The sequence below is a fragment of the Olivibacter ginsenosidimutans genome, from assembly GCF_039542865.1.
In the GTDB taxonomy this organism is placed as follows: domain Bacteria; phylum Bacteroidota; class Bacteroidia; order Sphingobacteriales; family Sphingobacteriaceae; genus Olivibacter; species Olivibacter ginsenosidimutans.
The window spans coordinates 57,672-115,342 of the sequence record NZ_BAABIQ010000002.1; the positions used below are offsets into that span (position 1 = coordinate 57,672).

Below are 57,671 nucleotides of genomic sequence, written 5' to 3' on the forward strand. Positions count from 1 at the left end.
ATTATCGAAATTTAAATGACAATAAGTATTCCCTGAATATCGAAACCTATTACAAAGCTTTACAGCACCAAATTGATTATAAAGATGGCGCAGAAGTGTATAGTAGTAACAATGCTATTGAGACGGAATTACTTTTTGGTAAGGGGAGAGCATATGGTGCGGAATGGCTATTAAAGAAAAATACAGGACGGTTAACTGGCTGGATTAGCTATACCCTGTCAAAAACAGAAAGGCAGATTGATGGTATAAATAACAATGAATGGTATAATGCTCGTCAAGATCGGACACATGATATAGCAATAGTAGCTATGTACCAGCTAAATAAGAAATGGACATTATCGGCTAATTGGGTTTTCTATACCGGCGATGCCGTAACTGTTCCCGCAGGTAAATACATAATAGATGACCAAACGACTTATTATTATACCCAGCGAAACAGTTATAGGATGCCCAATTATCACCGCTTGGATCTCGGTGCAACGCTGCAACTCAAACAGAAAAAGCGATGGAGTTCTGAACTCAGCTTTAGTCTATACAACGCTTATGGAAGAGAAAATGCATACTTGATTGAGTTTATGGATAGTAAGGATGATCCCAATAGAACCGTGGCTAACCAAATCTCACTTTTCAAATTCATTCCATCGGTATCTTACAATTTCAGATTTAAATAAAATGATTATATGACCCGAGGGTTTAGATAAACATTATAGTCAATTTAAACAATAAGCATCTATGAAATATTATCAGCAATTAAGCTCTATAAATAAAAAAGAAATGTACATCGATTATTTTTCACTATTCTATAAAGGCTGGAAAAACTTATTCCGATTGATTACGGTATCCATTTGTCTATTCTCCCTGTTTGCCTGCGAGAAAGAAATCGACCTTGACTTAAAAGGGACAGAACAAAAATATGTCATCGAAGCAGTTTTGACCGATCAGGAGGGAGGGTGCAGGGTTCTCATCAGCAAGACCAAAGATTTTAAGGAAGACAACAGCAGGATACAGGTTAGCGATGCCCTTGTAACGATAAATGACGATACACAAACATACCACTTGACCGAAACCAGCACTGGCGTATACGAATTAGCTTCTTTAAAAGGGGTTACGCACAAAACCTATCAATTAAACGTACAGATTGGAGATGAGATCTTTACCGCACATGCTACCATGCCGGCGCGGGTTAACATGGATAGCTTGTATATAGCGGAAGAATTTGTTTATGACAAAACTTATAAACTGCCAACGGTAGATTTCATTGATCCCGCTCAGGAAACCAATCAATATCGCTTTGTAATTTACGTGAATAACCAGAAGAAGAAACAGTTGTTTCCTATAAACGATGACTTATCTGATGGACGGGCAAATTCCATTCGATTATACTTGCATGTCGGCGAAGACGAGGATAATCCCGAAAATAAACGGATTGAATCTGGGGATTTGCTTAAGGTTGAAATGTTGACGATTGATTTGCCGGTTTATAAGTACTTTTTTAGTTTACAGAATAGCGCAACGGGCGAAAATCAGTCGGCAACACCTGCAAATCCGGTGAGTAATATTACGGGGGGAGCCTTGGGTTATTTCAGTGCACATACCCTGCAATCTAAAGAGATTCGTGTACCGTAGGTTATTTTTTCCCCGACAACAAGAACAATATAAATTAAAAAAAATGACGTGTTTTGGAATCTATATGTTTTCTTTGCACTATAGATTCCTTACACACAAATTATGGATCAAGAAAAAGCTGATCAGAAACAGCCCGCAGCATTAGGTTTTATTTTTGTTACCCTACTTATTGATGTGATCGGCCTAGCTATTATTATTCCGGTGTTTCCGAAGTTAATTGAAAATTTAATTTCGGGCTCTTTAAGTGATGCATCAAGAATTTCAGGATTATTATTGGTGGCCTACGCGGTCATGCAATTTCTATTTTCGCCTTTGGTGGGTAATTTAAGCGATCGTTATGGACGTCGACCTGTTCTACTCATTTCTTTATTAGGTTTTGGCGTCGATTATCTCTTTTTAGCCTTTGCACCCACAATCGGTTGGTTATTTGTAGGGCGGATTATTGCTGGCATTACCGGAGCCAGTTTTACAACAGCCTCTGCCTACATCGCTGATGTAAGCAGCCCGGAAAAACGCGCACAGAATTTTGGTATGATTGGTGTCGCTTTTGGATTAGGCTTTATTATCGGACCGGTTATTGGAGGGGTGCTGGGTAAAATGGATGTTCATTACCCGTTTTATGCGGCAGCTGCTTTAGCACTTCTTAATGCAACTTATGGCTTTTTTATTCTACCCGAATCGTTGGCTAAAGAGCACCGACGTGCCTTCAGCTGGAGTCGTTCAAACCCGATAGGTACCTTAGTACAACTTAAGAAATATCCAACGGTAATTGGCCTAGCCGTTTGTTTATTTATTGTGTATTTCGCCGGTCATGCTGTACAAAGTGTCTGGACATTTTATACCATGCAGAAATTTAATTGGGATGAAGATATCGTCGGTTATTCACTCGGTTTTATTGGTTTGCTAATTGCCTTAGTGCAGGGTGGCCTTATTCGAATCGTTATCCCCAAACTTGGACAAGAACGCAGCATATGGATTGGCTTGGTGCTGTACGCCATCGGTATGCTACTTTTTGCCTTTGCCGATAAAAGTTGGATGATGTTTGCATACATGATTCCATATGCATTAGGAGGAATAGCAGGGCCGGCACTTCAAGGAGTGATGACGAATGAGGTACCAGCGAACGAACAAGGTGAATTGCAGGGTGGATTGATGAGCTTAATGAGCCTAAGTTCAATCTTCGGTCCTTGGTTTATGACCTACGTATTTTATTATTTTACGAGCAATAAATCAACCATATATCTCCCTGAGGCACCTTATTACATTGCGGCCGTATTAATGTTTATAGGTGCTTTAATGGCAATTAAAAGTTTTAAACAGCGCAAAACAACTTAGTTATCATTGTCTTATGCGTAAGAGGCAATCTGTTCCAGTACATTTGTTAAAAGAACGTTCTCCTTTGGGAATCGATATCCGTTACCTGGATAGCCAAATGGATCGTGAAGTTTCAACGACAGACGCACACCGGGACGATCACTATATTTTCATATTTCTGGAAAAGGGAACGGCCCATTTCGTTATTGATTTTAAAGAATTTCATGTGGCAGGGCCACTCGTACTCTGTATTTTACCGGGTCAGGTACATCATATTCTTTCCCATAGCCGTGCTTCGGGATGGTTTCTTGCTGCAGAAACCACGTTCGTACCGATCGAACATCGAAAAGTTTTTGAACATCAAATGTTTACACCAATTAATACCCTATCTGCCGTTTTATTTAATCTTTGTCAGCAAAGTTTACAATTAATAGACCAATATGTATCATCGATAAACAAGGATCTACCTTATAATAAAGACATCTTGTCTTCTTCAATCAGTACATTTACTGGTTTTATTGTTGAAGCAACTAACATTCAACAGACACAACAGGCAACCTATAATTCAAGGGCTTCCACTATACTGACTTCTTTTAGGGAAGTCTTGTCCATACATTTTTCAACCCTTAAAAAACCATCGGATTATGCCAGTTTGCTTTGTTTATCACCTGCTTATCTTAATGAAGCCATTAAACAGGCTACAGGGTTTTCAGTTACCTATTGGATTCGAAACGAGATTATATTGGAAGCAAAACGTCTACTTTTTTATACCGATATGACGGTCAAAGAAATTGCCCAGCAATTGGGTTATACAGACTATGCCTATTTTACACGATTATTTAAACAAGACACCAAACGTTCTCCAACACAATTCAGAAAAGAACACCATAAATAATCCAACTTTTACCGTTTATTATCTATTTTTCTGTTGCCTAAAATCCCGTTGTTTTGCTATATAAAAGTGACGTGATGAATAAAGCAATCGTACAACAAATGTTTCAGGACGTTTGGAAAAGTGCAAACCCTGATCCTAAAAATATCCTAAAATACTTTTCAAGCAATTTTATCCAGGAAATTGATAGTAAGAGCTATACCCGAACGGAATTTCTGCACAACTTAGGGGTGCTTAAAAAAACGACGCTTGCCATTGATATCGCTATTAAATCATTACAAGAAATTGGTCATACCGTTTTTTCCAACCACATCATTAGGCTATCATTTCACGACGGAACGACAAATTTAATCCATGTCATCGCATCTTTTCAATTGGAGAACCACCAAATCACATCGAGTGATGAGCTGACATTTGTTGAACAACCCACAAGTAGTTATCTGCATTAAGTTGAATAATATGAATATTATTAAGAAGAAAATAGTTTCTGTTTTAGAGCGGAAAATGATAAAAACTGCAAGAGTATTAGCTATACGTTATTGGTATGATCAAAGCATGGTAGAAATAGATCTTCATGTGCCAGACATGAAACCGGCAGACTGGACAAGTGTTCAACATATGAAAATTAAAGTTGCGGAAGGAACATATAGGGATTATTCGCCAACCATGTGGGATATAGAGACTAAAACTTGTTCATTGATTATCGATACTTCGCATGATGGTCGTGGGGCCCATTGGGCTCTTCAATTAAATAGCGGAGACCTGATTGAATACCTAGGTATAGGAAGCACTGGACATCGATATGTCGAAAAACAACCCATTATTTGTATCGGAGACGAAAGTAGTCTAGCGCACTTTATCGCCCTAATGCAACTTATTGGAAAGGATAATGAATTAAAGGGAACAATTGGTTTTTCCAATCCTAATCACCTGACAGAATACCAAGCAAATATACGGGCACCATTTGTCCCATTGCCGAAAGATGTTGAAGTTATAAAACAATGGATTATTAGCGAATCGCCTAAAAATCATCTCGTGTATATTGCAGGTAGCTATCAGTTGGTATCCGAAATGAAACGTTTCGTCCGGAATGTACCCGGTTTTCGCGGTACCATAAAAGGCCAAGGCTTCTGGAAATAGCCGGAGTAGAACAGTTGCAATCCTTCCTATTGTAGTCACTTTGTAGCCATTAATCACCACACATGTAGCCACTCCGTATACCTCAATAATCGTCTGACAGGATAGGTAAACTTATCTTTGGTGAACGTTTTTCAAAATTTTGAGTAATGAGTAAGCCAACATCAAGATTACCTTTCATAGAGATTATTGAATGGGAAGCCCATGACCCCAATCTCTTAATGTGGAAGACTCCAGACGGAGATCGAGAAATAAAAAATGGTGCAAAACTTATTGTGCGGGATAGCCAGTTGGCTATGCTCATAAGTGAGGGGCAGTTAGCTGGAGTTTTTAAAGCCGGTACACACACGTTACATACACAGAATATCCCGATTTTAACACGACTTAAGGGATGGAAATATGGTTTCGAAAGTCCGTTTAAAATAGATGTTTACTTCTTTTCCAATAAACAATTTGTAAATCTAAAATGGGGAACACCATCTCCCATAATACTTCGCGATCCGCAATTCGGTCAGGTACGTATAAGGGCTTTTGGAACCTATAATGTGCGCGTAACAGATGTTGATTTGTTCTTTAAAGAATATGCGGGAAATCGTGAACAACTTGACATTACCGAGTTCGAAAAAAAATTGCGTGATTTTATTGCTCCTAAATTCGGAGAGGCATTAGCCCTTTCTAAAATAGCCACATTGGATATTTCACAAAATCTTTCGGCATTAAATGCACGTATTCAACCCCTCATTCAACCTTATTTTGAAAACTTCGGTGTAGAGATTACGCAGTTTACTGTGACAGCCGTTAATTTACCAGAAGAAGTAATAAGCTATTACGATAAGGTAACGGGTATGAACATGGTGAACAATTTGGAAAATTTCCAGAAATTCAATACGGCCATTGCCACGAGCAATGAGCATAGTAGGATAGGTGAGGGTGCACAACAAGGGCTTGCCATGGGGATGCTGCTAACGCAGTTGAACCAAACACAAGAACAACAGAAAACAGCATATACATCCACCCAAGAAAATGAAGATGCCATAGCTGATCGTTTACAGAAACTTAAAAATTTATTTGATAACGGTTTGATCGATGAATCGGAATATAAGGCTAAGAAAGAAGTTATTTTGGGAGAACTTTAAGCGAATGTTCTAAGAGTTATAACGAAGCAATCTAAAGCCATAGTGATCATTTTTGATCAACGTTTAGATAATCTCTAAGCTGCTTATTTAAATCTGATAACCCAAAACTGCATCAATAAATTCAATCAATGAAAGAACATAAATCGTCATCAAGTATAGTGGAACGCCTGAAAGCTCGAGCATTGGCCCAACAGAAAGATACTGTAAAAGTGGAACTAGCCAAAACAACGGTAAGGACATGCCCGAATTGTGGTGCCGGGAGGGCAAAACAGGATGGACTAACCCATTGCGCTTATTGTGGCTATTGCTTTAGTGCGCATACACTCGTAGATGGCATACAGATAAAACAAAGTGATAACTCAAAATAGATTCAGATAATAGGTATCAAGATAAAAGACCAGTATCACGACAAGGCACTTGCAACATATAATGGCTAATCAGCTGGTTGATATTTTTTTTACTTTTTACTTTAAGCTAATGGCTCTTTTTTTTAGAAAAAAACAACATAGTAACAACGCAAATGCTGAGCAGCGTGAGGATATCGTATCACGTCTACAGGTATTTTTGGCCAGACTAGATGAGAAAGCAAAGCTATTGTATGATGAGGCGAAAGAAAGTGCACAATCGATAGCTGATGCTGATCCAGATCCTTTCAAGCGTTCTTATTACCAGTTTAAGACAGGTATACAAGGACAATTCCAGGCGTTGTTGCAAAAGGCTAATACGACTTATCAATCGCAGGTATTACCAAAAGCAAATATGTTTGAACAGATGAAAGTGATGACAATCTTTGCAGCTTGGCATAGTAACTTTTTACACCTGATGACGGATGTATTTGAAGGGGTGCAGTTGCGCGACCTGGAAAAAGAATATCGGGAAATTATGGACGACTATACGTTGGCCAAAGAGAAATTTCATTGTTCGCAATGTGGTGGCAAATTGGAAATCGATCAGTTTTATTACATTTCTACCTACATTACTTGTCCATATTGCAAAACACAAAATACGTTTCATCCTGGCACGAAAACACGCTTATTGGAGTTAATTGCTCGTGATTTGGCGGAATATAGGCATCGAGATTTGAAGGAAAACTACCAAAAAGTGCGTAGAGAATATGGCGTAAAAGAAGCGGAGCAAGCTTTCAAAAGCTATATGCGTGCCGTTATTGATGAGATGAATCGTATTCAACCCGGAATGGAAATACAGAACGATAGGTTTTATGAACGTATAATAGAAGAATATACCCATCACGGAATAGGTTAAATAACTTTATATATAAATCTTTAAAACAATACGTTATGTTTAAGAAAATGTTTAAAAATCTGACAGATAATTTAACGGAGAAGTTAACGGACAATTTAATGAATAACCAAACTTCTAAAAGCCAAGAGAATTACGCCGAGCAAATGAGGCAGGCTTATGGTGGTCAGATCGATCAACAAAAGTTTGACAGTCAAGTCTCTGCAATGGGGTATACCACTATAAATTCTGCGAAAGAAGACCCCAATGACCCGCTAATGCAACCCATTCATGGCGTTACCCTTTTTGATTATGCAGCGGGTGCTGGAAAAATGGGTGAAGGTGTTTCTGAAGATCAAATTTGTGTCGCTTTGGGTATAGAACGCCCCATGTGGGATGAAGCACGTAAACTTTGGGAAGCCCGGATGAAAGAAGACAAAAGTTTCAACGTAGCTAATGTCTATGCAAAGTATTACGGAGAATATAAAAAACATGAGAAATTGGGTTCACTTACTCCACTTCCCGGTGCCGCTCCGCAAACAAATGTTCCATCGGAAGAGATCGAAGCGAATTTGAAACGTATTGAGGAAGACAAATATTTCTTTTTTGAAATGCAAGCGGCCATGCAAGCGGCCTATGATAACGGAATAGATGGAGCGCAATGGTTGCTTGAAACGATTGGTATTACCGTTTCCCAATTCAATAGCACGGGAGCTAAATATATGACGGATTTTGGTTTGGTGGCACAAATGATGGATTTTCAAGACCAAAAACAAAAAGAATATAGTGCAAAGTTTGCTCAGGATTTAGGTGGTAGTATTGCCGACGATGTGCAATTCTAATCGAATACTATACCAAATCTTGTAAAAAAGTATCCAACTCCACTTCTTTAGGTAAGTGGAGTTTTTGTTTAATACGGTACTTACTCACACGAATGCTTTTAGGTTCTACATTAAAAACAGAAGCCATTTCTTTCGTAGATAATCTTAAGTGCATATAGGCACAGTACTTGAGATCTAGGGGAGTCAGTTTATGATCAGACAGTTCCTTAAGCTTTTGAAAGAAGCTGGAATGGATTTCCTGAAATTCCTTTGTTGATTTGTTAAGGGTTTCCTCATGGCGCAATTCCGTACGGATTATCTTGGCAATCACTCCCTTGTCTTCTTCATCTACGAAAGTTTCTAATCTATCTTTTAGCTGTAGGAGTAATTCATTCTTCCGCTCAATTTGCAAGGCATCTGCCAGAGCCTCTCGTTCCATTTGTTCTTTCTGAATTTTTAATAGCTCTTGTTCGGCTTTTAGACGTGCCTGCTCCTCCTGTTCCAGTCGCAATTGCATACGAGCATGTCGCTCAGCCTCGGCTTTTTCAACTAAAAGAAAGCGCTTTTCTTTTTCCCGCATTTGTGCAATGGCTAAGGCGTCTTCTTTTTCCTTTTGCAAATTTAATTGCTGTTCGGTATGCAAACGTATTTTGTTACGGTAACTGTAATAAAGTAAAATGAGCGAAATGAGGGCTAATACTGCGACACTAGCATACAATATATTTTGAATTTTTCGGCTTTGCTGTTGGGCCTTAATGTTTTTCATCTCTAACAAAATCCGCTGATTCTCATATTGCGCTTCCAGTTTGTGGGATTGTACGATTTGATTTTGGTCAAAGAGCTTACTATTGTACATCTCCTTTTTCCTTAGAAAAGAAAGAGCTTTTTGGTCTTGTCCAATCTTTTCATAAAGTCGGCTCAAACCTTCCGTTACTTGCGTTAACGCATAATACTGTGGAAGTTCTGCTTCAGCCAAATGGACATAAGAGTCTTGTAAATAGATCTCTGCCTGCTTATAATTACCATTATGCGTCTCAAGTTCGGCCAATAAACCATTAACATTACCATGAATAAGGTAATTCAAATCCTGATCTGCTACCGCTTGTTGAGCGCGAAGTGCATATTTACGGATACTGTCTTGTACGTACTGATGGCTTAATTCATGATATTGAAAATAGTGGTTAGCAATATTTAAATTAGCAATAGCATAGGTATTGTTGCCAACAGCTCCTGGATATAGCTTAAACAAATTAGCTGCTTGATGTAACTTATATAACATACTATCTAAAAGCAATTGATTCTTACGTTGCTGATAGTCCATTTCTATGGCCACAGACTGCGCCGTATAACTATTGCTGAGCAGATCGTAATCTTTGGCTCGTTGAGCATATGTTGTACTTAACTGCGCATATTTAGTCGTTAATTTGAGATCATTCCAGCTAGAGTAGACGGTATAGAGTAAATAATAAAGTCGGGATTTTAAATCATCATCTTTGTTTGCTGGTATAAGAGCAAGGGCGTCTTGTGCGTTTTTTACAGCGAGATCCCGGATGTTCAAATAGTTATAATAATTGGCTAAGGCCATTTTTCCCCAAATCTTGGCATACACCTCTTTGGAGTCAGAAGCCATCTTAGCGGCAGAATCAGCATATTTTTTTGCTAAATCAAAGTCATTATCGTATAACTTCTGTCTGCTTAATTCTCCAAAAATCTGTACCTGCTGTGTACGGTTTTGTGCTTGTTCGGCTATTTTTTTTGCAATGACGATCGTTTGTAAATTTGCTTTGAAATGACCACTTAAACGATACCGTTTTGCCTGCTTTAATAGAGAGTCTACCTGTTGTTCTTTTGTTTCCACTTGTGCTAACGAGATAGCTGGGCCAAATAGCAGTCCGCAAAAGAAAATGATCCGTAGAAGATGCCGGCAACTCATATTTTGCATAGGTGTTTATTGGCTAAGTTAAAAAAATATCGTACACTAAAGAAAAGAGCTGTTGATATACCTCAAAAAATACTATCTTGAACTGTTTTTCAATGGGCATAAAATGAATACTAAACTACAACAGGCTTTTGAACGGTTTGATCAGTATAATCAGCAAGATCCGAATGCATTGATCTGGGAAGAAAAAACCTATCCACAAGAGTATTTTTTAGCACTTAAACTACATGATTGGGTACTTCGATTAAAACCTGATGCAAATGAAGCTTTACGATTAGCTTCTCGCAGCCAGCATATCGGAAGGTGGAAAATTGCCCGTAAAGATTATCCGGCAGGAAGAGAGGGTTATCTAAAATGGCGAAAGGAATTGGCCAATTTTCATGCCGACAAATCAGCGTCTATCCTTCAAGAAGTGGGCTATAGTGAGGAAATTATTCAGAAAGTTCGAAGCATTATTCTTAAAAAAAGAATAAAAGTAGATCAAGACGTACAGACCATGGAAAACGCGTTATGTTTAGTATTTTTAGCTTATCAGTATGAAACATTTTATCCCAAATACAGGACTAAAATCGTTACTATTTTAAAGAAATCTCTACTGAAGATGGATAGCCATGGTCATCAATTTGCGCTAGCTTTACCTTATTCAGAAGAGGGTCTACAATATATCAAAGAAGCATTGCGCTTGATCCAATCGTAAGGCCATTCATTCAGCTAATGCAATCATGTTGAGGCAGTTTTTTAAAATTTATTTCTCTTCTTTTACCCTCTTGATTGGCTTTAACCTTTTTATGAGTGTGCTAGCTGTTCTCCTGTTTTTGCAAGAGGGCTTCGATCTATACGGTGTCTACCTCATTAGTGTGCTAATTAAAAGCGTTGGCTATTTATTTTCTGTAGCCATCGAACGTATGTTCTATGCTAACCGCGTATATTTCTTTAAAAACTTAGGGCTAAGTTACCGTTGGATTTTCACTTATCTATTTTTATTGGATTTTGGATACTACCTATTAATCTTAATTGGATGTCGGATTATCGGGAACTTTACTTAGATAGCGTTTCGCATCGCTATGGTACAAAACAAATATTGAGCAGTGTATACCTGAGCTGTAAAATAGGAGAGACTGTTGGCCTATTGGGCAGAAATGGTTCTGGAAAATCGACCTTGCTTAAAGTAATTTTTGGAACATTAAATCCTCATTTTAAATATGCACGATTGAACGGAAAACCTTTTAAGAAGGGATATCTGACAGGACAAATCGCGTATTTGCCTCAAGAACGTTTTGTGCCACTGCATGTGAAAATAGAAAAGCTATTCCATCTTTTTGTTCACACACATCGTGATTTGGTTTTTTCGACAGACTTCATTCGCGATCATCTTCGTTACACCGCTGACCAGCTTTCCGGTGGACTGCAACGATTGATTGAATGTTTTTTAATCCTTTATAGCGACGCCTCATTTGTACTATTGGATGAACCCTTCTCTCAGATTGCACCGATTTATGTAGAAGAGATTCAGGATCATATGCAACTGCTTAAAGCGAAGAAAGGATTTATTGTAACCGATCACTATTATGAACGTATTCTTGAAGTTAGTGACCGTATTGTATTGATAAACAATGGGTGTAACTATAAAATAACAACTAAGGAAGATCTTGCTTTACACGGCTATATTCCATCCATGAAATAAGTCCTACAATGCTTCAAAAGGGACAATGCGATTCCAATCCACATGCTTAAGCCCTATCCCCGGTGTTTCATCTACTGGGATTACATCACCTTTACAAATGAAGCCGGTGAAGGGGTCATTCGTTACGCCTAAATTACCATCCAGATCAATATAATCCGCTAAGCTGCCCAATTGTGCTGCTGCTGAAATGGCACAAGATGTTTCAGACATACACCCAATCATGGTTTGTAGACCTAACCTTTTAGCTTCCATCAACATTTCAAAAGCTTCCTTTATTCCGGTGGATTTCATAAGCTTTACGTTAATACCGTGGTAATAGGAGCTTGCTGTTTCGAGATCTGCAAAACGTTGAATCCCTTCATCTCCAATAAGGGGGAGCGGACTCCTTTCCTTTAACCAATACATGCCTTCGTAATCGTTTTTTGGAAGCGGTTGTTCAATAAAAACACAGTTCTGTTCGGACAACCATTCAATCAAACGGATAGCTATTTCAGGATCTTTCCATCCTTGATTGGCATCAATATATAAAGGTTTGTCTGTTTCTCTCCGTATCGCCTCAATCAATGTTCGATCATGAGAAGTACCCAGTTTTACTTTAAGGTAACGAAATGCTGTTGCCTCCTTTACCCGTTGGGCCATAATTTCCGGCGCTTCTATCGTAATGGTTTGAGCAGTTACCAAAGATGCCGCTGGGAGATGGTATAGTTGATGTACTGGCTGCTTTAAAAATTTCCCCAAGAGATCATGCAACGCTATATCTAAGGCCGCTTTTATCGCTGCATTTCCCGGAGCAATTCCGTCGATATAGGATAATAGGGGCGAAAGATCGGGAAAACAATCAAAAGTATTTAGATCTACCTTCTCCAAAAACAGCTGAGCAGTATTAAGGTCTTCCCCGTAACGTGGCGGCATGGAAGCCTCTCCATAGCCGGTATATCCTTTATAGCTAAGCTTAATTAGCATCAAAGGTGTACCTGTTCGCACATTATCTGCAATGCGAAACGGATGCCGCATGTGAAGGAAATACGGTTTGTATGCTAACTCAAACATGGTGTATGGTTTGATTTACACAATCACTGTTTCCGCAGTAAATCTACAATTTTTCTGTTAACGAAACAGGTCATTAATTATCCACGATTGTCTTTCCAAAAGGCATCAAAGAAAGTTCCAATAACTTTAGATGCTGCTTTGCAAAGGGAATACCTATAATGGTAATGGCTAGAATTACAGCCCAGAAAAGATGGTTAAGCGCCGTATACAATCCACCAAATAAAATCCAAATGATATTGGCCATCACATTTAAACAACCTGATGCAGAAGGTCTATTAACTACCCGTTTTCCAAATGGAAATAAAACCATTCCTGCTAATTTAAAGCACTGGATACCAAATGGAATACCTATAACGGTTAAACAAAGGATCAATCCACCAAAAAGATAACCAAGTGCAGCAAAAAATCCACCAAAAATAAACCAAATAATATTGCCTATGATATTCATTGCTTCTTATACCTGATGTTTACCATAAGTAAGACCTCTAAAGTGCAGTAATGTTACAACTAAAGAATGGATAATAAAAACCGCAACTTATTTAGCATCAACGCTGAGGCGGTTATATGCCATTTTAACCTTGTTATTTTTTATTGGTCATGAAGGTATATGATTACCGACGCAAAACTGCTAAATTTAGGCGAATAATTCATTATAAACCAACAATATATAATTTTCTAAACAATTAATCCGGGTATTTGTACCTTAAATAAGTAAAACGGACTTTATCGTATGCCGCTGATTAATTATAATGGCTGTATAGGGTTAGTCGGCCAATTTTAAAAACGATACGATAACTTCATTAACGCTATTTAAACGATCTGTGAGTTCAATATCAACAACTAATAAATCCACTACAAATATGCCCAGAAAAATATTGGGTACTACGGATGCAATCGCATTAATTGTAGGTATTGTTATCGGTGCTGGCGTTTTTAAAACTCCTGCTTTAGTAGCTAGCCATACGGAAGATGATGTTATGTTTATATTAGCCTGGTTACTAGGTGGTATAGTCTCTTTAATTGGCGCATTAAATTATGCTGAATTAACAACAGCTTACCCTCATACCGGTGGTGATTATCATTTTCTTTATCGCGCATATGGGAAACGTTTGGCTTTTTTATTTGCTTGGTCGCGTATGAGTGTTATTCAAACGGGTTCAATTGCTTTATTAGCGTTCATTTTTGGCGATTATGCATCCCAATTTTATAGCCTTGGTTCCTATTCGGAGAGTATATATACGCTTGGCATCATCATTATACTCACCTTGATTAACATCCTAGGATTAACTTTTGGTGCCACTGCCCAAAAAATATTTACCGTTTTAGAAGTTGCTGGAATCTTAATGGTTATCTTATCCGGTTTGTTTTTTGCAACACCTGTAATACCGCAAAACGTTACAGCCACTGTTCATACTACACCGCCCTCATCGTCTTTTGGGATGGCAATGGTGTTTGTTTTATTAACCTTTGGAGGATGGAACGAAGCGGCCTACATTTCTGCTGAACTTAAATCAGGTGCGAAGAGTATGGCAAAAGCAATGATCTGGAGTATGGTTATTATAACGCTCGTTTATTTACTCGTTAATTTTACATATCTCTATATCATGGGGCATCAAGGTATTGCTCATTCTAATGCGGTTGCCGCTGATCTGATGCAACTCGTTTGGGGACCAAAGGCCTCTCGGTTCATTGGTCTTCTCGTAGCGATATCAGCCTTGACTTCTGCTAATGCCACCATTATAACCGGCGCCCGTTCAAATTATGCCTTGGGTAAAGATTTTCCTTTTTTTAAAGAAATAGGTATCTGGAATCAGCGTTCAACTTCTCCTATTCGTGCTCTTTTATTGCAGGGTATTATTGCCATCGTACTGGTTGGATTGGGGCTGTTAACCCGTAATGGCTTTGAGACTATTGTTGATTATACAGCGCCCGTATTTTGGTTTTTCTTACTAATGGTTGGCATAGCTGTTTTAATCATGAGAGTGAAAGACCCCAAACGGGAGCGCCCATTCAAGGTCCCGCTATATCCCATTTTACCGATTTTATTCTGCTTAAGCAGCACATTCCTTTTATATAGCAGTCTCACTTATACCGGTGTTGGTGCATTGGTAGGCGTTGGGGTACTTATTATCGGATTGATTGTTTATTTGGTTATGCCAACAGTTAATGCAAGGTAAAAAAAACAAAATTACTTGATGAAATGTTAAGATAATCAGGTTGTTAAATAATTTTAAAGATGATGAAAAGAGTAAAGATTCAAGTGGCAAGTTTGTTTTTCATCCTCACTTCCTTGCAAACAGTTTTTGCACAAGAACCAGTGAAGAAGGATGTTCCTTACGTCCCAACCGATCAAGAGATCGTAAATGCCATGCTCACCTTGGCTAAGGTTGATAAAAATGATGTTCTATATGATTTGGGTTGTGGTGACGGACGTATTGTGGTGACCGCTGCAAAGCAATTTGGAGCAACTGCCGTGGGAATCGATATTGATCCCCAGCGGATTCGGGAGGCTAATGAGAATGCACAAAAGGCACAAGTAGAAGATAAGGTTAAATTCATCCAACAGGATCTTTTTACAGCCGACTTTAGTGATGCATCTGTCGTTTCATTATACTTATTACCTTCTGTTAATTTAAAACTGCGTCCTAAGCTGCTTAAACTGAAACCGGGGACGCGTATTGTTTCACATGCATTTACGATGGGCGATTGGAAACCCGACAAAAAAATGGATGTGGGAGGGGCTACTATTTATTTATGGACTGTTCCAGAAAGCTAATTAATGGAATTTCTTAGGGTATTTATCGTTTGAATTGGGGTAACTTAACCGTACTAAGCGAATTTAATGTGTGGTTATCCCAGGTAATTTAATTTGCTATCCAATTTTTTGATTTTTATACTATATTGCAAGCATTTTAATTCTCAACGCGTTTAATATCGTTTTTTCTATGCAGCCTAGGTATTTAATTCGGAGCGTATTATTCATCGCTTCTGCCTGTTTTTATAGTCAATGCCATCCACCAACTACCAACGGAAATGATGAGCAACAAGAAAGCACTCAAGATACTATTCCACTACCTGTAAAAACAGAAAAACTAGGAAATCACGGTAAGGTTTTTTATATAGATGGCAAAAGTATCCTACAGGATACCCTTGTAAATGGCGATAAACGGTTACGCATAAATGGCGATCTATTTTTACACATTACAGGAGATCATTTTCCGCTCTATATTTACACCAGTCTCATGCAACTTGAGGTAATTAGTCCCTCTGCATTTCGAATAAGTGCTTATGACAAAGACCAAGGACAATCGGTAGAATCCTTATCGGGTGAAATTAGAATTGCCAAAAATTACGATTCGCCATTTCCAGAACCAGACACCCTTCGTGAAAACAATCTTTACATGATTAATAGGAGTATAGATTTATCAGAAAAAGAAAACCTGGATGATGATAAGTTAGCCCAATGGTGGAAACGGGTTGGCAATTGAGTTGAACCGACGCAATACCTCATGCTTTCATCAGATCAACACTTATGGATACGATCTTTTCTTCAAAACATATTTTGTATTATTTTGTTGGATGTACACAGCACAAAATAAAAATACAGGTGGTGGAGCCTAAACAAAATTCAAACAAATGCATATCCTTTGGAAATATCTAAAGCCTCAGCAAAACTTAATTTTCCTTTCGTTACTTTTAGCAGCCGCTGCCCAACTGATGAACTTAATTGACCCGGTAATTTTCGGAAAAATTATCGATGAATATGGAAACAATAGTAAACAGTTACCGGCATCACAACTCGTACAAGGTGCATTGTATTGGTTGTTTTTAGCGCTTATCATTGCCTTTTCTGCGAAGTTATTTAAATCACTTCAGGATTATACAACACGTAAGGCCGTTGCTACCTTTGGCATGCATATTTTCAATGATGGACTAAAGCAAACATTACGGCTGTCTTTTCAGGAGTTCGAAGAAAGTAAAAGCGGGGTAACACTATCAGTTCTGCAAAAAGTGAAAACCGATGCCGAACGTTTTATTAACGCTTTTATTAATGTGCTTTTTTCTTCGCTGGTAGGCGTATGTTTTTTATTATGGTATAGCCTTACCAAGAACTGGCTGTTAATACCCGTTTTCTTTGTTGGTGTGGTATTGTTAGGATCACTTACGGGCTTATTGTCTAGAAGAATTAAAACCATCCAACGTTCCATTAACCGGCAAACAGACAAACAAGCAGGCGTCATTACGGAGAGTCTGCGTAATATTGAACTGGTGAAAAGTTTGGGATTAACCTTTGCTGAAATCAGGCGATTAAAAGAGCAGACGCTTAAGATTTTTAATTTAGAAATGCTGAAAGCAAAAAAGGTTAGCTCTTTATCCTTTTTACAAGGTAACATGCTTAACCTATTGAAACAATCGGTTCTATTTATTTTATTGTGGCTAATTTTTCATCAAGTCTTAAGCACAGGAGAACTTATTGCCATGCAGTTCATTTCTACGGCGATTTTTGTACCGCTGCAAGATTTGGGTAATATGATTTTACTATACCGAGAAGCAGATGCATCGTTGCGAAATTTCGATAAATTGATGGCTAAACCTATTGAACGAAGACCAGAAAATCCGATAGAAATTGGCGATTTACACCGTCTACGTTTTGATCAAGTCGTTTTTAGACATAAAACGGCAAATTACAATGCTATCGATAATATTTCATTTTCTATACGTTCAGGGCAGACTATTGCTTTTGTAGGCCCTTCTGGATCGGGAAAATCCACCTTAGTAAAATTACTCGTTGGATTGTACACTCCCGTGCAGGGAGATATCTATTTTAATGATGCAGATTCAACAGCCATACGTTATAATCCCTTACGAAGACAAATTGGTTTTGTAACCCAAGATACACAGCTATATGCAGGTACCATTAGGGATAATCTCTTGTTTGTCAAACCAGGTGCAAGCGATGATGAAATCATGGAAGCGCTTAAAAAAGCTTCGGCTATTCATCTTATTCAAAAAACCTCCCATGGTATACATACCTTATTGGGCGAAAATGGTATGAAGTTATCTGGAGGTGAAAAACAGAGGTTATCGATTGCGCGAGCCTTATTACGTAAACCACAGTTGCTTATTTTTGATGAGGCTACTTCAGCATTAGACTCACTAACAGAAGATGAAATTACCAAAACGGTACGCGAAATTTCAACCAACCGCGAACAAATGACCATTCTTATCGCACATCGTCTATCCACCGTTATGCATGCTGATGTTATTTATGTGCTGGAAAAAGGAAAAATTGTAGAGTCCGGCAATCACCAAAAATTAATCGATGAAGGCGGACTCTATTATGCCATGTGGCGACAACAAATCGGTGAAAGGAGATAGATTTTTCGATTTACACGGTAGTGCTTTTCGCTTTTGTACCTTCAATATTAGGTAACAAACCCGTTATTATACCAATTAATGGCAAATAGGCACATACATGAAATACGTATTCAATGTTCGTTCGATCCGCAAGCTTACCCAAGATAGCTGATCCTAAGCCACCCATACCAAAAGCGAAACCAAAAAATAGACCTGCAATCATTCCAACCTTTCCTGGAACCAGATCAGTGGCGTATACGAGTATGGCCGAGAAGGCTGAAGAGAGAATTAAGCCGATGATTACGGCCAGTACAGCTGTCCAAAACAGGCTGGCATGCGGTAACAGTAAGGAAAAAGGGGCGACTCCCAAAATGGAAACCCAGATAATGTGTTTTCTTCCAAAGCGATCACCAAGCGGACCACCCACCATAGTTCCTGCAGCCACTGCACCCATAAAAGCAAATAAATAAAACTGCGATTGTTGTACGGTAACATGAAATTTATCGATAAGATAAAAAGTAAAGTAACTGGTCATGCTGGCCATGTAAAAATATTTTGAAAAAATAAGGATTAGTAAGATCACGAGTGATGATATCACCGTTTTACGTGGTAATGCAATCGCTGAGGTAGCCTGACGGGGCTTCTTGAGAAACTCCTTCAAATAAAGATGTTCTCCATACCATTTTCCAATGCGGATAAGCACAAAAATCGCTAAAATAGCAGCGAGGGCAAAGCAACTAATATAGCGTTGACCATGCGGTATAACGATAAGGGCCGCCAATAGTGGTCCTATTGCACTTCCAGCATTTCCACCTAGTTGGAAAATGGACTGCGCCAAGCCTTTTTGTCCACCAGAAGCCATATGTGCCACGCGAGATGATTCTGGATGGAAGACTGACGAGCCAAGACCGATAAAACTTACAGAAACGAGCAACATCCAAAAGGTACCGGCAAAGGATAGGAGAATTAGCCCAATGAGTGTACAGGTCATACCAACAGCCAGTGAATAGGGGCGGGGCGTTCGATCGGTATAAAATCCGACAAAAGGTTGTAACAGCGAAGCCGTTAGCTGAAAAGTAAAGGTAATCATACCAATCTGACTGAATGATAATGTAAAGTTGGTTTTGATCATCGGATATATGGCCGGGATAACCGACTGAATCATATCATTCAATAAGTGTGTAAAGCTGATGGTGAATAAGATCGAATAAATAGTGCTATGCACCAGTGTTCTGGAAGAAGAGGTCGTTTCTAGAGGCATGATTAATAGTGAAAAGGGGAATTATTGTTTGTATAATTATTTACCATAGTATTGTCTTTGCTTTCATATCGGTTTACCTTCCTATGCGCCAAGCACAAAAATAGGTGATCCGTTGAAGAGATGATATGAACTTTACAGCAAAGTATGGTACTTTTAGGAATGAGCGATACGGTAGTTTGCCGGACTCATGTTGGTATGGCGTTTGAAAAAACGTCCAAAATAAGCCGGATCATTAAATCCAAGCTGAAAGGCTATTTCTTTCATCGTTAATCCGGTAGTAAGCAACAACATTTTTGCTTCAGACAATAATTTATCCTCAATAAGTTCATGCATACTTCGATCAGTAAGTTTCAGCAAAACTTGGTTGATCGTTTTGCTATTAACACCAATTTTCTCCGTATAGAAGGATACCTGATGCACGCGACAATATTGTTCGTTTAACAATTTTCTGAATTGTAAGAGAATTTGCCTATCACGAGGGATGAGTTGCTCTTTTCCTTCTTGTAAGACATAGCTTTTATTTAAAAGTAGAAGCAAAGCACTTAACAAATGGAACATAACGTCCCGAGGCGCGTTTTGGTCTTCCAACAGTTGGCTCAACATGCAAAACAAGGTATCAAACCGCTTGTGTAAAACACCACTAAGGTCAATGTAAGGAATCAAACCAAATGGATCAAAAAGTCCGTTACCTTCCTGCTCTGGGTGCAATGCAAAGAAATGTTGTATAAAGTGTTCACCCATTAAAATCACCCATCCACTACGGTCAAAGGATGGAATCTGATGAACATGCCCTTTTTGTAACATATAAATTCGATGTGCACAAAAAGGATAAGACTTAAAATTAATAAAATGATTTCCTTCTCCACTAGTAATCCAAATTAACTCATGATGATCGTGCCGGTGTGGTATGGTTGATAGATGATCATAACCATTACGTAAGGGCACAATTTTCAAATAAGCAGAATAGAGTAACTCCTGCGTTGGTAATGTATTCAGTTTCGCCATATCCCCTTTTATCAAATGACTGCGGACGAAGTTATCTTTTTTCTGACGTATATACCACTTATTTAAAAAGAAGTCAAATCTGGGCAACCATTTATATAACGATCAGACTACTGGAAGAATAGGCTCGTTTAAGAAAGAAAAGATAAGCTGCGTGTGTACATGAAAAATGTACAAACTTTTGCAATATTTCTGTAGATTAAACGTCTACTCTATAAGTTATGTAGAGAGAAAAAGGGAGGTGGGTGAAAACAAATAAATTGAACTGAATAAATAATTTGAATCATTTTATGCTAAGTACTAAAATAAAAGAAGCAACAAAAACAGCTCACCAGCAACTGGAGGTGATTGTCGTAAAAAAACTAAAAGCAATTAACAATAAACGTGCGTATGCCGACTTTTTAAAACATTTTTACGCCTATTTCCATGCTGTAGAACAGCAGATTGCTCCATTTATAACAACAGCAATATTATCAGATATTAAAGATAGACGTAATGCCTCTTATCTGAAACAAGATATTGAAGCACTTGGCGAGACAGCTACAGCATTGCCCTATGCAGAAGCTCCTATGATTACAAACGTACAACAAGCCTTAGGTGCTCTTTATGTATTGGAAGGTTCCATTATGGGAGGAAGCATTATTGTGAAAATGCTCGAAAAGCAGGGTATCATAGAAGGGATTTCTTTTTTCTCGGGCTATGGCCCAGCAACTGGCGAAAAATGGACAACTTTCATCGGAGTATTGAATACATATTCCACACAACCTGAACAGGAAAAACAAGCCATTCAGGCTGCTAACGCTACTTTTACTAATTTCGAAAAGGTATTTAATCCAACGGTTACTGAAAAGGTGATGGAATAATCATCACCTTTCCTTGTTGATTACAGACTTGGCGTTTTGTCTGGTAAAGAATCAACTGTCTCCTTGGCTGCCGTATTCTTTGTTGTTTTACCTCTGTTATTACGAGCGGTTCTAGAATAAACAGACAAATTTTTATCAAATAAAAATTGGATAAGCAAGCGGGTATACGAAGTATGGTATCCTAATGAATTATAATAAGATCCAGCCACTTCTTTGATCTTGGGCAATTTATTCCACGGAATGGAAGGAAAATCATGATGCTCATTGTGATACCCAACATTTAAATTAACGGTGTTTAATGGACCATAATAACTTTTCGTTTCTTGTTCATCGCCATGGGTAAGAAAATGTTCTTGTATCCAACGTGCGCCAAGCGGATGCAGGCCTACAGAGAAAAAGAAGCTAACGGTCAAATAAACCACCGCTTTCCATTTCCAGAAATAGAAAATAGTTAGCATAAAGACTATTTGAACCACGTAATTGAGTATCACCCAGCGATCAAACATTTTAATCTCTTTACTCATCCGTCCTAAACGGGTAGCTTGGACAATAGGATAAAATAGCAGCCATAGGGCTTTACCTACAGTAGAATTATTAACTAAGTGGGCTTCCCATTCACTTGGCATGTCTGCATCCAATTCTTCAATCCCTTGAAAGGCATGATGTTTTAAATGATACTTTTGAAAAGAGACCGAACTGGGGAAAACCAAGGGTAAATTAGCCAAAATCCCAGCTAATGTGTTGAGTGCTCTATTCTTAAATAGAAGATTATGAGAACACTCATGAATACAAATAAATAGCGTATGGCAAGCAAATGCACCAATAAAATAAGAACAAGGCAAAATCCACCACCAAGACTCGTCATGTAAAATCCACGACATAGCCACTTGGATGCCCACACATAACAAAATGATAAAAATCGTGTAAGGGTTTCTTCCGATTAAATGACGGATTTCTGGATGACTAGAAATAATCTCTTTTGTCCGCATTTTATGCGGTTCACATTGCTCTGACCAGTTAAAGGAGTTCTTCTTACTCATGAATCTTATTTAGATATTATTTAAATAACGTTTGAAGATATTGCAAAAGTATGTAAAATGCAATTTTTTTGTAAAAATTTAAAAAATAACAAAAAACTGAAAAAAGAAGTCAATCAGTCAATTTTAGTGGAAATATGCGCACTTTCCTCGGCACTTACATGTCCACGTTTCATACGGATACGCCTCCGCAGGATCTGCGTCAAATTTAGCCGTTGAGGCAGTTTTCTTGCAGGAATAGCCGCCAATAAAATGATCACAGCAGTGATTAAAAAACTATTTCGTAAGGCATAATGTTCGGCTACTTGATCGGTTAATTGTTTAGCTAAATAATGGTCATATATGAAGGTATGAATAACAGCGCTTATAGCGATGCCAATAGATCCGCCTATCTGTAAAAAAAGACTATTTAATGCAGTAGCTGTTTGGGTTTGCGCAGAAGTTACCGCATTAAGGAGTGCTGTCGATACAGGTGCCACTAATAAACTCATCCCTAAACCCCGTAATGCCATGGTGAATAAAATAAGCCAAATGGACGTACCGATATCGATTCTGGAAAATAAAAAGAAAGAAAACGATACCAAGACAATACCCGTAATAGAGATATTGCGAATCATACCTTTGTCGGCTAACTTGCCCGATATAGGCCGGGTAACCAACATAATCAACGCGTTGGGTAACATCAATAAACCCGACTCTATTTCGGAATAACCTAATAAACCCTGCAACAGAAATGGTAAAAAAAACATCCCTCCATAAAGGGCTAGAGAACGTATCATGGTTATCGTAGCAGCAACGTTAAATTGAGCAATTTTAAATACACTTAAGTCCAACAAAGGTTGGGGTTTTCTGGCCGATCGGACAAATAAACGTAACATCAATACGGTAATGATCAAACCTAAAAGAAATGATAAGGATAAAAATCCCTGCCGACTAATAGACGATATGGTATGCTGTAACACGATAATGAATATGGAAAAATAAGCAAAACCTCCGACATCAAATTTGCTCTTCCGGTCAATTTCCTTCTTTAAGAATCGAAGGTTTCGCATAGCAAAAGCGATCGTAAGTAAGCCTATTGGAATATTAATGTAAAAAATAGATTCCCATCCTAAGTAGTGCGTCAGCGTTCCCCCCAGTGTAGGACCTAAGGCCGGCCCCATGACATTACCCATTCCCCACCAGCCAATGGCACTTCCTCTTTCATTCTTGGGATAAGTTTCACTTAAAATTGCTAAAGATGTTGGCGATAGTGAACCACCACCAATGGCTTGTATAACGCGTGATGCAACCAATAGCTCCAAACCTGTTGATAGGCTACATAGTAGGGAACCAATAGTAAATAGGATAACACTTCCTAAAAACAAATAATAATAACCAAATCGCCTTTTTAACCAATTGGTTAACGGTATAAATAGGGAGAACGAAATCATATAGGCGGTTACAACCCACTCGATCTGATTGAGATCAACGTCGAAATCATGACGCATGACGGGTAAGGAAACATTAACGATACTGCTGTCGATGGCAGCCATAGAGGTTGCCATCATCAAAGTGATGAGCACGAAAGATTTGTTGATGGTCATGTATGATAAAAAGATGTTTTATTAGGAGAACAACTTTTACCGTAAATTGTTACCTTTAAATAACGCTTGGATCTGAACCAGCCCTATCGAACTTAAACATGATGCTAAAAGATACCTTAACAGAATTGTTGGAACACTATGATATTAAAATCAATGGTAGCCGACCATATGACCCACAAATTGAAGATAATAGGTTCTATAAAGAAGTATTAAGCCGTGGATCCCTGGGTTTGGGAGAATCGTATATGCAGGGATGGTGGAATGCAAATGATGTCGAGGAATTGTTGTATCGGTTGATACAGGGGGACATTGCCCATCAATTCAAAACCAAACCAGTCATTTGGTGGCACTATATCCGTTCAAAAGCGCTTAACCTCCAAAGCAAAAAACGCTCAATCGCTGTAGCTCTAAAACATTACAACATTGGCAATGAATTGTATACATACATGCTAGGTAAAACAATGATGTATTCTTGTGCTTATTGGAGGGAAGCAGACAACCTAGACGCTGCTCAAGAGGCTAAATTAGATCTTATATGCAAAAAGCTGAACTTATCTCCGGGACAACGGGTTTTAGATATTGGCTGTGGCTGGGGCGGCTTTGCTAAATTTGCTGCAGAAAAGTATGGTGTTGAAGTAGTGGGCGTATCTATCGCAGAAGAGCAAGTAGATTTTGCACGCAAATGGTGTATGGGACTGCCTGTTGATTTCCGTTTACAAGATTATAGAGACCTGAACGAAAAGTTTGACCGTATTGTATCCATTGGTATGTTTGAACACGTTGGTCATAAGAACTATGACAACTATATGAATATTGTTCATCAGAACCTAAAAGACGATGGATTGTTTTTGCTTCACTGCATTGGTGGTAATGAAAGCACCACCGCAACTGATCCCTGGATTCATAAATACATTTTCCCTAACGGCTTAATCCCATCTCCCAGTCAATTGGCGAAAGCAATAGAGCCCTATTTCATTATGGAGGATTGGCATAACTTTGGTCTTGATTATGAAGCAACACTAAATGCTTGGCAAGAAAATTTTAAACAGCATTGGAATCAGCTAAAAGAACATTATGATCGCGCTTTTTATCGAATGTGGCTATATTATCTTAACGTTAGCGCCGCCTCCTTCAAGGCAAAGCATAATAATGTCTGGCAAGTAGTACTCGCTAAGAAAGGGAATACTTTACCTTATAGCTCCGTACGCTAGTGATGAAACACATCGGATTTTCCAGTATAGTGATAATGGCTTGCCTGCTGTATGTAACTGCCGCTGCACAAACAGCAATACAACAACATGGTAAGCTCAGCATACGGCAAGGCAAACTAATCGACCAACAAGAAAAAATAGTTCAGTTACGAGGCATTAGCCTTTCCTGGAGTATATGGGAAGGTAAAAAGTATTATACCCCCGAAGTAGTGGATTGGCTGGTAGACGATTTTAAGGTAAACCTTATTCGAGTTGCTATGGCCATAGAACCGGATAGCGGTTACCTACAATTACCCGAAGAACAATTTAACTTAATTACAAAAGTAGTTGATCGCGCAATAGAACGCGGAATTTATGTGTTAATTGACTGGCACGACCACCATGCCAATCAGCATATAGAACAAGCAAAAAAGTTTTTTACAAAAATAGCACAACGGTATCAAGGAAATCCGCAACTCATCTATGAAATATGGAATGAACCCGAAAAAACGACTTGGCAAGTGGTTAAGCATTATGCCATAGCGCTGATTCCTACCATTCGAAAATATGCACAAGATAATATTATTGTAGTAGGATCGCCCCATTGGGATCAAGATGTAGATCGTGTAGCTCATGATCCTATTACCAACATGAATAATATTGCTTATTCTTTTCACTTCTACGCAAGTGACCCGAATCATCAGGAGCGGTTGAGACATCAAGCAGCGCAAGCGCTGACGATGCAATTGCCTTTGTTGGTAACAGAGTGGGGTGTAGGTGAAGCTAACGGTGACGGCCGTTTTGATCGAAAGAAAACGGATATCTGGCTCCATTGGATGGAAGAAAATCAATTGAGCTGGACAAATTGGAATTTAACCGATAAAAATGAAACGACTGCTCTACTAAAACCAAAAGCTTCTGTGCGAGGCCACTGGAAAAAGAACGAGCTTACACCCGCTGGCCGTTATATTCGGGCGCAATTGATAAAATTAAACCAATAGTAGATAAAAATTCTACTATTAATTTTCACTGACTTACGTGAATATGATGGCACTAGTCACACAAATTTTAGCATTGCTTGTTTAAGCAAAGACATGCTACAAATTAAACTATGCTGCCATTGAAAGACGCTTGTCCGCTTCGTTATACCCATGCTGATGATAGCGGATATACACGTGTAAAAAAGGGGAGAGGCTTTGCTTACGTAGACGATAAGAAAAGGTTCATTCGAGATAAACAAACGCTGGATAGGATCAAAAGCTTGGTTATACCACCCGCGTGGACTAATGTATGGATAACATCCTATTCAAATGGCCATTTGCAGGCAACAGGCATCGATAGCAAAGGAAGAAAACAATACCTTTATCACCCTTTGTGGAATGAGTTGCGGGAAAAAAATAAAATTGAAAACATACTTGCTTTTGGTAAAGCATTGCCCAAATTAAGAAAACATATCCAGCGCGATCTAAAAAAACATAAATTAGGAAAAGAAAAGGTTACCGCTTTGGCACTTAACATTATGGAGGACACCCTAATCCGTGCGGGAAGCATTCAATATAGAAAGCAAAATAATAGCTATGGTTTAACGACGCTTCGAACCAAACATGTACAGATTAACGGTCAGGTAGTCTTTTTTAAATTCGTTGGAAAAAAGGGAAAGGAGCATCAAATTAAATTGAGTGATCGTTCATTGGCGAAACGACTACGGCAAGTGATGGAGCTCCCTGGTCAAGAAGTATTTCAATATTATAATGAAAAAGGCGAACGCTGTAAGTTAGACTCTGGAGATCTCAATGAATACATTCACCAACACACCAAGCAGCATTTTACCACTAAAGATTTTCGTACATGGTACGCCACTTTTTTTGCTTTTAGTTATCTGATCCAGCCACAGAACAATAGCGAAAGCACGATAGCCTATAAGCAAAACTTAAATAAGTGCTTAGATTTCGTAGCTAAAAAATTAGGGAACACAAGAGCAGTGTGTAAGGCCTCCTATGTATGCGGAGAATTGATGGACACGTATCAACTTAATGGTTTACAACCCTTTGTCAAGAAATGGAAGGTAAAGTCGGTCGAGGCACTGGAAAAATCGCAAATAGAAAAATTATTATTAACGTTTTTAGCTAATCTGAAGCGCCCATAGGATATCATTACAACGTTTCTTCCAGGCTTTTGCTCTCTTTGCTCTCATTATAAAATTCATCCGCCATTCCAGCTAGCTTAAATTGAACACCCTCATCATTTTTCCATTCTAAATTGATTGTGCTTCCTAACGGAAATTGCTTAGTTATAAGATTGGAAAAATAAATTTGAATACCGTAACCTCCCTGAGAAGAGGCTTTTATCTGAAAAGAACGATCCCGACTTCCAAATAATACATAATTCGCTTGTCCGTCTTCCAGATGTATCCAAGATTGAGGTGTTTTCTGCCATTCAATCTCGACATCTACTGTACAATTCGCAGGGATTATTTCTGGGAAATGCCAAGATGCCATACGATAATTTTTTTGATAGGTCTTTATCCAATCGTAAGCAGTGTGGTTAATAAGACTTAATTTTCCTCTTCGTTTCATGGCAATTGAGTTTAGTGATAAATAACATCTTCCAATACTAATCTTGGAGGAAAGATTAAGTTAGCAATAAAAATAATATATCGTATAATATTTACACAGAAAGGCTCTGGACTTACACTAAATGATAAATTTGCGCGCTTCTTCCAATAGCGAAACCTGCTTTTCGTTAATCATGACTTTAGCTTGATCAATGGTAAACCAAGCTGCCTGATCAATTTCTGGGTATGTCTGGACACGACCAGATTTAGGGGGCCAAGTTATTTCAAAAGTATTACTTTTAATTCGCTTGGCATCGATATTCTTCTCCAACAACCAACAGTATACTTTCTTCCCGCCCTTCTGTATAATGGGGTTCAAGGGCATGAAATCACCTGAAAGGAGAAATCCGGTTTCCTCCTGAAATTCTCTAATCGCTGCATGAAGTGGTTCTTCTCCAGCGGTAAATTCACCTTTAGGAATTGTCCAATAACCTTCCTGTTTACGCACAAAAAATGGCCCACCGGGATGAACCAAAAAGAATTCAACGGTCGTCTCATTCTTCCTATAAAGTAAAATACCAGCGCTTTGCTTCATTGGTTAAAGTTAGCGATACGTTTTCTTATAAGCAACTGGGGCAATATCGTTGGGTTTAATACGACAGCGAACGAAGGACATCATCGATAACCGCGATACCCTTATCGATGTCTTCCTCCCGAATAATAAGCGCTGGTCTAAAACGTATGGTTCGCTCTCCACAACCGAGAAATAAGGCATTCTTCTCCAAACCTTTTTTTAAGAAATGATCACGCGTCTCTTTATTGGGAAAATCAAACGCTGTTAATAGTCCTTTACCTCTGACATTACGGACAACAGGGTAGCTATCAGCGAGCGTTTGCAAGTGTTCTTGTAAATAATGACCAACCGTTTCCGCCTGCTGAACCAAATGATCCTCATCAATGATTTCCAAAATCTTGGTAGCACGTACCATATCTACTAAATTACCACCCCAGGTTGAGTTAATACGCGACGGAACTTTAAAGACATTGGTTTTGATATCGTCTATCTTATCCCCAACTAATATTCCACAAACTTGCATCTTCTTTCCAAAAGCCAGTATATCAGGCCTGGCTTTCGCTCCGAAATGCTCATGACACCAAAATTTTCCGGTCAATCCAACCCCTGTTTGTACTTCATCATAAATAAGCAGTGCATCGTTTTCATTAGCCAAAATCCTTAGGGCTTCTAGAAACTCCCTTCTTACATGGTTATCACCACCTTCCGATTGAATAGGTTCGATAATTATAGCACAGATATCATCACGATTATCCGAAAAAGCTTGTTTAATTTGCGCAATAGAGCGCTGTTCGCGTTTTAACAAATCTTCATAACCTTGATCCGTAAAAGGAAATTCAATGGCCGGCGTGCTTACGCGAGGCCAATCAAATTTTGCGTACCATTTCGTTTTATCGGCTTGGGTATTGGTTAGACTCATCGTATAACCTGTCCGACCGTGAAAGGCATGCTCAAAATGAATGACTTTATGCCCCCTTTCTTTTATATACCCTTTTTGGAAATTCTTTTGAACTTTCCAATCCATTGCTGCTTTAAGCGCATTCTCTACCGCTAAGCCACCGCCCGAAATAAAAAAAGCGTGCGGTAAATAGCTAGGAATACCAAACCGGCTAAAGGTGTCTACAAACCGTGCGTACTGCATAGTATAGATATCGGAATTGGAAGGATTAGCTAATGCGGCCAATAATAAATCCTCTTTAAAACCTTCATCATTTAACATTTTTGGATGATTGTAGCCTAAAGGTAAGGAGGCAAAGCAGGTAAAAAAATCTAAAATCTCCCGCTCGTATTTTGAATCATAGAGCATAACTCCCTTACTTCGTTTAATATCGAGCGTGAGGTCGTAACCATCAGTTAACACATGTTTTCCAATAATAGCTTGTGCGTTTTCCGGAGTTATGGTTGTTCTATTCATACAGCGGTTATTTTAGAGAAGGCTAATGATCAAACATACGCCGTATTTTTCAAAAATGCAAATTTACATGCAGTTATCTGTCTATATTTTAACTTTTCCTATTTTAAAACCACTTATAGTGTCATTTTTGCAAAACATTAGCTTCAAACTTTGCTAGTGTACCTAAAACGCCCGTTAAACCGCCCGTATGGAGCACTAGTATCTTTGATCCTTTAGCAAAATAGTCTTTACGGATCAAATCTGCTAACGCATAAAACAGTTTTCCGGTATATACCGGCTCAATCAACATACCTGTGTTAGCAACAAAATGACTAATAAAGGTTAAAAGTTCGGGCTTTGTTTTAGCATAGCCACCAAAGTGATAATTTGTATGTAAGACGATTTCGCCATTTATTGGATTCCATTGCCTAACGGTATCCTGTATAAATTCTCCTTCCTTTAAAACCGGTACCCCATGTAACGTAATCGATTTTTCATATTTCGTAACACCCCAACGTAGCCCAGCTAGCGTAGTTCCTGTTCCACACGCGCATAGCAGATGATCATAATCTTCATCTAAGGAAGCAATGATTTCTGCACATCCTTCAAGCGCCGTAGAGGCTTTTCCCCCTTCATCTATGAAATAGGTTGTTGCATCTTCTTCATGGTATTGACGATAGAGGGCGAACTTATCTTTATAAGTCGTTCGATTGACGAACACCAATTGCATCCCAAACAGTTGACATAATTGTAAATTTGGATTGACAACCGATTCACCTCGTACGTACCCCGTCGTTGTAAAACCAAATTTGGCTCCCGCTGCAGCAGTGGCCAATAAATGGTTAGACCAAGCCCCACCAAAAGTAACCAAATGACTTTTACCCATCTTTGCAGCATCCTGTAACGTATATTTTAGCTTTCGCCATTTATTACCCGAAATAAAAGGATGGATGAGGTCATCTCGCTTAACATGTACCATACATTGTTGTTCTTGAAAGGGCTGATAGTTTAATACTTCAACCGGACTGTAAAAATCAAAATGGAACATGTCAAGCATAGTTTATGGATTACCTTAGCTAATTACATGAAATTTTTTGATACCTGAGCGTGAAGCCAGACCGTTCATCTGTTTGTTGTCTACCATTCTTCTGATTTACGATAAAAGGTCTTTGCTTTAGCTGACCTTGTTGCAATAGAAAAGCGGTGGCCAAAGTATCTAGAGTACCTTCTTGGGTAAAGCTCCAAACAACGCGGATGGTATCGCCACTTTTTGTTCCGCTGATTGTTCCAATCCGACTGTCTTTTTCAAAAGGCACCCAACGATACTGCCCTGTAACCTTATTTCCCAAAATAGAAAAATGAACATAAGTGGAATCTCTACGTGGTGATTTTCCCGTTAAATGCAAAAAGCAGAGCCCTGGAGAAATTTCGCTGCTATCGACCACAGTGGAATCATTTTGGAAAGTGCTGTCTGCCCAATTGGCATGTTTTTTCGTTTGTGAGGAACGGTCACAGGCATATAAGCCTACTAAACATAGGATAACACAGCTTATACGGATTAAATTTTTCATGCGAATAAATTGTTGTTTATTTTTTACTTTTTTTGTTTGAGGATAATCTACACTTTATTATTCTAATGGAATACAAGCTTATTGCCCTATTTGTTTGAGGCAAGTTTATGATCGCTCTACTGCATTCCGGAGTATGTGGATGGCTTCTGTTAGTTCGGTCGCATTTAGACTCCCAAATCCCAAGCGCATCGCTGTAGTCAATTCATTCTGATATAAAAGAGTATGAGGTACATTTAATCCCTGCTTCAGGCAATTCTTACTGATGCGCATTAAATTCAACTTTTTATCCCAAAGCGACCACAAAGCTAAGCCCCCAGGTGGCGTTTTGAACGAAACGTAAGGAGCTAATTCTTGGCGAAATAAGGTAGAGAGCAGCTGGCAACGCTGTTCATATGTTTTGATCGCCTTCTTTAGGTGCCGATGAATTTCTCCTTCAGTAAGGAGTTCCCCTAATGCCTGCTCCATAAGCATATCTCCTTGTCGATCTACGATACGTCTAAATCGGCCAATTTCACTGATTAAATTTTTGGGAGCAACCAAATAACCTGATCGGAGCCCTGGTGCTAAGGTCTTGCAAAAGGAACCGATGTACACCACCATACCGCTGGTATCAGCACTTGCTAAGGGAAGTAACGGACTGCTAGAATAATGAAAATCATAATCATAATCGTCTTCTAAAATAATAAATCCATATTGATTGGAGAGATTGAGCAGCTCTAACCTTCTTTCTGCACTTAAGGTTACCGTTGTAGGATAATGATGATGAGGGGTAATGTAAACCATTCGTATAGCGGTTTGCTCACAAAGTGATCGAACGGCGTCTATTGAAATACCTTGGCTATCCAAGGGTACTGCATGGATCGTTGCACCGGCTTGTTGAAAGATCATATTGGCAATATAATAGCTAAGGTCGGCAACGATAATGGAGTCTCCAGGAGTTATCAATACACTGGAAGCGAGATAGATTCCCATATGTACGCCGCGTGTCGTTAATATATTGTCTTTACCAATTGGAAGGCCACGGGTACTATTGAGGTAATAAGCCAACGTTTCTCTATAAAATTCATTGCCTTCTACTGAGGCATAATGGAGATGTTTTCTACTGGTTTTCCTACGCAATACCCCTCCGTATATCTTGCCTAAGCGTTCTAAGGGCGCTAATCTGACATCGGGCAAACCGTCATCAAATGCTAAACGGCAGTTTACCGAAGCCGGAGGTTTATCCAGTAAAATACGTTGTTTAAAATGAAATCCGGTTTCTTCCGGATAACTTGCGAGGTAGGAACTGTTGTATTGTAAAGGGGTAGTTTTTTTTACCGCCCCTTGATGCGCAATAAAGGTACCTTTATTGGGAATAATTTTTGTCCAGCCTTGTGCATACAATTCCTCATAGGCGGCAATGATTGTTTTTCGGTGTGTTCCCAGGGTTTGACTTAAAGACCTTGATCCGGGTAATTGGCTATCCTGTACCAATACACCACGTTGTATGGCATTGATTAACTGACGAGCAATTTGAAGGTATAGTGGGGTAGTGCTTTGTTTGTTTAAAATAAGTAAGCTTTTAAACGGAATTTTAACCGGACTACTCATGAACGTAAAATTTAACTATTGATTTCGTCCGGCAAGATACTAATTTGATAAAATATGCTATTCCTCAATTTGTTATTAACTTGTTAGCTTATATGGGATTTATTTCACGATGAGGATTTTTGTAAAAAATATGGTCTGTAATCGTTGCATCCTAGTCGTTAAACGGATACTGGAACAATTGAACATCATCCTTTTAGCGGTAGATTTAGGTAGAATCACCTTGAAAGAAAACCTAACCAACCATCAATTTAACTAAAGAGCTGAAGAAAGATCTTCGTCAGGTAGGATAACAACACCTTTAAGTTCAAGGTCGTTTTCGTGCAATAACAGGTCTTCTATTGCCGTAAAATCACCTTCATATACGGGTGCCCCAGGTATATTGTTTCCCAAATCTTCAATAGGGTAGTTTGTAATGGTATATACCGGTGTATCTCCACGTACTCCCTTTGGTATTAAGGCAGTATAGCCATGCAGCTTAAGTCGCCTAAGTAAATCTACACTTAATAAATGTTCCATAACATAAAGGTTTTTATAATAAACCTTTGGATGAGACAAAATGTTTGCGTATTGTTACATAAAACATAGTGAAACATAAAATATGGAAGCATATGAGGATAAGGTATTTCATGAAATGTGCCTATGGAAAGCACGCATACAACGAACACCAGCTGGCGGAAGTCGACTAGCTAAAAGCTTACAAAACAAAATAAATGCATTCATTCCCGAAAAGGTACATTGGCTAATAACCCTTACCATAGAAAAAATGGTGAAAGCGGTGCTATTTGGATCGATGTATACCATCGGGGCTAAGAAGAAGGAGCGTTCCTTACAATTAAAAGAAGCTTATGTAAAACGTACAGCACGTCACTATAAAAATGCAGCTACTTTGGAAGGCGTAATTACTGGAGCGGGTGGAATTTTAATGGGATTTGCCGATTTTCCAGCTTTCCTGGCTATTAAATTAAAAATGCTATTTGAAATAGCCACTATTTACGGATATGACGTTAAAGACTATAAGGAACGGCTTTTTATACTATATGTATTTAAAATTGCCTTTAGTAGTCAGCCAAAGCGCCAAGAGATCGTAAAAAAACTAGAAAACTGGGAAAAATACAGCCAAACCTTACCTGAAGAAGTAGCAAATTTTGACTGGAAGGATTTCCAATTAGAGTACAGGGATTATTTGGATCTAGCAAAAATGGCTCAACTCCTTCCAATAATTGGAGCTGCTGTAGGTGCGGTTGCCAATAATAAACTTACGCATCAATTGCTCTTAAACGCGATGAATTGTTACCGATTGCGGTATTTTAGCCCTATAAAGCAACTAAGTCCATAAGCAATTGCCTATACTATTCCTTGGAATCATGCACTTCAAAACTATTGGTATGCTTGAGTTGTGCTAACTTTTGCGTATCGGTTAAATCCAGAAGTAGGGGAGTGATGGAGGTGTAATGGTTTTCTACGGCCCAACGATCTGTACCTTCTTCGGCAGGTTCAAGAGGTGTAACGGTGAACCAGTAATGCTTCCTTCCTAAGGGGTCAGTACCTGGCACGATTTTGCCATCATAAAACCGCACCGATTGCTTTGTCCATTTGATACCAACGGGCTGACTCGGAAAGTTGATATTATATAAACTGAGCTCCTTGTTTTTTAACAATACGTGCAATACCGCTTGTACATGTGGTGCCAAAAGGTCGAAATTCGGTTCCGATTTACCTACAGGAGTGCTTAATGCAATACCCTTTATACCAAATAAAACAGCTTGCTTGGCTGCTGCTAAGGTGCCTGAATGCCACATCGAATTTCCCAGATTGGAACCCAGATTAATTCCTGAAAGTACAACGTCAATATGATGATACAAATGGGTACCTAATGCGACGCAATCGGCTGGAGTGCCATTAACACGATAAGCATTTATCCCTGGAAATTCAATAGGAGATTTTTTATAAGAAAGCGGGCGTGAGTGTGTTACAGCTTGGCCCATGGATGATTGTTCTACATCTGGTGCTACTATCGTTACTTCTCCAAATTGTGTGGCAATTTGTGCGAGAGAAGCAATACCTGGACTATATATACCATCGTCGTTCGTTATTAAAATTCTCATATCACTCCTTGTTGGTTTTCTATCCAAACATCGTCCGTGCTTTAATGTTTTTAATGAAATGAAAATACATTGTTCAATCCGCATTTATGAAAAGAGTATTGGTTTTGCACAATCCTAAGGCTGGAGACGAAGATCATCAGAAAAAGGAGTTGATAACGGCTATCGAGTCTGCCGGCTATACCTGTATATACAGCGCGATCCGACAGCAAAAATGGAAAGAGGAAAAATATGTGGATACCATCCTAATTGTTGGTGGCGATGGTACGGTACGTAAAACTATCGAGCATTTACTTAAAATACCTCATTTAACCAAACGGCATTTGCTAAGTATTTTACCAAGAGGCACCGCTAATAATATCGCTGTAACCTTAGGAAGTAAGGAACATATCAATGACCTTTTAGAACGCTGGAAAAAGCATCGTATAAAAAAAGTAGATCTAGGTGTTATACAAATGCCAGCAGCAGAGAGCTTTTTTTTAGAAGGGGTGGGTTATGGTTTTCTTCCACGTTTAATAGCGGTAATGGCAAAATTGAAAATTAGCGAACACATCGATAAGAAAGAGGAATTAAACCTCGCACTGGAAAAGTTGTTGCACGTAACGGCAACGTATAAGGCCAAACGGGCTATGATTAGGGTAAACGGACAAGAGTTGGTTGGGGATTTTCTATTGGTTGAAGTATTAAATAATGGTTCTGTTGGACCAAAATTACGTTTAGCTCCTGAGGCAAATATGAGTGACGGTTGGATCGAAGTTGTTCTCCTGCGAGAAGATCAGCGAGAACAATTTATACATTATCTACAATCCTTAATAGATGGTGGCACGGCAAAATGTCCTTGCCAGGTGGTGCGTACAAATCATGCTGAAATCCAATGGGAGTGTGCTTGGTTGCATGTAGATGATAAACTCGTCCGCTTAAAAAGAAAAACCAAGCTCCAACTGGGTGTTCGTCATCACGTGTTAAACTTTCTGGTTTAGTGCCTGCTTAAATCACCAACAGGGGTATAAACACGTTATCTCGACCTTAGCAGAGCCGCCATTTCAAGCCTAGCCCTTCAAGCACTTGAGGAGCTATCCGCATTTAATAAAGAAATATACTCATCGCTTATGGTTAGTAGTCGTTCTTTATATAAGGCCCCAATAGCTTTTTTAAACGCTTTTTTACTGATTTTAAGGGTTTGGTAAATCTCTTCTGGCGAACTTTTATCACCCAAGGCTAAATGCCCACGGTTTTTCTTTAGTTTATCGAGGATAGCATCTTTCGTGTTTAAAATATGCCCGTATCCCTGTTCTTGTAGGCTTAAGTCGATTTTACCATCATCATAAATTTTCTTGATCCAGCCTTTTCGTTTATTGCCAACACGTAAGTCCTCGAACACTTCATTAGCATATAGCAGTCCAATATACCGGTTATTTATAATAGCATTATAACCTAAGTCGGTTTCTTCACCTATTAAGAGTTCTACTTCCTGTTTTTCTTCCAAAGGATGGGTTTCCCGATCAATAAATTTATGAATTTTGGTAGAGCCAACCAGATGGTTATTTCCTTCATCTAGATAAATATACACGACATAGCTTTTTCCTTTTACCATGGGCCATCGCTGTTCTTTCTTCGGTATAAAAAGATCCTTCTCGATACCCAAATCCATAAAAACACCTACTGCATTTTCGTCCACAACTTTTAAATAAGCGAATTGATCAGCCTCAGCATAGGGTCTTTTCGTAGTAGCACTTAATTGTCCACTTTTGTTGGTGTAAACGAATACCGCTAATTGATCCCCTTTCTTCAAAGGGGAAGAAGAATCAGTATCAGAAAGGTTAACCTGGTTTTCGCCATCCGAAAGGGTGCAGTTCAATTGATTGATATCCGTAACGGTTAAGGTATTTATTTTGCCAATTGCTATCATGATATAATATTCCTTTATTCAATTTTATAGGCGATAACGCAATTCTTGAAAAAGGTAGGCAAATATAGCATATGCGATTGATTGTCGAACGTAAAATCTGCCGTATTTATCTTTTCTTTTCTAGTATCTAACAGCATATGTACGGCTCCATCTTTTGGCACATGGTATAGTACACCTGCCCAGCAGCTTACTAGAAAGTCATTCCCATAATGTTGCAAACCATCGGTAGATTTTTCCATACCTTCCGCTATTTTAGAAACTTGCTGGGTTTGATTTGCCTTATAGAGTGTACCGCTATCTAAGAAATAAAGATCAGAACCATCAGCAAGTACGCCATTGGGGTTGACTAGATGTGCTAAAAAAACGTGAGCTTTTCCCTGAGCTACCTGATATATTGTCCCTCCCTTTGAGTCGGATACAAAAACATTTCCCTGTGCATCGACCGTAACGTCGTTCAACATACCTGCTTCTGGGAAGGGAAGGCGTTGAATTATTTTTCCATTCTTCGTATTGATAATGACCAGTTCTTTCAGATCAGCTACGTAAAGTTTATCTTGAAACAGTCCAAGTCCTTTAGGGGAATTTAATCCTTTCGCCCAATCTTTTTGAATGATCTTGCCATTTAGATCAAGTTTAGCAATGCCACCATTACCATCTAATGCAGCGGCATCACCCTCGCCAATTAAACTGACATAAAGCGTGTTTGTCTTTTGATCTAATAGAACAGATTCTGGGACAGGTAATTCATCTGTTTCCCATACCTTTTTCAGCTTAGGTTGTGCATAGGCTATGCTCCCCAACAAACATAGGGTAATCAGTGTAGTAAGACGATATACGGTCATAATCAATTGTTCATGGTATTTGCTATCAACAAATATGGAATAAAAATGTTTTATTCGTTAAGCGCTTGCTTATCTAGCGCCCGCTGTCATAAAAAAGTGTAGACAAGGGCTACGATTTGTCTGAATGCCCTAAATGTTTAGTCGGACTAACTTCATCCCTAATAAGCTGTTTTAGTTGTTTTATTTCTGGAAAACCACCGTTTTTTTTTCGATCGTACAACGCACGATCAGCAACAAAAATCGTATAGCGCCCGCTAACCGCACTTGGTTTTAACAATACTCCTTCTACTTCATCGGTAAACCTCGTTAAGATTTCTTGCGCCATATAGGCTGCTCGTAACAACCATCCACACTTTGGGCAATATTCAATAGTAATTATGGGTTTCATGCGTAAAAATTATACGTGTTTATGGTAATCATGCAACGGTTATGCCGTTTTTTTGCAGCAAAAAATATTTTATACGTCCAAGATAATAAAATTTATTTTTTTGAGTTTTATTACTTAAATAATAGTCACTAGATCGGTTTTTTTTCGGTTGCTATTATTTTATTTAACTGGTTATTAACATGTTATGTGTTTGTTGTTTTAAATAAAAAATGAAACACTTATTTTCGCACAACTTTAATGGAGGGTTTTCTTGCTTAAAGTAGAATGTTCTTACTTAGTGGTAATGCAGAACTAAACTTCTAGTTGCATTGTAATTGTAAAGAACGATTGTGTATTCTTAAAGTAGTAATATGATAGGAAAAAACATTCGAACAATACGTTCAGTCGGATCTAAAGCTTTATTTCTGGCACTTTTATATGTTGGATGTGTGCATACATGTTTAGCACAAAATAAATATATAAATAATCACAAGTCTATCGCCGATTCACTTTCAAAGGTCTATGGGATACCTTCAGCTGTTATATTAGGTGTAGCCGTTATAGAGTCTGGCAATGGAACAAGCCGTAATTCAAAATTATTGCACAATCATTTTGGTATTGTCGGGTCAAATACATTGAAACAGACACACGGCATCAAAAGTAGGTATAAACAGTACAACAATTCAATGGCCTCGTTTATACACTTTTGTAAGTTGATTTCGGATAAGTATTATTACGCCAAACTGAAGGGCTCGGCAGATGCTTCAAAATGGATAGATGCCATAAGTAGATCTGGTTATTCTACACAACCACAAACATGGAAAGCACGTATTTTAAAAACCATCTCCAGATACAATTTATGATTTAGGTATTTATGAATGCCAATAAGCGCGTATTCTTTTTTGTCTTATTAAGCCTAATCCTGTATCTACTTGCTTCATACCTTACATTAGCTTACAAGAAAAGTTGGAGTCCTTTTGATCGTGTTAATTTATTGTCCGAGATTGTCCCCAATCAAACCGCTGGAAATAGCGGGCATGGAGCGCATAAACCTATTGAACTCCCTCCAGACATTGATCCAGCAGACACCCTCTTAGCCAATAGTTTGGCTGCCGACACCGATACAGTAAGTAAGGTCACGGTAATCGATACAACGCCTACTGTTAAACCTAAAAAGGTGGTCCCCTTAGTTCCTTTAGCTGAAAACCTAAAAAGTAAGGATATCCTATTTTTTGCAGCAGATAGCACACAGGCAGCATTAGCTCGATTTGCAGAAAAATTGGCGGCCTTGAAAGCGGGAGAGAAGCGTAAAGTGCGTATCGCCTACCTAGGCGATAGTATGATCGAAGGCGATTTATTATCGCAGACCTTACGTTCACTCATGCAAGAAATGTATGGTGGAAAAGGCGTAGGATTTATTCCCATAACCTCTCAAGTGGCACAGTTCAGGCGTACAGCGACCAGTACGTTTTCCAGTGGCTGGAAAGACATTAATTTTAAGAATACCAAACAGAAAAATCTTTTTTTATCTGGCCACGTATTTTACTCTTCCGGTGAAGATTGGGTAAAAATAAGAGATAATACGACGCGCGACACCACTAATCTTGGAAAGTATATTTTTTATGGCGTAAGCAATGATAGCTCGGTGGTGTTAGCTAATAAGCAACGGTTTCCGTTAAAAGGAAAGGCACTGTTTAATCGCGAACGGCTATTGAATGATAAAAGTAGATCCATTACACTTTCTACGAATGATAAGAGTCTGCCTATATATGGGGTAAGCTTTGAGTCGGAAAGCGGAGTTATTATTGATAATTTTTCGTTTAGGGGAATTTCAGGATTAGAGTTCGCGCGGATCAATCCGGAACTTCTAAAAGCCATTGATGAACATAACCCATACGATCTCGTGATTTTTCAGTTTGGGGTAAACGTATTATACAATCCCGATGAAACGAATTTCAATTGGTACAAACGTGCAGCGATTCCAGTAGTTGATAAAATGAAACGTTGTTTTACCAAAGCTGATTTTCTGATCGTGGGTACAGGCGATCGCGCTTTCAGGTATCCAGAAGGCTATCAATCAGCTGTTGGAATTGAAGAACTGATCAAAGTGCAGGCGGCCTTGGCTTCGCAAACATCCAGTGCTTTTTATAGTTTATATTCGGTAATGGGAGGGAAGAATTCCATGGTAGATTGGGCTACACGTTCGCCTAGTTTGGCCAACAAAGATTATGTGCATCCTAACGCTTTGGGAGCGCGTATTTTAGGCAAGCACCTATTTGAAGCCATTAATAAAGACGTACATAAACTGGAGGCACAATAAAAGAATTGGAAATAATGGAATGGAGATTAAACTTGCCTTCGATAGAAATTGATTTTCAAGCATTAGTGCAGCTGTTTCTTTACGATCCCAAAAATCCGTTGCTTTTCAATAACGGCTTTTTTGTTTTCTTCTTTGCCTTTTTTATCATTTTATATTACCTGTTTAGAAACCACTACGCTATTCGGCGTTATATTTTCTGTGCCTTTTCACTCTATTTCTTTTATAAAGCCAGCGGCTATTTTGTCGCTTTGGTTGTGATTTCGGCCTTGGTCAATTACCTATTGTCACACGCTTTATATAAACGGAGAGCCCAGGCATATCGATCGCTTATGCTCTTGTGTTGCATTTTTTTTAACTTGGGTGTTCTATTTTATTTTAAGTATACCAATTTTTTTATTGCTACTGCCAATCAATTTCTCCATACCCATTTTAATACCTTAAACATTTTGTTACCTATCGGTATTTCATTCTATACTTTTGAAAATCTTAGTTATAACATTGATGTTTATAGACGGGATTTTAAACCAGCCAAAAGATTTAGCGAATATTTACTGTTTTTATCTTTTTTTCCGAAGTTGATGATGGGTCCGATCGTACGGGCGCATGATTTTGTGCCACAGATCAATAAACCTTATTATTTAAGCAATTCGGCATTCACTACTGGATTTTACCTGATTATTTCAGGATTGATCAAGAAGCTAATCATTTCCGATTATATCACCTTAAATTTTGTAGACTATGTATTTGATGATCCGTTACGGTATACTGGTTTGGAAAATTTATTCGCTGTTTACGGTTATGCAATTGTTATTTACTGTGACTTCAGTGGTTACAGCGATATTGCCATAGGAATTGCGAAATGGTTGGGGGTTACTATCCCCCCCAATTTTATGTCGCCTTATCAGAGTAAAGATATTACCGAATTTTGGCGTCGGTGGCATATTTCCTTGTCTTCTTGGCTGCGCGATTACCTGTATATTCCATTAGGTGGTAATCGGAACAGTACCATTGGTACATGGCTTTTTTGTAGTTTATTTTTTGTTGCCATTTTTTTTGGCAGTAAACACCTACTTCATTTTAGTAATCAGTATGCCGGTATTTTATGCGGGACGATTTTCATCATATTATTGATTCCAGGGATTGTAAAATGGAAATTTAAGGGAGTAGCGGCCAATATGAATTTGTTGACAACCATGTTACTAGGGGGTTTTTGGCATGGTGCAAGCTTTAATTTTTTGATTTGGGGAGCATTACACGGAATTGCATTGGCCATCCATAAAATATGGATGTTGCTAACTGGAAAATGGATGGATGGTTTAAAGAATACGTGGGTTTATCAAACACTTGCTGTCTTGTTGACGTTTCATTTTGTTTGTTTCTGCTGGGTGTTCTTTAAAGCCCGCGATTACGATACGGCCTTAGTGATGCTAGATAAAATTGCCCATAAATTCACCTTAAATGTTTGGCAAGGTTTTTTTGGAAACTATAAAACCGTATTAGGCATGATGGTACTGGCCTTGGGCATCCATTTTATCCCTGATAATTTAGCTGGCAGAACTATTGAAAGGATGGAGCGTGTTCCTCTGATTGCCTATATTTTGGTATTTTTTATCTTTTTACTGTTGTATGGTGTATTTAAATCTGCTGAACCGGTAATGCCTATTTACTTGCAGTTCTAATATCTATTGGCTGAAAATCTTGCTGCTGTTGCTCGACAAAGTTATTATATCCTGTAGCTAGTGCATCAAATAATAAAGCGCCCTGCATACTATAGGCTTTTTGTTGATAATGAATTTTATCGGCCTGTAATAGCTTGTTTTGTAACCATGCTTGTGAAGAGCCAGAGCCACCGGTAATTTCAAACAAATCCCATACCGGGATGCCCATTTTATTACAGTAAAATTTTAAAGCTAAATTAAGTCGCTCAATCATTGGATTGCTACGTCCATTTTTAAAGGATTCGGCGGTCGTAGTAATTAAAACTGCTGCATTCGGATTTATGGTTTGGATTTTGGCAATCGTTTCCGATACCTGGCCAATATAATGCTCTTCTGTCATGCCGTTATAGAAGGCTTCATTGGTCCCCATAGAAAGAATATAAAGGTCTGCATTCAGCTCAGGCAATTGCTCCCAGAATAATGGCTCTTTATTATATTGTTCATATTGGGCGCCATTCACGCCGATGGTGTGGAATAATACACCTGCTGCATCTTTTTTCTCCAAGGAGGCACCAAAGAAACTGGGAGCACTCGCTAAGGATTGGACACTAAATCCAGTTGCCGGATGTTCCAATATAATTTCTTTTGTTTCAGCAGGTAATGTGGAGCGTTGTTCTACGATATGCGTATTGGGTGCACGTCCGATAGGACTGACATTCCATCTTCCTTTTCCTACAAATAGCTTAATACAATCAAATGACTGTATCTGATCATTTATATTCGGTTTTAGTGAAATGCGAAAACTACCTAAACCACTTGTCTTATTTAGCGCAAAGCCAGCAATGCCTATTGCGGCTTTTGTGGGTAGTTGACTAATTTTATGGTATGACCAACGGGTAGGTGTTGAACTGGAAACATCAAAGGGTCCATTTGTACGAGCTACCTGATAGGGGAAAACTAATCCACGGCCAGCATCACCAAAAAAATCCTGTAATCCGGCCCGTACTTCACGCGAAATCAAATCCGGCTGAATATGCGAGTCGCCAATTTGAACAATGTTTACCCGATTAATTTTACCCGTTTTTAAATCCCATAGCTTTTGATAAAATAACGATAGGCCTTTGCTATTCATAATGCTATCTTTTGTGGGATGAATAAAGGGATATGAGGCCTGATAACGCCGGTCTGAAATTAGGCTATATGCTGCGGAACGGTCAATTGTTGGATGTTTTTTTTCTTTTGGAGCGGTGGTTAGGCCTAATGTTCCTACTGAAAGGAATAAAAAATATATTAGTGCAAGGTAATTCATTATGTATGTCTTGTCTTTTTCACTATAGCTTAAACGGCAATATCGCCCGTTTTGGTATCAAACAACCATAGCTTTAACACAAAATTTTGACAAAGATAATAAAATTAAATTATTCAATTGGTTGATTGCCAATTGAAAACATTTTTTCACACAGGTGTCTTTATGGAAAATGTACAATACCGTAATCTTATAGATAAAGAAATTTATAAACGTTAATAAACCTTTAAGCTATGTTAGGCCCTAAATTAAGCATTTTATCAACAGTGTGGTTAGACCTCATTTTTGATGGTAGAAACAAACTTTATGGTGCGTATATCATTCGCAAAAACGCCAAAGTCGATCTTACAAAGGCCCTTTTTCTTGGAGTATTGCTTTTTCTTTCCATGATTTTAATACCGGCCGTATTCCAGCGAATGGACAACCCCTCTGATCGTATGGATCAACTAACGGATCCCGTTATGCTGGAGAACTTCCGTGTATTCCCTAAAGAAGAGCCCGTATTAAGCCTACCGCCGGCAACTTCGGTGAAGTCGCGTGAAGATAAAGTTCGTTTGTTACCCCCTAAAGTAGTTGCAAACAATCAGGTAACGGATGAACCACCAACGTTAGATGCGCTAAAAAAGGCATCGCCCGGACCAGCAACAATAACGGGCGATCCAACAGCACCAATCGCGATCGATGCGGTAACCAGCGATATCGGGGAAATGGAAGCAGTGACGGAAGATGGGGGAGAGTCGGCAATTTTCGTCGGTGTAGAAATAGCACCGAGTTTTCCCGGAGGCATGAAAGCTTTCCTTGACTATGTAGCAAAAAATTATAACTATCCCGCTGCGGCGAAAGAACAGGGAATTAGTGGACGTATAATCCTTTCCTTTATTGTTGAAAAAGATGGTTCCTTAACCGACATTGACGTCGTAAGAGATTTGGGCTTGGGAACAGGTGAAGAGGCTGTACGACTACTACAAAGCGCACCAAAGTGGAAGCCTGGTATTCAAAATGGCCGACCGGTACGTGTTCGCTATCAATTACCCATTGCTTTGCAGATGCAGTAATAACGAAAAAAGCATATTTTCTTACGCACTAAAACAGACTTGTTTGACGACAGAATTTTTAGTATATTACCAACAGGATATTGTTTTAAAATACTAAAAAGAGCGTTATGAAGAAAAAGTCAACTTTCAAAAGTTTCTATTGGATAGCAAGTATCCCCATTTTAATGGTGGGGTACTTGTATTTATTCACAGTGGTTGTAGAATGGTTACGTACACCTTCAGATATAAAGGTTTTGGAGGGCGTACTACTGTTCAGCATTTTGTTTATGAGTTTAATAAAAGTAGTTCAAATTTTTAAAAGCAACGCGTATGAATAAAACTAAACAAATCATTATTTATGGTGTAATTGGCTTTTTTTTAATATTAATCTGGATGACCTGCAATACACGTATAGATGCTGGTAATGAAGGAATTTTAGTAAAGCTTTACGGTACCGATAAGGGTGTACAGGAAGTAAGTTTAGTAACCGGAAGAGTCTGGTTTAACCCTTTTACGGAAGAGGTGCATGAATTCCCAATTTATGTACAAACCATAGATTATCATGAGTTTACCGTAAACGCAAAGGACGGGTCGGTATTTACCGTTGATCCTACCTTATCTTTTAAGGTAAGAGAGGGCAAAAGTCCGGAAATCTTTCGAAAATACCGTAAAGGAATTCAGGAAATAACACAAACTACATTATTCAATTATATTAGAGATGCTTTCCGAATTGAATTTAATAAATATACTACAGATAGCATTATTAGCAATAGAGAGCATTTTGAAACGGCGGTACAGCAAAATATGGAGCATGTTTTAACGAAAGAAGGCTTTCAGTTGGAACAAATGACTTCCGGCATTAAATATCCGGATGCCATTACGCAGTCGGTTGATGCGAAGAATAGGGCCGTTCAAGAAGCAATGCAAGTGGAAAATGAACTAAAGGTTGCACAAGCAAGAGCGAAAAAACTTATTGTGCAGGCAGAAGCCGAAGCGCGCGCTAATGACCTGAGAAAACAATCATTGAATTCTCTACTTATTCAACAACAGTTTATTGAAAAATGGGATGGAAAAACACCTATTTATGGAAATGCTCCCGCTTTCTTCAAGGCGGTAGACTAAAGTGACCATTGCCACCGGAGATAATTAAGTCGGTTTGTCCAATGCTACTTTCCAGAATATTAAAGGTAAAGGCTTAAATCGCCTTTACCTTGCCTTAATACCTCAAAATCACCGGAAGTACAATCAACGATGGTTGAGGCTTCGTTATCACCGTAACCACCGTCAACTACCAAATCAACTAGGTCTTGGAATTTTTCGTGAATTAACTCCGGATCAGTAGCATATTCCAATACCTCATCGTCGTCGTGAATTGAGGCAGAGACAATAGGATTTCCTAATTCCCGTACAATTTCACGTGCGATATTATTATCCGGAACCCGTATGCCCACCGTTTTCTTATTGGAGCTCATCAATTTTGGAACTTGGTTACTGGCATTAAAAATATAGGTAAACGGACCGGGTAATGATTTTTTCAATAGCCGAAAGGTTGCCGTATCAATGGGCTTGGTATACAAGGCTATATCTGTTAAATCATAGCAGATAAACGAAAGATTGGCTTTTTCGGGTTTTAAGCCCCTAATCCTACAAAGCGTTTCAATAGCTTTATGGTTGGTAATATCACACCCTATTCCATATACGGTATCAGTAGGGTAGATGATAATGCCTCCTTTTCTCAACACGGCAACTACCTGCTCTATTGCACGGTCGTTCGGATTTTCAGGATATATCTTAATCAACATCGTTTTTGAGTTCTAAGTTATAAGTTTTAAGTAGCAGAAAGCGAAAAGCTTAAAGTGAAAAGTTAATCTCTTTTGGCCACTGTCACCATTTAGTATATATTGCTTAAACCTTTCTGTAAGGCAAAAAGTTTTCGTTTAGAAAGGAATCTAGTTGTGCGTATCAGTTACGCGTTGCGAGCACTAGCAGTCTGCTATTCATTAGCTAATTATCTCATTGGCTAATTCACGACTCAACTACTCTACTACTTAATGACTCAGCAACTTAAAACGCAGCATTTTTGGGTGTTCTCGGGAAAGGAATCACATCCCTAATATTGGTCATACCCGTAATAAATAATACCAAGCGCTCAAAACCGAGTCCGAAACCCGAATGAGGTACCGATCCGTACCTACGGGTATCCAGAAACCAATCCATATCCTTTGTTGGTATATGCATTTCTTCCATGCGTTGCACTAATTTATCATAGCGTTCTTCCCGTTGTGAACCACCTACAATTTCTCCTATTCCCGGAAATAAAATATCCATCGCCCGTACGGTTTTTCTGCCCTGTTCATCAGGCTCATTCATGCGCATATAGAATGCCTTAATATCCGCAGGATAATCTGTCAATATCACCGGCTTTTTAAAGTGTTTTTCTACCAGATAACGTTCGTGTTCTGATTGTAGATCTGCACCCCAATCTTCAATCAAATACTTGAATTGTTTCTTTTGGTTGGGTTTAGAACGCTTTAAAATTGCTATGGCTTCCGTATAAGTCAACCGTTCAAAATCATTTTCCAGACAGAAATTTAATTTAGCAATCAGATCGAGCTCCGAGCGTTCCTGTTGTGGCTTGGATTTTTCTTCTTCCACTAATCGATTTTTTAGGAATTCAATCTCTTCAGTGCAATTATCCAACGCATATCGGATAACATATTTGAGCAATTCTTCTGCTAAATCCATGTTATCTTGAAGCTCATAAAAAGCCATCTCGGGTTCGATCATCCAGAACTCTGCTAAGTGTCTGGTCGTATTAGAGTTTTCGGCGCGGAAAGTAGGGCCGAAGGTATAAATATTTCCGAAGGCTAAGGCGGCCAGCTCTCCTTCTAACTGACCGGAAACAGTTAAATTTGTAGGTTTACCAAAAAAATCTTCTTTATAATTCACAGTACCGTCTTCAAGCCGAGGAAGATGATCAAAATCTAAGGTACTTACTTTAAACATTTCTCCGGCACCTTCTGCATCAGAGCCTGTAATGATAGGAGTATGCATATAAATGAAGCCCCTTTCATTAAAAAAGCGATGAACGGCAAACGATAAAGCATTTCTTACTTTAAAGACCGCATTGAAGGTGTTTGTCCGAAAACGCAAATGCGCGATTTCCCGTAAAAATTCGAGGCTATGCTTCTTGGGTTGTAAAGGGAATTTTTCAGGATCACTATCGCCAAGGATTTCAATTGCGCTTGCTTTCACTTCTACGCGTTGCCCTTTTCCTAAAGACGCGACCAATACTCCCTTAATGGCCACTGCAGCACCAGTAGTCAATCGTTTAAGTATCTGCTCATCAGTATGTTCAAAATCAACAACCACCTGTATATTACTAATACTTGACCCATCATTGACAGCCAAAAATTGGTTATTTCGGAATGTTTTTACCCATCCTTTAACCGTAACCTCTTCGCCATAGGCCGTACTATTTAAAAGTTCTTTAATCCTTGTGCGTATCATTAGAATAGCAATTTTTTTTATATTATTTAAATGACTATCAGGAGGTTTATTATCCGATAGTCAAACTTAGATAAATTGCCTTTTATATGCAATATAATCGCGTTGCATATAAAAGCGGTTTATCGGTCTCTCCTCTGCCATCAAGGACTTGTTTTTATAGAGGAAATATCCATTTTATCGTTAACAATAAACCTCCGAAATCACTTCCGGAGGTTTATTCAGGCATCTATTTGTGTAGACTATGGTAAGCGGAATACTATGCTAGTACTTTAGTTACTAAATCTGCCGCCTCTTTTAATTGGATTGCCGAGAACACCTCTAGTCCTGATTCATCAATCAGTTTTTTGGCCTCTTCTGCATTGGTTCCTTGCAGACGTACAATGATGGGTACAGGAATATTACCAATTTCATTGTACGCGTCTATTACACCTTGTGCTACACGGTCACAGCGAACAATACCGCCAAAAATATTGATCAAAATAGCTTTAACATTAGGATCCTTTAGAATAATATTAAAACCGGCTTTTACCGTTTCAGCATTAGCAGTTCCACCAACATCCAAGAAGTTTGCAGGTTCACCACCAGCAATTTTGATGATATCCATGGTAGCCATAGCCAATCCGGCACCATTAACCATACAACCAACATTGCCATCTAATTTTACATAATTCAAATTAGATCGACCTGCTTCGACTTCCGTAGGATCTTCTTCTGAAAGATCACGTAGCTCAGCATAATCGGGGTGACGGTAAAGGGCGTTATCGTCCAAGTTTACCTTAGCGTCAACCGCTAATATTTTATCATCAGAAGTTTTTAATACCGGGTTAATCTCAAATTGAGAAGAATCTGTTGCATCATATGCTTTATACAGTGCCGTTACAAATTTGGTCATATCTTTAAAAGCAGCACCACTTAAGCCAAGATTGAAAGCAATCTTTCTGGCTTGAAAACCTTGCAAGCCAATAGAAGGATCTATTTCTTCTTTCTGGATAAGGTGAGGGGTCTTTTCTGCCACTTCTTCAATATCCATACCTCCTTCGGTAGAATACATGATAATGTTCCGACCACGTGCACGATCCAAAAGTACGCTCATGTAAAATTCTTTCGTTTCACTTGCACCGGGATAATAAACATCCTGAGCAATGAGCACTTTGTTTACTTGCTTACCTGCAGGGCCAGTTTGTGGCGTTACCAGTTGCATACCGATGATTTCCTTGGATTTTTCTCTTACTTCATCCAAATTCTTCGCCAATTTTACGCCACCGCCCTTACCGCGACCGCCAGCGTGTATCTGTGCTTTAACGACTACCCAATCAGAATTGTAATCCTGTTTTAACTTTTTTGCAGCTTCTACCGCTTGTTCGGGGTTATCCGCAACGATACCCTCTTGAACACGCACTCCAAAGCTTTTTAATATGGCTTTACCTTGATATTCGTGAATATTCATCTATTTAAGAATTTTGCCGTAAAAATAGCATTTTATATTGTATATCGCAATGTAATAACGGCTTAATTAGTGATTAGTGACACGTGAACAATGACGAGAAGTAAAGAGCACCCTCCCGGATCACGGTTTACCACAACAAACGTTAGAAAACCTATCACAACTCATAACTCACAACTCATAACTAACGATCCACTTCTCCTAAAACGATGTCAATCGAACCTAATATGGCAATTAGATCAGCAATCAGAATATTCTTTGAAAGTTCTGGAAGTACCGATAGATTATTGAAGCTTGGTCCTCTGGCTTTCACCCGTCTGGGAATATCTAAACGGCCATCAGTAATAAAATAAAAACCCAATTCTCCTTTAGGATTTTCTGCCCGCACATAATAGTCTTGTGCCTTAGGTGAGACCTTTTTGGGAACCATTGCTCTCGGGTCAAAATCGGGTCTGCGTTTTAGTTCATGCTGCAATCGTTCGATGCATTGTTCGATAATTTTAACCGATTCTTTAATCTCATCCACACGTACTTTATAGCGGTCCCAGCAATCACCCAGCGTTCCCATTTCGCCTTTGCCAATAGGAATTTCGAAGTCTATTTCCGGATAAGCGGAATAGTCATCAACTCTCCGTAAATCCCATTTCAGTCCAGAAGCGCGCAGCATTGGCCCAGAACAACCATAATTTATGGCAACTTCTAGCGGTAAGGCACCAATATTGGCCGTACGAGAGATAAAAATTTGGTTATTGGTTAACAATTCATCCAATTCAACGAGCTTTGGTTTGAAGTAAGCTACAAATTCTTTACATCGTTCTTCAAAGCCTACTGGTAAGTCGTAAAACAAACCACCCACCCAGATATAATTATACAACATGCGCGATCCGGAAGCCCATTCCAGCATATTCATGATATGCTCACGATCTCTAAAACACCACATAAAAGGGGTGAAAGCGCCAATATCTATTCCATAAGTGCCGATGGCAATGAGGTGGGACGCTATGCGATTTAATTCGCATACGAGCACCCGGATGTATTCGATTCTTTTAGGGATTTCCTCGGCTATTCCTAGCATTCGTTCTACCCCCATCACAAAGGCATGGCTATTATTCATCGATGCAAGGTAGTCCATTCGATCCGTAAAAGGGATTGTTTTACCATAATTCATAGATTCTGCATGCTTTTCAAAACAGCGGTGCAGATACCCCATGTGTGGAACAGCTTCTTTGACAATTTCACCATCGGATATGACCTCGAGTCGCAATACGCCATGCGTAGAGGGATGTTGCGGACCGATATTGATAATCATTTCTTCGGGGCCAATAGCAGACATCCGTTCTTGATAGGCTTTTAATGCCGCTTGCGTATCGGTTTTAATCGTTGTTTCCGTGTCAACTATCTTGGAGTCGGTCATTTACTTCTACTAAATTAATGAAATTAATTGATTGGAATGCCATGGTATTCCTCCGCGTCTTTGTAATCTTTGCGCAAAGGGTAACCCTTCCAATCGTCTGGCAGGAGGATACGTCTTAAATCGGGGTGATTCTTAAAGAATATACCCATTAAATCAAAGGCTTCCCTTTCATGCCAATCGGCCGTGCGCCAAACGGAGCTGACGCTGTCTACCCAAGGGAGCACTTGTTCTTCACGATGGTTTTCCAACATGACCTTTAAGGTTAACTGCGTACGGTAGGGAATAGAAGCTAGGTGGTAAACAACACCAAACCCTTCTGTCACTCCATAATCAACAGCAGAAATACAAGATAAAAAATCGAACCATGTTTCGTTATGGTCTCTCAACTCTTGACAAACCCCTAAAATAAAATCTTTGTGGATTAGCAATGCGGGTTGTAGACCGCTTAACTCTTCATCAACGATACACGAGGCGCCAAATTTTGCTATTAACAGTTGTTTTATTCGCTGTAGGTCCATAGGGTAGGATTAATATTAAGGGGCTAAACGTTCGATTTTCCACGTACTTCCCGTTTTGGTATATAAAAGTCGGTCATGCAACCTATTGGCTCGGCCTTGCCAAAATTCCAATACTGTTGGCCTGACGATATAACCGCCCCAATGCGGTGGTTTTGGGATGACTTGATCTTTATACCGTTCAGCAATAGTCGACAGTTCTTCTTCCAACACAGTTCTGTTCGCGATGACAGCACTTTGTGGAGATGCCCAGGCTCCCTGTTGACTTCCTATAGGTCTACTATGGAAATATTTTTCGGAAACCTGATCCTTCACTTTGTCTGCTATACCATTTACACGCACTTGCCGTTGAAGATCAGGCCAAAAGAAAACGAGGGATACAACAGGATGATGAGCGATTTCCTTACCTTTATGACTGAGGTAGTTCGTATAAAATACAAATCCGTCATCTTCAATATCTTTTAAAAGTACGATACGGGCAGCGGGATTTCCCTCATGATCAACCGTAGCGAGGGTCATAGCATTGACTTCGGTTACTTGAGCTTGCAACGCTTGTGTAAACCAGTGTTTAAACTGCTGTATAGGATCTTTAGCCACCTGATCTTCATGAAGTTCTGCTAAGCGATAATCCGTCCTTATACTTTCAATAGACAATTCTTTTTGCATAAACTATTAGTTCTTGTACAAACTTAAAAAAACATACGCAATATGCAGTAGTTTCGGCCCTATATTTGTTGTAAAAAATACGAACTTAGAAATAAAATCTATGCTTAGTAATATTACCCCACAGCAAGGCAGTTTATTACTTTCTGAACCCTTTATGCTTGATCCAAATTTTCAGCGATCTGTTGTATTGGTGTGTGAGCACAACGATGAAGGAACAGTAGGCCTGATATTAAACCAGCCCAGCTCCTTATTCTTGAAAGATGTCATGGAAGATTTGTCAGGAGCAGAGTATCAATTATTTGTTGGCGGCCCAGTTGGACAAGATAGTGTACAGTTTATTCATAAATGCTACGATCGTTTAAATAGTGGCATTGCAATAGGAGAGGACCTCTATTGGGGAGGGAATTTTGAAGCCCTTAAATTGCTTATCAAAGACCGGGCAATAGGTTACGATGAAATCAAATTCTTCATTGGTTATTCCGGGTGGTCGCCGGATCAATTGACACATGAGTTACGGGAAAACACCTGGATGATCGGTAATAGCTATAATCCGGATATTGTATTTGTCAATGATGAAGAAAACCTGTGGAAAGAAGCGGTAATAAGCTTAGGGCCTAGATACGCGCATGTAGCAAGCTTTCCGCAGAACCCGATGTGGAACTGAATTCTTTCGTTATTCGTTATTAGTTGCTCGTTATTCGTATTTTCTAACAACCAACAACCAGTAACGAACAACTAAAATTAATTTTCCCGTTTCAAGCCATATTTTTCTATCTTACTATAGAGATGGCTTCGTTGAATTTCGATATCATCTGCCGTTTTGGAAACATTCCAAGCATTATTTTCCAATTTATACTTAATATATTCCCGTTCTGCATAATCCTTATACTCTTGAAAAGATGAAAATTGATCAAAATGATTTAATCCATTTACTGTATTTGGTGCAGATGCCTGTGCCACTTGGGGCTGGAAGGATTCCATTGATAAACTTTCGGCAACGGGCCCGCCAGGATTAGCATAGGCATATACATCCTTTTCCGTAATCGATTTATCACTCAAAATAATTAGACGTTCTACCATGTTACGCAACTCACGGATATTGCCTGTCCATGGTAATGATTTTAACGCGTCAATAGCTCTGCTGGTAATTTTCTTAATAGGCATCCCATAATCAGCGCAAATCTCTTCACAAAAATGTTCTGCAATAATCGGAATATCGCTCCGTCTTTCGGATAATGGCGGGACATGGATTAAGATGACACTTAAACGATGATAAAGGTCCATTCTAAAATTGCCTGCTTCTATCTCTTTAAGTAAATCTTTGTTCGTTGCGGCAATTACCCGTACGTTTACTTCTATTTCTTTATCACCACCTACGCGGGTTATTTTATTTTCTTGCAGCGCCCTTAGTACTTTAGCCTGTGCAGACAAACTCATGTCGCCTATCTCATCTAGGAATAGGGTTCCTTTATCCGCTTGTTCAAATTTACCAATACGTTGTTTTACTGCTGAGGTAAACGAACCCTTTTCATGTCCAAAAAGCTCACTCTCAATGAGTTCAGAAGGTATTGCAGCACAATTCACTTCAACAAGCGGTGCGTTTGCTCGATTTGATTTCTCATGTAGCCACCTTGCAACCAGCTCTTTACCACTACCATTGGCTCCTGTAATCAATACCCGGGCATCAGTAGGAGCAACCCGATCAATGGTTTCATTAATTCTACTAATGGCTTCTGATTCACCCAGAATTTCTCTCGTCTTACTAACCCGGCGCTTGAGTACTTTGGTTTCGGTTACTAAGGTACCGCGCTCCAACGCATTACGTACCGTTATGAGTAATCGGTTGAGATCAGGAGGTTTTGAAATAAAATCATAGGCACCTTTTTTACTAGCTTCTACAGCCGTTTCAACCGTACCGTGCCCCGATATCATGATGAAAGGTAGATCAGGCTTCAGGCTCAATGCTTCTGTAAGCACTTCCATGCCATCCATTCTTCCCATTTTAATATCACATAATACCAGGTCGATTGTATCCTTTTTGATGACCTCCAGTCCATCGATGCCATTATCAACATCTTGAACCTGGTAATCCTCATATTCTAAAATCTCCCGCAAAGTGCTTCTTATCGCACGTTCATCATCAATAATTAATATTTTAGCCATAATTACCTATTGCGCTATAATCGCAACCAATATGCTTTTTAAAAAAAAACAAGTCTATAAGCCGGGTTCTGTTTCCGATATATCGGAATCTATCATTTATCTAGCCCTGCGATCACTCGCAGGGTCCAACGACCTACCCATTCTGGATCCATCTATGATGGAACGGACGAGCAACCCTTTTCCAGAACCTATTTGGTCTTTCAACTCCCGGGGTTTACCGCAATGTATGTCGCCATACAAGGCCGTGAGCTCTTACCTCACGTTTTCACCCTTGCCTTGTTTACAACAAGGCGGTTTGTTTTCTGTGGCACTTTCCGTTCTTGATGGTTACCAAGACCTTCCCGTTAGGAAGCGAGATGCTCTGTGTTGCCCGGACTTTCCTCCTCACCAAAAGGTGCGGCGATAGAACGACTTGTTATTCGTGCAAACCTACTACAAAAAACTCAAAATTGAAAATTGGTCGTAGGTATTTATTAACCGTTTTTCACTTATCATTACGGCAATTTTTTAACTGCTGCGCGACTTCCTCGGTTGTAATGAGTCCAAGTTCATTTCCGAACGAATTACCCATATAGGTAAGTATATACGCAATTTCTTGTTCAGATAAAGTTGCATTAGCAGGCATCTCGGTATCAAATAATCGGTTATCAATGGTAAGCGGTTCGTGAATACCATATTTAACCATACAAGCCAGGCGATTTTGTTTCGATCGGATAGATGCGGTATCTCCCAGGGGGGGATAAAGATTTCCTAAGCCTTCTCCACCATCTCCATGGCAATTTTCACAGGTTTTATGATATAACGATTTTCCATTGGTGAAAAATTGAGCCTTTTTTATCTCGTCTTTTCCTTGGCAGGCGTGCATCACCACCATAACAAAGAGAATACACCAACCATAAAAAACAAATGTCGACTTCATCTATTACGAAATGAATTAATGGTATTCTTCCAATAGCACATCCATGTCGTCCATTAACTTCTTAACCTGCTCATCGTCTGTACCATCGTAAGCTCCTCGAATTCTTTTTTCCTTGTCTACCAAGATGAGCCAGCCCTGATGTTCAAAACCACCCGGTGCATCTGCATTTTCTTTAGCATATACCATATATTGATTGGCCATGTTATAAATATCTGCCTCTGAGCCATGCACAAACTGCCATTGATTTCCGGTGACACCTAATTTATTGGCATATCTTTTTAACACCCAAGGTGTATCATATTTGGTATCGATACTGTGTGAAAGTAATTTAACCTCTGGATTCCCTTGATATTTTTTTAAAACTTTTAAGAGGTTTTTACTCATTATCGGACAAATACTTGGGCAGGAGGTAAAGAAAAAGTCGGCAACGTAAATGCTCTGGTCAAAATCTTTGTTGGTTAGTGTTACGCTATCTTGGTTAATGAATGAAAAAGTTGGGATCGTTTTCCCTTCACCTAAAATAGGCAATTTCTTTTTTTCCTGATGACAAGCAGCGCCAAACAAAATACTTACGGCAATAAAAACGAAATAATATATTCTCATGATGTATATTACTTTATACGATATGTTGCTAACACGTGTTGGCTTTTTTGTTCTGTAGCCGAGAATTGGTCTTTTAACCTTCGAATGGCTTGGAGTTGTTCTTGTAAATAGGTATGTACCTCTTCTGGCTTTTTATTTTCGTGTTCGGGATCGAAATTATGCATCCAATCGGTCATCGCTTCATTTGTTAGCTTAAGGTCCGTTTGCAGATTAACCAATTGCTGTTTTAAGGAAGAGGTATCTAAGTCGGGATGCACTTGCTTTAAGCTATCCATTTTCGTTAACAAGGTAGTTACTTTTAGATTGTTACCTACAAATAACCCCATTTTAGGCATGATCGAATCATGCACGGCAATTACTTCTTCTTGCAATTGACGATTTTCGTTCTTCATGGAATTACAGGCACTGCAAGAAATCAACAGAACAGATATACCGAGAAAATAAGTGTTCATTTTTTTATCCTTATTCATATATAAATAATTATTCATTCGTGTTTGCATCCAATTGTATTCATGAATGCTTCGCATTTTGTTTTTCAATGGCCATATGGAATATTCAGATTATCTTCGATGAGCTCGCAAGCTCGGTTATTTTCATCGGTGTTTGTGTTTTGGCAATCGTGGACATTTCATAATGCTACAAACTTACGCATTAGAATCAATTTATACGACGGCCGGTCGATAGAATTCAGCCTCTTTGGTGGTATCTACTTTTACTACACCCGCCAAAATCATGTTTACCAATAGGCGCTGTGTTTTTCTTCTTGAAAGTTTAAGATGTTTACAGATATCGATTAATAAAACGGGTTGTTGATCATTCAGGAAGCTTAGCAGTTGCTGCTCTTTTTCGGTATAACTTAGCAATACTCCATCAGTTTTAGATGATCGCCTTAAAACATCGACGACAACTTTCCCTGCCAGGATACTCTTGTCTTTTACCCGTATATATACCCACCATTTGCCGTCTTCACCTAGAGCATAGTGCGGTTTCAGGTCACTTTCCGGAATCGCTGCAATTAAGACGAGTTTCTCATCCACATAAGCCTCTTCAAATTTTAATTCAACGGCAGGCTTGCAATACCTAAAGGCCGCCTTTTCCAAAATATAGCGTTCTTCATCTTCATTTTTGACCCCAATAATATGGCCATCATCAGCCACTCCAATATATAATTTCCCTCCCTTATTATTCGCAAAAGCCACCAAGGTCTTGGCAATTTTATGTGCATTGCTTATTTTGTTTTTAAAATCAAGTTGTTCACCTTCACCCTGCAATATAGACGACTTTAATTTCATGCTTTTTTTAAATAAGGGGCTATTATAGCCTTTTACTCAATAGGCTACCGTTTCCCGCTCGCTAGGAGCGTTCAAATTTCTGACATATACTTCATTCATTACTTTCGCACATAACTGGCCGTGCTTATCCGTAATATCCACAGAATAGGTATGAATGAATTTGCCTACAGTATCCAATTGGTACTTGGCTTCTTCAATATCATCTTGTGTCAACTTTATTTGGAAATAAAGCGTTGTCCGTCCCGGTTTAATATATGCTATGGAAGCGCTTTTAAGCCAAACCCTGGTTTTATAACCTTTCTTTCTAAAAATTTGATCAAACAATACGGCGAAAAATGGATCTGAAGCCGCGTAGATTGTGCCACCAAATATAGATGAATTATAGTTTTTATTGAGTAGACTATATATAATTTTTACATTTACGCCCATAAAATCTTTATGAAACCGTTGTACCCAGATCCGTTGAAATAAAAGCGGTGGATATAAGCGCATAATCCATTTTAACGTTCGTTCCGAAACTTTCATGTAAGGTAGAAATTCAAAAGTAAAAAATCAAAAACCCATATGGCACTTGGATTCCTTAAAACAATAAAGGAACAATATATCACACATATCTTCACCATCGCTAAAGTAAGCAATTTGGGAACCATTTTATGAAACGAAGCGAAATTGTCTTTTTTTACTTTGCTTCTCTTGGGAAATGGTGTTTAAAAAGTCACTTATTTTTACAGCTGAAATTTTCTATTTTAGCACCAAAATCAAATCCATGACATTAACAGATGATAAGCGG

At 38.9% G+C, this 57,671-nt stretch carries 60 protein-coding genes and 1 other RNA gene (2 of these 61 cut by a window edge); 29 read left to right on the top strand and 32 right to left on the bottom strand.

Translation table 11 applies throughout. The features are described from left to right. The 10 genes from ABD930_RS01050 to ABD930_RS01095 all read left to right on the top strand — a co-directional run. On the top strand, positions 1-671 hold the 3' portion of the coding sequence (locus ABD930_RS01050; RefSeq protein ID WP_345229819.1) for a TonB-dependent receptor. It extends 1,651 nt beyond the left edge of the window; the window shows 671 of its 2,322 coding nt (coding positions 1,652-2,322); the start codon falls outside the window, past its left edge; it ends in the stop codon at positions 669-671. A gap of 61 nt (positions 672-732) precedes the next feature. Then, positions 733-1,626: a DUF4249 domain-containing protein gene (locus ABD930_RS01055; protein ID WP_345229820.1), complete on the top strand. Its 894-nt coding sequence runs from the start codon at positions 733-735 to the stop codon at positions 1,624-1,626. Positions 1,627-1,728: 102 nt separating this feature from the next. Next, positions 1,729-2,961: a TCR/Tet family MFS transporter gene (locus ABD930_RS01060; protein ID WP_345229821.1), complete on the top strand. Its 1,233-nt coding sequence runs from the start codon at positions 1,729-1,731 to the stop codon at positions 2,959-2,961. Positions 2,962-2,974: 13 nt separating this feature from the next. After that, positions 2,975-3,835 (top strand): helix-turn-helix domain-containing protein, encoded by an 861-nt coding sequence (locus ABD930_RS01065; RefSeq protein WP_345229822.1) that lies wholly within the window; start codon positions 2,975-2,977, stop codon positions 3,833-3,835. A gap of 74 nt (positions 3,836-3,909) precedes the next feature. Beyond that, entirely contained in the window at positions 3,910-4,281 is a 372-nt protein-coding gene (locus ABD930_RS01070; RefSeq protein WP_345229824.1) for a hypothetical protein, read from the top strand. A 10-nt stretch (positions 4,282-4,291) separates the two neighbouring features. Then, positions 4,292-4,972 carry a ferredoxin reductase domain-containing protein gene (locus ABD930_RS01075; RefSeq protein ID WP_345229825.1) on the top strand — a complete coding sequence of 227 codons (681 nt, stop codon included), beginning with the start codon at positions 4,292-4,294 and terminating at the stop codon, positions 4,970-4,972. A gap of 146 nt (positions 4,973-5,118) precedes the next feature. After that, positions 5,119-6,105, top strand: a complete 987-nt coding sequence (locus ABD930_RS01080) for an SPFH domain-containing protein (protein WP_345229826.1) — start codon at positions 5,119-5,121, stop codon at positions 6,103-6,105. Positions 6,106-6,233: 128 nt separating this feature from the next. Then, positions 6,234-6,473: a hypothetical protein gene (locus ABD930_RS01085; protein WP_345229827.1), complete on the top strand. Its 240-nt coding sequence runs from the start codon at positions 6,234-6,236 to the stop codon at positions 6,471-6,473. A gap of 109 nt (positions 6,474-6,582) precedes the next feature. Beyond that, complete coding sequence (locus ABD930_RS01090) at positions 6,583-7,368, top strand: hypothetical protein (RefSeq protein ID WP_345229828.1); 786 nt, start codon at positions 6,583-6,585, stop codon at positions 7,366-7,368. A gap of 35 nt (positions 7,369-7,403) precedes the next feature. Then, a complete protein-coding gene (locus tag ABD930_RS01095) occupies positions 7,404-8,186 on the top strand; it encodes a DUF6620 family protein (protein ID WP_345229829.1) in 783 nt (260 codons plus the stop codon). Between the two features lie 7 nt (positions 8,187-8,193). Here ABD930_RS01095 and ABD930_RS01100 read toward each other — a convergent pair whose 3' ends face one another. Then, on the bottom strand, positions 8,194-10,107 hold the full coding sequence (locus ABD930_RS01100) for a hypothetical protein (RefSeq protein ID WP_345229830.1): 1,914 nt from the start codon (positions 10,105-10,107) through the stop codon (positions 8,194-8,196). A gap of 103 nt (positions 10,108-10,210) precedes the next feature. Here ABD930_RS01100 and ABD930_RS01105 point away from each other — a divergent pair, with 103 nt between their 5' ends. Then, entirely contained in the window at positions 10,211-10,801 is a 591-nt protein-coding gene (locus ABD930_RS01105; RefSeq protein WP_345229831.1) for a DUF4202 domain-containing protein, read from the top strand. Positions 10,802-11,122: 321 nt separating this feature from the next. Then, positions 11,123-11,788, top strand: coding sequence for an ATP-binding cassette domain-containing protein (locus ABD930_RS01110; RefSeq protein ID WP_345229832.1), 666 nt, complete (start codon positions 11,123-11,125; stop codon positions 11,786-11,788). A gap of 3 nt (positions 11,789-11,791) precedes the next feature. Here ABD930_RS01110 and ABD930_RS01115 read toward each other — a convergent pair whose 3' ends face one another. Continuing rightward, positions 11,792-12,838 (bottom strand): dipeptide epimerase, encoded by a 1,047-nt coding sequence (locus ABD930_RS01115; protein WP_345229833.1) that lies wholly within the window; start codon positions 12,836-12,838, stop codon positions 11,792-11,794. A gap of 73 nt (positions 12,839-12,911) precedes the next feature. After that, positions 12,912-13,286 carry a YccF domain-containing protein gene (locus ABD930_RS01120; RefSeq protein WP_345229834.1) on the bottom strand — a complete coding sequence of 125 codons (375 nt, stop codon included), beginning with the start codon at positions 13,284-13,286 and terminating at the stop codon, positions 12,912-12,914. A gap of 412 nt (positions 13,287-13,698) precedes the next feature. On the opposite strand from ABD930_RS01120, the gene ABD930_RS01125 reads away from it, so the two are divergent. The 4 genes from ABD930_RS01125 to ABD930_RS01140 all read left to right on the top strand — a co-directional run bounded on the left by ABD930_RS01125 (position 13,699) and on the right by ABD930_RS01140 (position 18,217). Beyond that, positions 13,699-15,015: an APC family permease gene (locus ABD930_RS01125; RefSeq protein WP_345229835.1), complete on the top strand. Its 1,317-nt coding sequence runs from the start codon at positions 13,699-13,701 to the stop codon at positions 15,013-15,015. A gap of 59 nt (positions 15,016-15,074) precedes the next feature. Further along, a complete protein-coding gene (locus ABD930_RS01130; protein ID WP_345229836.1) occupies positions 15,075-15,614 on the top strand; it encodes a class I SAM-dependent methyltransferase in 540 nt (179 codons plus the stop codon). 169 nt (positions 15,615-15,783) lie between these two features. Beyond that, a complete protein-coding gene (locus ABD930_RS01135) occupies positions 15,784-16,326 on the top strand; it encodes a hypothetical protein (RefSeq protein ID WP_345229837.1) in 543 nt (180 codons plus the stop codon). A gap of 148 nt (positions 16,327-16,474) precedes the next feature. Further along, positions 16,475-18,217, top strand: coding sequence for an ABC transporter ATP-binding protein (locus ABD930_RS01140; RefSeq protein WP_345229838.1), 1,743 nt, complete (start codon positions 16,475-16,477; stop codon positions 18,215-18,217). A gap of 10 nt (positions 18,218-18,227) precedes the next feature. Here the strand turns inward: ABD930_RS01140 and ABD930_RS01145 are convergent, their stop codons facing one another. Together ABD930_RS01145 and ABD930_RS01150 are read right to left on the bottom strand one after the other, a co-directional pair. Continuing rightward, positions 18,228-19,457, bottom strand: a complete 1,230-nt coding sequence (locus tag ABD930_RS01145) for an MFS transporter (RefSeq protein WP_345229839.1) — start codon at positions 19,455-19,457, stop codon at positions 18,228-18,230. A 153-nt stretch (positions 19,458-19,610) separates the two neighbouring features. Next, positions 19,611-20,462: a helix-turn-helix domain-containing protein gene (locus ABD930_RS01150; protein WP_345229840.1), complete on the bottom strand. Its 852-nt coding sequence runs from the start codon at positions 20,460-20,462 to the stop codon at positions 19,611-19,613. 287 nt (positions 20,463-20,749) lie between these two features. Here ABD930_RS01150 and ABD930_RS01155 point away from each other — a divergent pair, with 287 nt between their 5' ends. Beyond that, positions 20,750-21,322, top strand: a complete 573-nt coding sequence (locus ABD930_RS01155) for a biliverdin-producing heme oxygenase (RefSeq protein ID WP_345229841.1) — start codon at positions 20,750-20,752, stop codon at positions 21,320-21,322. A gap of 20 nt (positions 21,323-21,342) precedes the next feature. Here ABD930_RS01155 and ABD930_RS01160 read toward each other — a convergent pair whose 3' ends face one another. Both ABD930_RS01160 and ABD930_RS01165 read right to left on the bottom strand, forming a co-directional pair. After that, on the bottom strand, positions 21,343-22,362 hold the full coding sequence (locus tag ABD930_RS01160) for a fatty acid desaturase (protein ID WP_345229842.1): 1,020 nt from the start codon (positions 22,360-22,362) through the stop codon (positions 21,343-21,345). 113 nt (positions 22,363-22,475) lie between these two features. Continuing rightward, positions 22,476-23,945: an MDR family MFS transporter gene (locus ABD930_RS01165; protein WP_345229843.1), complete on the bottom strand. Its 1,470-nt coding sequence runs from the start codon at positions 23,943-23,945 to the stop codon at positions 22,476-22,478. 98 nt (positions 23,946-24,043) lie between these two features. Here ABD930_RS01165 and cfa point away from each other — a divergent pair, with 98 nt between their 5' ends. From cfa to ABD930_RS01180, 3 genes are all read left to right on the top strand, one after another. Further along, entirely contained in the window at positions 24,044-25,156 is a 1,113-nt protein-coding gene (gene cfa / locus ABD930_RS01170; protein ID WP_345229844.1) for a cyclopropane fatty acyl phospholipid synthase, read from the top strand. Positions 25,157-25,158: 2 nt separating this feature from the next. Beyond that, entirely contained in the window at positions 25,159-26,136 is a 978-nt protein-coding gene (locus tag ABD930_RS01175) for a glycoside hydrolase family 5 protein (RefSeq protein ID WP_345229845.1), read from the top strand. A 110-nt stretch (positions 26,137-26,246) separates the two neighbouring features. Continuing rightward, a complete protein-coding gene (locus tag ABD930_RS01180) occupies positions 26,247-27,281 on the top strand; it encodes a DNA topoisomerase IB (RefSeq protein ID WP_345229846.1) in 1,035 nt (344 codons plus the stop codon). A 7-nt stretch (positions 27,282-27,288) separates the two neighbouring features. Here the strand turns inward: ABD930_RS01180 and ABD930_RS01185 are convergent, their stop codons facing one another. The 7 genes from ABD930_RS01185 to ABD930_RS01215 form a co-directional block, all read right to left on the bottom strand. Beyond that, entirely contained in the window at positions 27,289-27,711 is a 423-nt protein-coding gene (locus tag ABD930_RS01185; RefSeq protein ID WP_345229847.1) for a hypothetical protein, read from the bottom strand. A gap of 117 nt (positions 27,712-27,828) precedes the next feature. Further along, positions 27,829-28,284, bottom strand: a complete 456-nt coding sequence (locus ABD930_RS01190) for an NUDIX hydrolase (protein WP_345229848.1) — start codon at positions 28,282-28,284, stop codon at positions 27,829-27,831. A 55-nt stretch (positions 28,285-28,339) separates the two neighbouring features. Beyond that, positions 28,340-29,677 (bottom strand): L-lysine 6-transaminase, encoded by a 1,338-nt coding sequence (gene lat, locus ABD930_RS01195; protein WP_345229849.1) that lies wholly within the window; start codon positions 29,675-29,677, stop codon positions 28,340-28,342. A gap of 121 nt (positions 29,678-29,798) precedes the next feature. Then, complete coding sequence (locus tag ABD930_RS01200; RefSeq protein WP_345229850.1) at positions 29,799-30,704, bottom strand: 1-aminocyclopropane-1-carboxylate deaminase/D-cysteine desulfhydrase; 906 nt, start codon at positions 30,702-30,704, stop codon at positions 29,799-29,801. A gap of 28 nt (positions 30,705-30,732) precedes the next feature. Continuing rightward, entirely contained in the window at positions 30,733-31,227 is a 495-nt protein-coding gene (locus ABD930_RS01205; protein WP_345229851.1) for a hypothetical protein, read from the bottom strand. 105 nt (positions 31,228-31,332) lie between these two features. After that, entirely contained in the window at positions 31,333-32,817 is a 1,485-nt protein-coding gene (locus ABD930_RS01210; protein ID WP_345229852.1) for an aminotransferase-like domain-containing protein, read from the bottom strand. A 252-nt stretch (positions 32,818-33,069) separates the two neighbouring features. Next, positions 33,070-33,333 (bottom strand): hypothetical protein, encoded by a 264-nt coding sequence (locus ABD930_RS01215; protein WP_345229853.1) that lies wholly within the window; start codon positions 33,331-33,333, stop codon positions 33,070-33,072. 82 nt (positions 33,334-33,415) lie between these two features. Between ABD930_RS01215 and ABD930_RS01220 the strand changes: the two genes are divergently transcribed. Further along, positions 33,416-34,153 (top strand): EcsC family protein, encoded by a 738-nt coding sequence (locus tag ABD930_RS01220; protein ID WP_345229854.1) that lies wholly within the window; start codon positions 33,416-33,418, stop codon positions 34,151-34,153. A 13-nt stretch (positions 34,154-34,166) separates the two neighbouring features. Here ABD930_RS01220 and surE read toward each other — a convergent pair whose 3' ends face one another. Then, positions 34,167-34,922 carry a 5'/3'-nucleotidase SurE gene (gene surE, locus ABD930_RS01225; RefSeq protein ID WP_345229855.1) on the bottom strand — a complete coding sequence of 252 codons (756 nt, stop codon included), beginning with the start codon at positions 34,920-34,922 and terminating at the stop codon, positions 34,167-34,169. 86 nt (positions 34,923-35,008) lie between these two features. Here surE and ABD930_RS01230 point away from each other — a divergent pair, with 86 nt between their 5' ends. Beyond that, complete coding sequence (locus ABD930_RS01230) at positions 35,009-35,899, top strand: diacylglycerol/lipid kinase family protein (protein ID WP_345229856.1); 891 nt, start codon at positions 35,009-35,011, stop codon at positions 35,897-35,899. A 77-nt stretch (positions 35,900-35,976) separates the two neighbouring features. On the opposite strand, the gene ABD930_RS01235 is transcribed toward ABD930_RS01230, so the two are convergent. The 3 genes from ABD930_RS01235 to ABD930_RS01245 all read right to left on the bottom strand — a co-directional run bounded on the left by ABD930_RS01235 (position 35,977) and on the right by ABD930_RS01245 (position 38,058). After that, positions 35,977-36,828: a CvfB family protein gene (locus ABD930_RS01235; RefSeq protein ID WP_345229857.1), complete on the bottom strand. Its 852-nt coding sequence runs from the start codon at positions 36,826-36,828 to the stop codon at positions 35,977-35,979. A 14-nt stretch (positions 36,829-36,842) separates the two neighbouring features. Further along, the gene (locus tag ABD930_RS01240) at positions 36,843-37,670 is read right to left on the bottom strand and encodes an SMP-30/gluconolactonase/LRE family protein (RefSeq protein WP_345229858.1); all 828 of its coding nucleotides are present in this window, start codon (positions 37,668-37,670) and stop codon (positions 36,843-36,845) included. Between the two features lie 109 nt (positions 37,671-37,779). Continuing rightward, on the bottom strand, positions 37,780-38,058 hold the full coding sequence (locus ABD930_RS01245) for an Rdx family protein (RefSeq protein WP_345229859.1): 279 nt from the start codon (positions 38,056-38,058) through the stop codon (positions 37,780-37,782). Positions 38,059-38,408: 350 nt separating this feature from the next. On the opposite strand from ABD930_RS01245, the gene ABD930_RS01250 reads away from it, so the two are divergent. The 3 genes from ABD930_RS01250 to ABD930_RS01260 are packed head-to-tail and all read left to right on the top strand — an operon-like array spanning position 38,409 to position 42,036. Then, positions 38,409-38,900, top strand: a complete 492-nt coding sequence (locus ABD930_RS01250) for a glucosaminidase domain-containing protein (protein WP_345229860.1) — start codon at positions 38,409-38,411, stop codon at positions 38,898-38,900. Positions 38,901-38,911: 11 nt separating this feature from the next. Then, entirely contained in the window at positions 38,912-40,357 is a 1,446-nt protein-coding gene (locus ABD930_RS01255) for an SGNH/GDSL hydrolase family protein (RefSeq protein WP_345229861.1), read from the top strand. A 14-nt stretch (positions 40,358-40,371) separates the two neighbouring features. Then, positions 40,372-42,036: an MBOAT family O-acyltransferase gene (locus ABD930_RS01260; protein ID WP_345229862.1), complete on the top strand. Its 1,665-nt coding sequence runs from the start codon at positions 40,372-40,374 to the stop codon at positions 42,034-42,036. Here ABD930_RS01260 and ABD930_RS01265 read toward each other — a convergent pair. Then, on the bottom strand, positions 42,017-43,324 hold the full coding sequence (locus ABD930_RS01265; RefSeq protein ID WP_345229863.1) for a GDSL-type esterase/lipase family protein: 1,308 nt from the start codon (positions 43,322-43,324) through the stop codon (positions 42,017-42,019). The two genes, ABD930_RS01260 and ABD930_RS01265, sit on opposite strands and share 20 nt — an antisense overlap. A 230-nt stretch (positions 43,325-43,554) precedes the next feature. Between ABD930_RS01265 and ABD930_RS01270 the strand changes: the two genes are divergently transcribed. Together ABD930_RS01270 and ABD930_RS01275 are read left to right on the top strand one after the other, a co-directional pair. Continuing rightward, positions 43,555-44,376, top strand: coding sequence for an energy transducer TonB (locus ABD930_RS01270; RefSeq protein ID WP_345229864.1), 822 nt, complete (start codon positions 43,555-43,557; stop codon positions 44,374-44,376). Between the two features lie 309 nt (positions 44,377-44,685). Then, positions 44,686-45,477, top strand: coding sequence for an SPFH domain-containing protein (locus ABD930_RS01275; RefSeq protein WP_345229865.1), 792 nt, complete (start codon positions 44,686-44,688; stop codon positions 45,475-45,477). Between the two features lie 59 nt (positions 45,478-45,536). Here ABD930_RS01275 and ABD930_RS01280 read toward each other — a convergent pair whose 3' ends face one another. The 6 genes from ABD930_RS01280 to pdxH form a co-directional block, all read right to left on the bottom strand. After that, positions 45,537-46,157: an L-threonylcarbamoyladenylate synthase gene (locus tag ABD930_RS01280; protein ID WP_345229866.1), complete on the bottom strand. Its 621-nt coding sequence runs from the start codon at positions 46,155-46,157 to the stop codon at positions 45,537-45,539. Positions 46,158-46,419: 262 nt separating this feature from the next. Next, on the bottom strand, positions 46,420-47,865 hold the full coding sequence (asnS, locus tag ABD930_RS01285) for an asparagine--tRNA ligase (RefSeq protein ID WP_345229867.1): 1,446 nt from the start codon (positions 47,863-47,865) through the stop codon (positions 46,420-46,422). A gap of 256 nt (positions 47,866-48,121) precedes the next feature. Next, complete coding sequence (gene sucC / locus ABD930_RS01290) at positions 48,122-49,312, bottom strand: ADP-forming succinate--CoA ligase subunit beta (protein WP_345229868.1); 1,191 nt, start codon at positions 49,310-49,312, stop codon at positions 48,122-48,124. Between the two features lie 181 nt (positions 49,313-49,493). Next, positions 49,494-50,642: an NADH-quinone oxidoreductase subunit D gene (locus tag ABD930_RS01295; protein ID WP_345229904.1), complete on the bottom strand. Its 1,149-nt coding sequence runs from the start codon at positions 50,640-50,642 to the stop codon at positions 49,494-49,496. Positions 50,643-50,746: 104 nt separating this feature from the next. Then, positions 50,747-51,241, bottom strand: coding sequence for an NADH-quinone oxidoreductase subunit C (locus ABD930_RS01300; RefSeq protein ID WP_345229869.1), 495 nt, complete (start codon positions 51,239-51,241; stop codon positions 50,747-50,749). Positions 51,242-51,256: 15 nt separating this feature from the next. After that, complete coding sequence (pdxH, locus tag ABD930_RS01305) at positions 51,257-51,904, bottom strand: pyridoxamine 5'-phosphate oxidase (RefSeq protein ID WP_345229870.1); 648 nt, start codon at positions 51,902-51,904, stop codon at positions 51,257-51,259. 100 nt (positions 51,905-52,004) lie between these two features. Between pdxH and ABD930_RS01310 the strand changes: the two genes are divergently transcribed. Next, entirely contained in the window at positions 52,005-52,568 is a 564-nt protein-coding gene (locus ABD930_RS01310) for a YqgE/AlgH family protein (protein WP_345229871.1), read from the top strand. Between the two features lie 77 nt (positions 52,569-52,645). On the opposite strand, the gene ABD930_RS01315 is transcribed toward ABD930_RS01310, so the two are convergent. The 7 genes from ABD930_RS01315 to ABD930_RS01345 form a co-directional block, all read right to left on the bottom strand. Continuing rightward, a complete protein-coding gene (locus ABD930_RS01315; RefSeq protein WP_345229873.1) occupies positions 52,646-54,067 on the bottom strand; it encodes a sigma-54-dependent transcriptional regulator in 1,422 nt (473 codons plus the stop codon). 41 nt (positions 54,068-54,108) lie between these two features. After that, positions 54,109-54,486, bottom strand: an RNA gene (gene rnpB / locus ABD930_RS01320) — RNase P RNA component class A. Between the two features lie 65 nt (positions 54,487-54,551). Beyond that, complete coding sequence (locus ABD930_RS01325; RefSeq protein WP_345229875.1) at positions 54,552-54,986, bottom strand: c-type cytochrome; 435 nt, start codon at positions 54,984-54,986, stop codon at positions 54,552-54,554. 15 nt (positions 54,987-55,001) lie between these two features. Further along, a complete protein-coding gene (locus tag ABD930_RS01330) occupies positions 55,002-55,589 on the bottom strand; it encodes an SCO family protein (RefSeq protein ID WP_345229876.1) in 588 nt (195 codons plus the stop codon). Between the two features lie 8 nt (positions 55,590-55,597). Next, on the bottom strand, positions 55,598-56,059 hold the full coding sequence (locus tag ABD930_RS01335; RefSeq protein WP_345229877.1) for a hypothetical protein: 462 nt from the start codon (positions 56,057-56,059) through the stop codon (positions 55,598-55,600). Positions 56,060-56,251: 192 nt separating this feature from the next. Further along, positions 56,252-56,881, bottom strand: coding sequence for an AlbA family DNA-binding domain-containing protein (locus tag ABD930_RS01340; protein WP_345229878.1), 630 nt, complete (start codon positions 56,879-56,881; stop codon positions 56,252-56,254). Positions 56,882-56,917: 36 nt separating this feature from the next. Beyond that, positions 56,918-57,406 (bottom strand): DUF4442 domain-containing protein, encoded by a 489-nt coding sequence (locus ABD930_RS01345; protein ID WP_345229879.1) that lies wholly within the window; start codon positions 57,404-57,406, stop codon positions 56,918-56,920. Between the two features lie 241 nt (positions 57,407-57,647). On the opposite strand from ABD930_RS01345, the gene ABD930_RS01350 reads away from it, so the two are divergent. Continuing rightward, positions 57,648-57,671: the beginning of an MFS transporter gene (locus ABD930_RS01350; protein ID WP_345229880.1), read on the top strand. It continues 1,209 nt past the right edge of the window; 24 of the gene's 1,233 nt are visible here — the first part of the coding sequence; it begins with the start codon at positions 57,648-57,650; the stop codon falls past the right edge of the window.

Excerpts from the sequence above, each read along its gene's own strand:
- ABD930_RS01055 (WP_345229820.1), top strand. The coding sequence starts at position 733 with ATGAAATATTATCAGCAATTAAGCTCTATAAATAAAAAAGAAATGTAC.
- ABD930_RS01060 (WP_345229821.1), top strand. The coding sequence starts at position 1,729 with ATGGATCAAGAAAAAGCTGATCAGAAACAGCCCGCAGCATTAGGTTTT.
- ABD930_RS01065 (WP_345229822.1), top strand. The coding sequence starts at position 2,975 with ATGCGTAAGAGGCAATCTGTTCCAGTACATTTGTTAAAAGAACGTTCT.
- ABD930_RS01070 (WP_345229824.1), top strand. The coding sequence starts at position 3,910 with ATGAATAAAGCAATCGTACAACAAATGTTTCAGGACGTTTGGAAAAGT.
- ABD930_RS01075 (WP_345229825.1), top strand. The coding sequence starts at position 4,292 with ATGAATATTATTAAGAAGAAAATAGTTTCTGTTTTAGAGCGGAAAATG.
- ABD930_RS01080 (WP_345229826.1), top strand. The coding sequence starts at position 5,119 with ATGAGTAAGCCAACATCAAGATTACCTTTCATAGAGATTATTGAATGG.
- ABD930_RS01085 (WP_345229827.1), top strand. The coding sequence starts at position 6,234 with ATGAAAGAACATAAATCGTCATCAAGTATAGTGGAACGCCTGAAAGCT.
- ABD930_RS01090 (WP_345229828.1), top strand. The coding sequence starts at position 6,583 with ATGGCTCTTTTTTTTAGAAAAAAACAACATAGTAACAACGCAAATGCT.
- ABD930_RS01095 (WP_345229829.1), top strand. The coding sequence starts at position 7,404 with ATGTTTAAGAAAATGTTTAAAAATCTGACAGATAATTTAACGGAGAAG.
- ABD930_RS01100 (WP_345229830.1), bottom strand. The coding sequence starts at position 10,107 with ATGCAAAATATGAGTTGCCGGCATCTTCTACGGATCATTTTCTTTTGC.
- ABD930_RS01105 (WP_345229831.1), top strand. The coding sequence starts at position 10,211 with ATGAATACTAAACTACAACAGGCTTTTGAACGGTTTGATCAGTATAAT.
- ABD930_RS01110 (WP_345229832.1), top strand. The coding sequence starts at position 11,123 with ATGTCGGATTATCGGGAACTTTACTTAGATAGCGTTTCGCATCGCTAT.
- ABD930_RS01115 (WP_345229833.1), bottom strand. The coding sequence starts at position 12,838 with ATGTTTGAGTTAGCATACAAACCGTATTTCCTTCACATGCGGCATCCG.
- ABD930_RS01120 (WP_345229834.1), bottom strand. The coding sequence starts at position 13,286 with ATGAATATCATAGGCAATATTATTTGGTTTATTTTTGGTGGATTTTTT.
- ABD930_RS01125 (WP_345229835.1), top strand. The coding sequence starts at position 13,699 with ATGCCCAGAAAAATATTGGGTACTACGGATGCAATCGCATTAATTGTA.
- ABD930_RS01130 (WP_345229836.1), top strand. The coding sequence starts at position 15,075 with ATGATGAAAAGAGTAAAGATTCAAGTGGCAAGTTTGTTTTTCATCCTC.
- ABD930_RS01135 (WP_345229837.1), top strand. The coding sequence starts at position 15,784 with ATGCAGCCTAGGTATTTAATTCGGAGCGTATTATTCATCGCTTCTGCC.
- ABD930_RS01140 (WP_345229838.1), top strand. The coding sequence starts at position 16,475 with ATGCATATCCTTTGGAAATATCTAAAGCCTCAGCAAAACTTAATTTTC.
- ABD930_RS01145 (WP_345229839.1), bottom strand. The coding sequence starts at position 19,457 with ATGCCTCTAGAAACGACCTCTTCTTCCAGAACACTGGTGCATAGCACT.
- ABD930_RS01150 (WP_345229840.1), bottom strand. The coding sequence starts at position 20,462 with ATGGCGAAACTGAATACATTACCAACGCAGGAGTTACTCTATTCTGCT.
- ABD930_RS01155 (WP_345229841.1), top strand. The coding sequence starts at position 20,750 with ATGCTAAGTACTAAAATAAAAGAAGCAACAAAAACAGCTCACCAGCAA.
- ABD930_RS01160 (WP_345229842.1), bottom strand. The coding sequence starts at position 22,362 with ATGAGTAAGAAGAACTCCTTTAACTGGTCAGAGCAATGTGAACCGCAT.
- ABD930_RS01165 (WP_345229843.1), bottom strand. The coding sequence starts at position 23,945 with ATGACCATCAACAAATCTTTCGTGCTCATCACTTTGATGATGGCAACC.
- cfa (WP_345229844.1), top strand. The coding sequence starts at position 24,044 with ATGATGCTAAAAGATACCTTAACAGAATTGTTGGAACACTATGATATT.
- ABD930_RS01175 (WP_345229845.1), top strand. The coding sequence starts at position 25,159 with ATGAAACACATCGGATTTTCCAGTATAGTGATAATGGCTTGCCTGCTG.
- ABD930_RS01180 (WP_345229846.1), top strand. The coding sequence starts at position 26,247 with ATGCTGCCATTGAAAGACGCTTGTCCGCTTCGTTATACCCATGCTGAT.
- ABD930_RS01185 (WP_345229847.1), bottom strand. The coding sequence starts at position 27,711 with ATGAAACGAAGAGGAAAATTAAGTCTTATTAACCACACTGCTTACGAT.
- ABD930_RS01190 (WP_345229848.1), bottom strand. The coding sequence starts at position 28,284 with ATGAAGCAAAGCGCTGGTATTTTACTTTATAGGAAGAATGAGACGACC.
- lat (WP_345229849.1), bottom strand. The coding sequence starts at position 29,677 with ATGAATAGAACAACCATAACTCCGGAAAACGCACAAGCTATTATTGGA.
- ABD930_RS01200 (WP_345229850.1), bottom strand. The coding sequence starts at position 30,704 with ATGTTCCATTTTGATTTTTACAGTCCGGTTGAAGTATTAAACTATCAG.
- ABD930_RS01205 (WP_345229851.1), bottom strand. The coding sequence starts at position 31,227 with ATGAAAAATTTAATCCGTATAAGCTGTGTTATCCTATGTTTAGTAGGC.
- ABD930_RS01210 (WP_345229852.1), bottom strand. The coding sequence starts at position 32,817 with ATGAGTAGTCCGGTTAAAATTCCGTTTAAAAGCTTACTTATTTTAAAC.
- ABD930_RS01215 (WP_345229853.1), bottom strand. The coding sequence starts at position 33,333 with ATGGAACATTTATTAAGTGTAGATTTACTTAGGCGACTTAAGCTGCAT.
- ABD930_RS01220 (WP_345229854.1), top strand. The coding sequence starts at position 33,416 with ATGGAAGCATATGAGGATAAGGTATTTCATGAAATGTGCCTATGGAAA.
- surE (WP_345229855.1), bottom strand. The coding sequence starts at position 34,922 with ATGAGAATTTTAATAACGAACGACGATGGTATATATAGTCCAGGTATT.
- ABD930_RS01230 (WP_345229856.1), top strand. The coding sequence starts at position 35,009 with ATGAAAAGAGTATTGGTTTTGCACAATCCTAAGGCTGGAGACGAAGAT.
- ABD930_RS01235 (WP_345229857.1), bottom strand. The coding sequence starts at position 36,828 with ATGATAGCAATTGGCAAAATAAATACCTTAACCGTTACGGATATCAAT.
- ABD930_RS01240 (WP_345229858.1), bottom strand. The coding sequence starts at position 37,670 with ATGACCGTATATCGTCTTACTACACTGATTACCCTATGTTTGTTGGGG.
- ABD930_RS01245 (WP_345229859.1), bottom strand. The coding sequence starts at position 38,058 with ATGAAACCCATAATTACTATTGAATATTGCCCAAAGTGTGGATGGTTG.
- ABD930_RS01250 (WP_345229860.1), top strand. The coding sequence starts at position 38,409 with ATGATAGGAAAAAACATTCGAACAATACGTTCAGTCGGATCTAAAGCT.
- ABD930_RS01255 (WP_345229861.1), top strand. The coding sequence starts at position 38,912 with ATGAATGCCAATAAGCGCGTATTCTTTTTTGTCTTATTAAGCCTAATC.
- ABD930_RS01260 (WP_345229862.1), top strand. The coding sequence starts at position 40,372 with ATGGAATGGAGATTAAACTTGCCTTCGATAGAAATTGATTTTCAAGCA.
- ABD930_RS01265 (WP_345229863.1), bottom strand. The coding sequence starts at position 43,324 with ATGAATTACCTTGCACTAATATATTTTTTATTCCTTTCAGTAGGAACA.
- ABD930_RS01270 (WP_345229864.1), top strand. The coding sequence starts at position 43,555 with ATGTTAGGCCCTAAATTAAGCATTTTATCAACAGTGTGGTTAGACCTC.
- ABD930_RS01275 (WP_345229865.1), top strand. The coding sequence starts at position 44,686 with ATGAATAAAACTAAACAAATCATTATTTATGGTGTAATTGGCTTTTTT.
- ABD930_RS01280 (WP_345229866.1), bottom strand. The coding sequence starts at position 46,157 with ATGTTGATTAAGATATATCCTGAAAATCCGAACGACCGTGCAATAGAG.
- asnS (WP_345229867.1), bottom strand. The coding sequence starts at position 47,865 with ATGATACGCACAAGGATTAAAGAACTTTTAAATAGTACGGCCTATGGC.
- sucC (WP_345229868.1), bottom strand. The coding sequence starts at position 49,312 with ATGAATATTCACGAATATCAAGGTAAAGCCATATTAAAAAGCTTTGGA.
- ABD930_RS01295 (WP_345229904.1), bottom strand. The coding sequence starts at position 50,642 with ATGTCTGCTATTGGCCCCGAAGAAATGATTATCAATATCGGTCCGCAA.
- ABD930_RS01300 (WP_345229869.1), bottom strand. The coding sequence starts at position 51,241 with ATGGACCTACAGCGAATAAAACAACTGTTAATAGCAAAATTTGGCGCC.
- pdxH (WP_345229870.1), bottom strand. The coding sequence starts at position 51,904 with ATGCAAAAAGAATTGTCTATTGAAAGTATAAGGACGGATTATCGCTTA.
- ABD930_RS01310 (WP_345229871.1), top strand. The coding sequence starts at position 52,005 with ATGCTTAGTAATATTACCCCACAGCAAGGCAGTTTATTACTTTCTGAA.
- ABD930_RS01315 (WP_345229873.1), bottom strand. The coding sequence starts at position 54,067 with ATGGCTAAAATATTAATTATTGATGATGAACGTGCGATAAGAAGCACT.
- ABD930_RS01325 (WP_345229875.1), bottom strand. The coding sequence starts at position 54,986 with ATGAAGTCGACATTTGTTTTTTATGGTTGGTGTATTCTCTTTGTTATG.
- ABD930_RS01330 (WP_345229876.1), bottom strand. The coding sequence starts at position 55,589 with ATGAGAATATATTATTTCGTTTTTATTGCCGTAAGTATTTTGTTTGGC.
- ABD930_RS01335 (WP_345229877.1), bottom strand. The coding sequence starts at position 56,059 with ATGAATAAGGATAAAAAAATGAACACTTATTTTCTCGGTATATCTGTT.
- ABD930_RS01340 (WP_345229878.1), bottom strand. The coding sequence starts at position 56,881 with ATGAAATTAAAGTCGTCTATATTGCAGGGTGAAGGTGAACAACTTGAT.
- ABD930_RS01345 (WP_345229879.1), bottom strand. The coding sequence starts at position 57,406 with ATGAAAGTTTCGGAACGAACGTTAAAATGGATTATGCGCTTATATCCA.